Here is a 55621-nt window from a genome sequence, read left to right on the forward strand (position 1 = left end):
TGACGATAAAACCCAAGCAGTACAAATTGGTTATGTATATCGCGGGCAATTTTTTGCCTTACAAGAAGGTTTTAATCCAGACTTCCAAAAAGGCACAGGCCAAGTATTACGTTATCACGTCATGCAAAGGTGTATTCAGGAAGGCTTAACGGATTATGACTTTTTGGGTCAGTATACAAACCACAAAAGGCGCTGGTTAGCTAAACAACGCAATGGGCAACATCTACTTATTTGGCCAAATAAGCTGAAAAACACACTCTTTAACTTTTTCACTATTTGGCCAACGGGAAAATACCTTAAACCAGTTAGATTAAATAAATGACTTAGTTTAAGGCACCGTTTATTTCCAGGCAATACTCGTAACAAACTCACTATTACCATTAATATCAGCGGAAAGTACTAAAGTAGTAATTGGCACTTTCTGGTGGTAGCCTCGACTCAACCAACCTAATGAAGGTGTCTGTTTATCGTCACTAGGAACACCTTGAACCAATGTAGCTTTAACTTGTTCTGGCAAGCTGATCACGACTTCATTATCCCCTAAAGTTATATAACAACTTCCTTGATCAAGACGTATATCCTGACAAGCTTCAGATAAATGAAAATAGATGGCAATATCATGTTGCGCTGTTGCTTTGACATAGTCAGTGATCACTATCTGTTGTTGCGTAATATCTAATTCAATATCACGTTGATGGGTAACAGGTGATGGTAGGCGTTGATAACCATCATGTGCAGCCACTATTTTTCCACCACTTTTCGAGGGTGACCATTCAATACAAGTTGACTGCGCATGTGACTCCCACATAAATGGGCCCGTCATTACAGATTGATCAAGTCCATCAACTTCTAGCGTATTATGTGCTTGTGTTTTACGAAAGTGGTTGCGCCATTCAGGGAAACTAAAGTAATCATAAGTACCTGTATCCACAAATAAATCATGTTGATTAATACGCACAACACAACTTAAAGCATCAGCATGACCATGCGCGGCTATTGCCGTATAACCTAACTCCGCGACATCCATTAAGATACTCGCCTGGTTATTATCACTAACCTTACCTGCTTGTAATAGGTAATAGCCAGCATCTTCAAAAGCAATGGAATTTAAAGCTGAGTCAACAACCACCCCTCGATTGATTTTTGCTTGCCTATTATTAAATAGCCAAAAACTTGATTCACTACTTTTAATCTGAGGAGAGGCAAAAAGTGGATCATCATAAAAATGCCCCATCACATCTGTAAGTGCATTAATATCATGTACATGATCCCCAAGATCTAGCACATAACCATCATCTTGATCACCTAACATAGGGTAATGCTCACCGCCTTCAGCAATGCGAACAACGAACTGTGATAAACTTTTTAAGGTTTTCCAATACCTATCAGAAAAATCATCATCACTCCATTTACCTGTTAATCCTGTAACCAGATAAAATTGCAATACAAAAAACTGATAACTAAAAGCATGCTCTTTAGTACAACCATCATCAAAGGTTTGCGCAACCATTTCTCTTTCTAATATTTGTTTGCTCGTATCTTTCCACGTAGCGGCATCTCTTAACATTGAAAAGTAACTAGCTGCAATGTAAACACCCGCCGCTTCACCCACCAAATGGTTATTCGCTGAAGTTCCTTGTGAAAACTTACTGCTCACATCACGACAATGAAGAAAAACACTTTCTAGTAGGCGTGCTTTAAAGTCTCCGACAAATAAACCACTCTCTTTAATAAGATCAATGGTCCATACCCAGTTAATTAAACGAATCGCTAACTCTAAAGGACTGCGCCAATTCATGCCTTTACCGTAGGGGTTTTGATCTAACCAATGAGTCATCTGTGCAACGGCAGCTTGTGCATATTGAATGTCACCAGTCACTTGATAGGCTCTTGCTAATACCACCATTTGATGGTGACGATTGGGCTCCCAGACTAGCTTACAGTCACCATTGACCTTAAAGTCACGATAATTAACGTCCAATATATGCCCAGTATTTGCGTAGATATTCGCACTATGATCTTTATGCCAATTAATAGGGGTTTCTAGGTGCTTATTGTGTAAATCGAAATAACTTAATTTATTTGCCATCACCATCTCAGCTTTAGCTAATAAAGGCGCCTTCCACTCAGTATTATAAGCAGATAGTTGACCGGTAAACACAGTAAAACCAGGGTTAAAATCTGAGCCAGATTGATAACCTTTAACAAACTCCGCTTTAGACACCCAATTAAACTGCACTCTTATACGCTCAACCCAAGCTGCAGATAATGAGATAATCCGCCAAGTGATTTCACTCAAGCTCATCATCTGAATGCGTTTAATATACCAAGTAACAGTTTGCATTGGGTTTTCTACCTAAAATTAAGATTGATTTGAATTAAGATAAGTGTCAATAAACTCACTTAATTGTTGTTCAGCCATTGCTTGATTTTCACCGTCAAAGTCAAAGCTAACTGCGACTAGAGTAGCCCCAGGTTTCCCTATTAACGCCGCTTTAACTTCCGCTAATTTAGCCATTTTTTTATCGCTAGTGACGGTCTCATTAATGACATACCAAGATGCAACCAAACGGTACCTGTGTGCCGATCTTTTTAATACCACTAAGTTCGCTTGTGACAAACTTGAAGAGCCAGGCACTGCTAATTTTTTCTCTGCTATTTCTGTCCAAAAGTCTTCATCAAACAGGTAATTTTCTACAAAGATCATTTCGCTAGCTTGCTCTTGTTTATAGTAATCAGCTAGATAAACCTGAAAACCTAATGACTTATCAATGTAATAGGAGAATCGCTCTTGAGTGGCGCCTTGTGAATAAGGTTTCCAGCTTGGGCTGTAGGGTTTATCACGACTGACTAATTGATAATTATCTAAGCTTGGTTCAACAAAAGCATAATTTTCATCATATCGAGACGGGATCCAGTAAGAAGCTGCCACAAAAGTAATTAAAACAATTAAAGTAATAGACGCCTGTTTTTTATTCAAAGAAGACTCATCACTAGTTTCAGGCTGAATAAGCTCTTGGCTCTCATCTTCAGGTCTTTCTTCAAAAAAAGTACGGGCAATATAGATAAGTGGAATTAAACAAACAGCAAACACAATCCATCCAAAGGTGAGGTGATCATGTACGATGAAATGATTCATCTCAGTATATGTGCCCACTACGATGATAATCATCACCCTTAACCAGTTGGCAATAATAGCAATCGCTAAACTAATAATTAAAAAATTTAGGGTTCTTTTAGTGGACAACTTATTAAAGTAGCTTACACAAAACGCCAGTAACGCCGCGACCATAAAAAAGCCTAAACCAGAACAAGCTGGGTCAACATCGAACATACCACCCGCTGTCGATAATCTATAATGGTCACGGTCTACGGCAATGCCTAGTAACTCAGGTCCCCAAACTCCAGCTTGAGTTGACAGCTCACGCAAAGGCAATTGCAGCATGTTCCAAACTGGCATTATCAATAACAGCATCAATAAGGGGATGAAAAAAGCTCGCAACATTTTCCAACCATAAAAACAAAAAAACAAGGAAACGAGAGTGCTATAAAAAGCTAATTGCTGTAATTGTTGGATACTGGATAATAATGCCACTAAGAAAACAAATAGACTAAACACTAGACAGGCTAAAGCCAGACTGTAATGCCCTTTGGATAAATTAGTTGCTTGTAAACGATGTCGCTGGAGATAAAAAACATACACCACGACAATAATCCCTAAAAAGCCGTGACTATAGGGTCCATCACTGTTCCATTCGTCGAAGATAGTGAGTAAAACAAGTGTGTTTACAGCAAATAGAATAATCAATGAGATAGTAAACAGGCTTTGTACTGAAATCTTTTTAAACAAAATAAGCCCCTACAAAAGCTTGGTATAATTGAATTGTGTTCACGGCGCTAGCACTTCGTTATATACAGCAATCGTGCGTGCAGCTACCTTTTCAACATGGTAGAGATCTCTCGCTAGTTGTTTAGCTTTAAGGTGCATTTTCCTAGCCAGTTTAGAATCATTTAAAATTAACTCACATTTGTTCGCGATATTGTACTCATCAAAAGGGTTAATTAGATAACCTGTTTCACCATGTTTGACCATATATGGCATGCCGCAACGATTTGAAGTTACTACTGGCACACCTACCGCCATCGCTTCTTCAATGCCCATAGGGGAGTTTTCTTCCAAAGAAACTAAGCCATAAATAGCTGCCTGACATAATTCAGCCTGAACCTCTTGTGTTGAGATTCGCCCTAAAAGTATGACTCTTTGTTGTAAGTTATTTAACGCAATAAATTCCATTAATTGCGTTGCATAATCTTGATCAACAACACCACCAGCAATTCTTAATTCAACCTCAACACCTCTATCAACAAGTATTTTAACTGCTTTAACTAGCTGTATTACGTTTTTACGAGGTGAAATCACCGCTGAAGTAAAGATCACATTCTTGCGAGGCTCTCTTGTTAAATCAAAAAACAGCTCAGAGATAGGATTATCTATATCAAAAATATGTGCTTTGGTGACACCGGTTAATCGTTCTCTCACATAAGGGCTAATGGAAATTATATTGGGTTGCTTACGCCAACTGGATTTTTCTATTATTTTCCAAATTTTAGAGCGCAATACATTAAACTTCCCGTTCGCTAATAACGTATCACCATAAATAAACCCATGGACCGTAAATACTTTAGGCATATTTAAATCTTTAACCATAATGCCATAAGTATCATGCGCATGAATTAAATCAGGGGATATTTCTTTAACCTTACCTTCGATTAACTGCTTACCTTTCTTTAATGCATTGATTAGCTCACTTCCAGCAGGTTTGGGAATTCGATGAATAGTTGTACTTTCAAGCTTTTCAGTAGACTCGGTTATAGTATCAGGGCACAAGGTGATGACATGTAATTCAAATTCAGAATAAGCTGCCAACGCAGGAACTAAATTAACACTGACGGCTTCAACTCCACCGTGCGGCCTGTCTATATCAATAGGAAACTGTGTAACAAACGCTAATTTTATTGGCATTATTCCCACCTTACATTGACAATTCAGTGAAAATAGCTTCGAAACGTTCCATTACTTGATCAACAGAGTGATTCTTTACATAATATTCACGTGCATTGTTAGAGTATTGTTGCCATAACTCAGGATTCGAACAGAGCTTTTTAATACCCGAGACTAAGTCGTCTTTTGTGACGGCATCAAAGCCTAGCTGACGGTCTCTGATCAAGTGGTCTGGGTCAAAGGTAGAAACAATAGGCAGCCCTTGGCTCCATGCCTCTAAAAAGGTATTAGGAAACCCTTCATAAACCGATGAACAACAAAATACGCTTGCACTGCGGTATAAGTTCGGCATGTCTGCACGAGCAACCATCCCCAGATAGGTTACATTGTCGAGACTATTCATTGTGTTTAAAACACTTTTAAAATAAGCGTCTTCTTGTTGAGGGCTACCTCCAACAATAAAGTCATATTCAGGTAAGCTCTTTGCTACCTCTAAGAATAACTCTAAACGCTTACTTTCATGGATCCTAGCGGCCCATAAAATGGAGGGAGATTGTTGGTTTAATATAATTTGTTCATATTCATCATGACGAGGGCCTGGACATGGCATAGGCATGATCTCAGAATTAAGTTTAAAACCCGACTTTAGAGAGTTCATCTGTTTTTTAGTTTGCGATAAAATATAATCTGCATTGTTCAAACCATAACGATACAAGATCCTTTCTCGATAGGTATTCATTACTGGTAAATTATAATCTGCATCAGAATCATTAGCTAAAGAGTATAAAAATTTTTTATTATTCTGCTTGCACCATAGGGCAACTTGACCCGTTATATATTCACCACAGTTTTGATAATAAACATCAGCATCAGCACGTTTCATGGCAGCAATTAACCCCGTCCAACGAGGGTGGAAAAAACGAAGTCCTTTTAAACCTGCATTTTGACGACATATTTTAATAACATGAATGCCGTCTATGACTTCATCTTGATCACTGCCTTCTGCCCAAGTTAACAAAGATACTTTGTGACCTTTTGCCACTAACCACTTTGCCATCAAGCTCGTTTGTCTTTCTACACCGCCTATTGACCCCTGACTTCCACCAGTAACAGCACCATAAGCAAAATGAGACACGAGACAAATATTTAGCATGATAATTTACAACCCTAACAATAAAATAGATAAAACGAGATAATCATTATTTCGTATTAAGCAGGAATAACAGTTCAGGAATTTTTTTATGTGCAGGAAAATTAAAGCGTTTTAATGTCATTAAATCATCCTTTGATTGACATAATCCAACATCCGTTGAAAATGCAGCTTGATAACCAACTTCTTTGACTAGTTGCTTAGAAAGCTTATTATAATTGCCATTAGGATAACAAAAATAATCACATTTGACTGCTAATTCCTTTTCAATACAGACTTTTGATTGCTTTAACTGTGATAATATTTTGCTTTCTATTAAACAATCTAAGCGTAAGTGATCCTGAGTATGACTAGCAACATCAATACGATTATCAGAGGTCAATTTTTTTAAAATTTCCCATGAAACAACCGCAGACCAATCATCTTCATGACAAATATCTTTTAAAGCAGATCCTGAACGCTCTTCTAAGGTGTCACATAAAGAATCGAATAAGTAATTAAGCTCAATATCATCACTAAATTTACCCTTGCAAATATCCCGAAACTTTTTATAACTGTCAACCAAGGCATCGCGGCTTGTTGCATCAAATGTATAAACATCATCTTTATGGGTCAAAGAAAGAACCTGCCCCATATTCTGCTGCAAAGCATAATCTAAACGGTCAAACCAAAAAGGAAGCCCTGAATTAACGTGATTCGTTACAACAAATATAACTGGCTTAATATCGTATTTTTCACAAATAGGCAGCGCATAATCAATATTATTACGGTAACCATCATCAAATGTAATCAATAAAGCATTATCAATAGGTGGAATTTTATCACTTAAGATATCGATAGATTGCTGTACGGTAATAAAATTATAATGCTGGGAAAGCATCTTTAGCGTTCGGTCAAATTCTTTAACGGAAAGTTGCTTACGCAATGGAGACCAAACAGTTTTGGTATCAGGGCCCATGACACCATGTACCATTAACACACAAATTTTATGACGATTTTTGTGGTGAAGAAGCTTTAAAAAACCTGAGTAATATAGAGCTTTGATAAAACTAATTTTTATAATGTTTTTAAGTTTCATAATATCAAATCATATTTACTTCTATAAAAGCTCACCATGAAAATTTACCGTTAGATTTAGATATTCTATAACCTAATATCCACCTTTTCTTTTGGTAAAATATACTTCAAATCATAAAGAACATGTTCTTTTTTACCTAATTGTCTAATTTCATCAGCCCCCATTTTTTTAAATTGCTCATGAGCAACAGCAATAATAATGGCGTCATATCTGCCTTTTTTGGGGCCTTCAGTTAATGTTATATTATATTCTTCGAATGCCGACTCAGGTGAACACCATGGGTCATAGATATCAGGGGTAATATCATATTCTTTTAAACCTTTAATAATATCAACCACTTTAGTATTTCTTAAATCAGGGCAATTTTCTTTAAAAGTTAATCCCATTAATAAAACTTTGGCATCTCTGATATGAATTCTTTTCTTTAGCATCTCTTTTACAAGTCTTGAAACAACAAAGTCCCCCATACCATCATTTATACGTCGCCCCGCAAGTATCATATCTGGATAATACCCTGCAGATTCAGCTTTATGCGTCAAATAATATGGATCAACACCAATACAATGCCCACCTACCAAACCAGGTCTAAAAGGAAGAAAATTCCATTTAGTTCCTGCTGCTTCTAATACATCTAATGTATCAATACCTAGCTTATTAAAAATAATAGAAAACTCATTAATCAATGCAATATTGATATCTCTTTGCGTGTTTTCAATTACCTTAGCAGCTTCCGCTACTTTAATAGAGCTAGCTTTATGAGTACCTGCAGTAATAATCGTTTTATAAAGATCATCGACAATTTCAGCAACTTCAGGTGTTGAACCAGCTGTTACTTTGAGAATATTAGTGACTCTATGTTCCTTATCCCCAGGATTAATTCGCTCGGGGCTATATCCAGCAAAGAAATCTTTATTAAAAGTTAAACCAGATACTCTTTCAACGACAGGTATACAATCTTCTTCAGTCGCTCCCGGGTAGACGGTCGACTCATAAATAATAATGTCTCCACGACTTACTACTTCTCCTAACATTTCACTAGCTCTTATTAACGGAGAGAGATCAGGTTGTTTATCTTTATCTACAGGAGTAGGAACCGTGATAATATAAATATTAGCGTTTTTTAAGTCGGTATGTGATGAGCTATAAATTAAGTGAGGGGATTCACTTAATTCTTGTGAAGTACACTCTAATGTTGAGTCAACCCCTTTAGATAAAGCAATTACCCTTTCAGAATCAATATCAAAGCCTAGCGTATTAAATTTTTTGCCAAACTCAACCGCAAGTGGTAAACCAACATAACCAAGTCCAATAATTGCAATTTTTGTAGTAGACGTATCAAGCACTTTTTAATTTCCTTCCTGTTAATATGAGTTATACACATAACTTTTATTAACCTTGTAAAAAACATATGGAATAATAAATTTAGCGATTTAATAGCAAAGCTTGATATTGATTGAATATCCCTTCAACATAACTTTCTATTGTAAAATTAACTAACTTTTCTTCTGCTGCAGTACAAAATTGTATTTTTAATTCTGAGTCTATAATTAAATCTAGTATTTTCTTAGATAAGTCGCTGACATTCTCACGCTCGAACAGAAAACCATTCACTCCATCTTCTATAATACCTGGAATTCCTCCTGTATTTGTTCCAATACAAGGAATTCCTGCAGCCATTGCTTCTATTAATGCAGCTCCAGCCCCTTCTGACCTAGATGGAAAAATAAATATATCGCTAGCCTTTAAAATATTTGGAATATCACTTCTATTACCAGCGAAAACAACACTACCTTGCAAATCATTAACTTTGATTAAGGTGACTATTTTATTATAAAAGGATTGAGATGTTGTTTTCCCAACAAGTAATAGCTTTGCCTGTGGTATTTTTTTACGTACTTCCACAAAAGCTTGAACACTTATATCCCAACCTTTTACTTCTGCAAAGTGCCCAACAGAAACTAGCACAAGGTCACTATCTTTAAATTTAAACTCTTCACGTATACCAACACCTGTTGCTGATAAGTATTTTTCAACAGGTACAGGCGCATGGATTACCTTAATTTTATTTTCAAAACCGATTTGCTCAGAGACCTCTTTCTTAACAGCATCACTTATTGCAAACACTTTATCTGCACACCAGCAGGTAACTCTTGTACTCGGCATAACCTTACGAATACCTGTCAGTTTTACATTTTTCTCATAAGCAGCTGACATTGATAATTTAGACCAGATTTTCACTCTTACATTAGCAAGGAATGCTCCGACAATTGGACTCGTATGATCATTATGACAATGAAAAATATCGCACTTTATTTTTTTTAAAAATATAAACGTTCGGTAAATGCATCCAAGATCAAAACTTTTTTTTGACCTTGGTAAATAAACAATTGTACAACCAGCTTCAATCATCGGTTCAATCAAATGAACGTCTTCCGGTTTCTTAGATAAAACCAGCCAATTATTCATCCCATTAGCATTACATTTTTCAATTAGCTTTAGCGTTCTCAACCATTTAGAAGTAGGAGTAATAGGAAAACCTCCCCAGTAATGGACAATATTTATAACATTATTCAAAATGCCCTACCTATTAATAAAAGAGTATCATTTAACGATTTTATATCACAAGAAAATATATAAATTATAAAAAATTAAATATTGTGTGATTATGAAAAAATAACTATTAGCTGCAACAATGCTAGGTGAGCTAATTTTAATATGTTTAGAGAAACAAAAAATACCTATAAATATATAAATTAAAAGCAAATAAGGTATTTCAATCATCTAAAAGTATATGTTGCATATAATACATACACTTAATCGTAATTAAGCTTTAATTTAAAATAAAATTTATTAACTAATGACTTAAAATAGAGCAACAATACTTTGCTTTTTATTTGGAAAACTATGATTTATTCAAATTACTTCTATAATCATTTTAAGCACAATTAAACTTATTTAAAAAACAATCTATAAGAGTATTTACGCATGGAGCAAAGATGAACAGTCTATCAAAATATATATCATGTTATCTATTAACATTTCCAGCAATAAGCTTTGCTTTTGAATATCCTCTTGGTATACCTGAAGCTTGGATATCGCCTGATGTATCAGCCCCCACTCCCCCTTCAGATTGGACATCTGAAATAACTGATATGTACTATATTGATGCTTCAGATGCGAGCTGCTCAACTAAAGTCACTTATGGTTCTGAAAGTGAGCCTAGGTGTCGATTCCCTTCTTCAATGGCGGCTGGTTCGTATGTTGAGATACATGGTGGGCCATATGAATACACTAGTACAATTTATCTTAAATCGGAAGGAACTGAGTCTGAGCCTGTTTGGGTAGTTGGTGCAGAAGGCAACTCAATAAAAATGTCTCTGGTATTATATGGAACTTACCTATATGTAGACAATTTAAATATCAGTGGGGATAAAGGGATTTCTGCTCGACCTTATCGTGACCTGCAAACGGACCATATAATGGTACGTAACACTATTATTACGGGCACAGGCTCATTAGCAAATGGCACAACAGGCATTGCTGCAAAAGGTAGCAGTGGTTTACAGTTTGAAGGTTTTATTGCCTATAACAATACCATCTCATATATGGGTGATTCGGAATCTGAAACAGAAAATGATCGACATGCTTTACAAACTGGAAGCTATATTAATAATGTATGGCACTTATATAATACCACTCACCATAATGGTGGAGATGGAGTTCAATACTCTCATGGGGGTGTAGATGCTCATCATTTTTATTATGGGGGTAACACAAGCTATAGCGAAAGAGAGAACTGTGTAGACATAAAACAAGCTGATGATGTAATCATTAGTAGTAATACTTGTTATGATATTGAAACATCTTCATCTTCCCCAGGTGAGTGTATGGTCGTTCATTATGACCCTAGTAGGATTTGGTTCATTAACAATGATATATCTGAATGTATAACGGGTATAAAATCAACTGGTGCTTTTGATGTTCATATTACGGGTAATAATATCCATGGCATGAAAGAAAGTGCTAGCGAAACACATAGTGATATATCTAGTTATCAAACTGGTGTAGGCATTACAGCTTACAATACCGGTAATATTTACATTAGTAACAATACTATTACAGATGCAGTTAGAGGCATCGCCTATGAAGCAGTTTCTGGATATGAAGCTGATATAAAGAGTAATATCATAGCAAATCTACACGATGGCGCTTATACAGGAAATAGCCAATATGCGATAATGCTAAAAGGAGATGATACCACTGTCGATAACTCTGATATTGAAAACAACCTTTTCTATAACCCCATGAGACTTCATATTGATGGGAAAACATACACTGATTTAACTTCATTAGTTTCTGCAGGAAAATGTAATGATAACGGGGGTAGTTGCCTTGATACTGATCCGAGCTTTTTAGATGATAAAAGTTATAGCTTATCTTCAAGTTCAGCAGCTATAGATAGAGGCAGTAAAGCTAGTTCTTATGCAATATACGAAAACCTTTATGGAGAATCAATCACTTCAGACATACTAGGCTATGTAAGAACAGATGCAACTATTTGGGATATTGGAGCTTATGAGAGCTCTACAGGAGGGCAATCAGATTCATCTTTATATAATTTACCTGATGCCCCTGAAATCTTAAGCATCGATATAACAAATTAGTTGATTAGAAAAATACAAAGCAGGTTAAAGAACTATAAATCTTGTTTAACCTGCACTTAAGTTCGATCTCATCATCTCAACCAGTGGAACCTATAGTAAGCACTTCAAGTTTTATTCATCCAAAAGTAAACTCTTTTTACCCTCTCTTTTTTTATTCCGTTCAACATAAACCCTTAATAGCAAAGCAATTCCTACCCACATACCAACAGCTCCTTCTCTAGGGTAGAACGTTTGACTCCCTATAGAAGCAATTAAAAATGCCCCTATTAATGCAAAGGAAGCACCTCCTGTAACTACATACAAAGGGTTTGATTTATCACGGAATAAACTCCAAGAGTATTTCAAGAACAGTAAATATAATAAAAATACTGGGAAAGCCGCTATAAAGCCATTATCTTGAATCCATTGTAAATACGAGTTATGAGGATGAGGAAAGCTATCAGATTCTCCATATAACTGCCTCATTTTCAGCGTAAGCCCTATGTTTACCATAGCATCTCTACCATAACCAAAGTATGGGGCCTCAATAATGGAATCCCATACTAATGGCCAAGCTAAATTACGGCCAGAAGTAACTTCATACAGATTAACTCCATCTTCTTCGAAATTCGTTTCTTGAGTTTGCATATTTTCATCAGGAGTGAAGCCAAAACTCAAACGCTCAACTGAAGATGGTGCAAAAGCAACCACTGCTACGTATATCAAAGGGACTAAAATAATATACTTACGCCATTTAAAGAGACAATAAACAAAACCTAAAAGAGCCCAAGTCCCATAACCTGTTCTACCTCCAGTCATTGCCATCGCAAGGAATATCATAAAACAACTAGGTAAAACAAACAGCCAGTAATGCTTCCTGCTCACTAATTCTTTTAAACAAAAGACTAACCAAAAAGCACCACTCATCATCATCGAGATATTAACTCTATGAAAGCCAACACTATCCGAAATAATCTTTAGTGCTTTATGTTGTAGCGCATCCCCACCTAAAGTCAATGAACCTAACTTCATTGCTTTAACGACTTGAAAGGCTAAGAAAATAAACATCAAAGCCAAAGAACCCAATGCAAAATTATATTGTTTTCGATTACGACAACCATCAAAAATAATCATGCTCGGCATTACCCACTTAAAACAATTAATCAAGTATTCGTTGATACTAGAGACCACTCCGGGTGGAGAGGCATTAATAACATCATACCATTCAAGGACACCACTGCGATCTGATAGGTATCGGATAACACTAAGTACAATAAAAAATGCATATACAAATAATAAAAAATTAATTTTACGAGGCATTTCCCAAAGTAGCTTTTGCTTTCTTCTATTAGAAAGCCAAGACAAAACGACATTTAGAAATAAAAAGTTCCAGTGATTTAATCCAGGTACTCCTCCAATAGCTTTCGGCATATCAGGGTGCTGAAAAATAGACATAAGTAGCACCAACCAACAGGCCCCACGAAACCAGTCCTTCCAAGCATAGACGCTTAAATAGGCAATGAGTAAGGTGAGTAATGTAATTCGAATCATAGTGAGTAACTTTATTTCTTATTTAAACAAAACAGCATATATTTTCTGCCAATGTTGCTCCACTTGAGAGACGGTGAATTTTTCACTACTGAGTAAAGCAGCCTTAGAAAATTCAGCTAAACAGTCCTCCGAATCAAATATCTCTTTATATTTCATAGCAAAGCTTTCGCTAGTCAGAGGATCAACAAGGTAGCCATTCCTTCCCTCTTCAATTAAATCCCCCAAATCACCTACATTTGAATTAATAGCAGGAAGTCCACACATCATCGCTTGTATAAGAGCTTGAGATAACCCCTCTGAATCAGAAGTTAATACAAAACAACGGGATTGTTGCAACCAATATTCAACATTATTTTGCCATCCAGCAAAATCCACATCATCAGCAATACCTAAATCGGCTGCCATTTTTTGCAATTTATCTTTATCCGGCCCATCTCCAACTATAACTGCATTTAATTCAGGGAATTCCTTTTTGGCAAGCTGTATCGATTCCAAAAATCGGTCCACTCTTTTTACTTCAGACAAACGGCCTATTAGAATTAAATCGTATTGCTTTTTTACTTCAGGCTTAGGATAAAATACAGAATTATCAAAACCGCCGGGTACAATTTCAAAATTTGTCGAGACACCTTTATTTTTAAAATAACGAATCGCTGATGTTCCCATGGATACAACAAGATCCATCTCGTTTACTGACTTAACTAATATTTTTTCTATAAAGTCATCTGATTGTCCAATTTTGTTAAAAATTCTATTTTCTGTGTTAACTCCCCCTCCAATGACCTCTCTAGGTCCACCACCACAAATATAGACTGATTTAGCGCCAATCAGTTTTGCTAAAACAACCACAAATAAACCATTTAATAAAAGATGGAAACCCACTAATACGTCAGGTCGCTTAGTGATAGCGATCCATGTAAAGTATAATAATCGCGCACCTACTTTTCCAAATAATGAACTTAACCATTTGGGTGCATATAGACCAGAAACCTTATCTATATTGGGTACTGAAGTAGATGCTACCATGCTTAAATGCTTACACGCCTCAGCATTAGCCATAGGACGTAAATGCGTGATTAACCAATGGTCAGAATAAAAAGTGCCCGTTGCTAATATAGTGAGTTGCTTAGTTTTTTTAGATTTATAAGGTATTAATTTGAATAGCTTTAATAACACATAATGCAAAATAAGTATTAGCCTTAACACCCATCGATAAACGTGTTGAAAAACATTAACTTTCTTATCAACCATTTTTAATTGTCCATTTTAGGAAACACTAGTCGTTCCCACTCAATTGAAATACTGGCTTGCTCCATAGCATTCTTATTATTAATCACTATTCGGTTGTGTTCTACCCCATTAATATAGAGTCGAGTTAGTTCAGGGTCATCAACATACCAAGTCAGCCCATTAAGATCTTCCCAGCTATAATCTGTATTAAGATAGATGTGGGTTTCCTCGCCTATGTATTTAACAGAGAAATCTAACTCTTCAACTGTTCGGTTATAGCCTAATAAACGGCGGGTAGTAGTCGTTAATATTTTTTTACCATTTTGATAGTCTGCTAACAACTCAAAGGCTTTTCTTGTTTCCTTTGTAAAAGGTTCCTCAATAGAGTGTACTTTGCCCAGGTGACTATAGAGGACGCTGCAACCTTCTTTTTCTACTAATGTATCTAACATTTTTTTTGTTAACACATGATGTATACCACGTGCTTGATCGAAGCAAGAAACGCCACCCCATGCAGGATTACAACGCATAAACTCATTAACTTTAGTGCCATCTATCAATGTTGTTTTACGTAGAACTTTATTCGCTTTATGCATCGCATATTTTTGATTTCCAAGCCGAGCAAGCCAACCTTTAACAAACTCTAACGTAATAGTTTTTAACGATGCTTTAATATACTGTTTATTAAATATACTTTGATAACTGCGTTTTGTATTTTGTGCAACGCAACTGGTCACCCTGCCTTTCCAAATGAAGGGCAAACCACCAGATTGTACTGTCAAGTCACAGTGGTAAGCTGTAGCGCCTTGTTCAGCGCCATGACCTTGCATAATATCGTTATCTAAATTGGTTGGCGCTTGTGCGTGGTCGACCCACACTTCAATTTTTCGCTTTCCTGATTGAATGATATTCCAATACTTTTCAATTGATGATCTGTCATCAACAAAATCACCAAATGAATGTAAACAGTCAATATGACCAGACTCAATCAAACGATGAATTTTATCTCTTCCATCGTCATCTGTATTGGTATAAGAAAAATTATGGCTAGGCATATCAAAATAGACAGTATTTCCAACCTCTAAACCAACCCCTTTTCCTAAAGACGTTTGTTCAGTTGTATTTAGGTACTTTGCCGTTTCAAAATAAATGTCTTTGTTAGGCGTTTCATCTAGATCACTACAAATCGCAAGCATTGCTTGGTAAGGATATGGGTACTTTCTTAGGCTAACCGTATTTTTTTTCTTCATGGTGATTGCAACTTAAATCGAGATAAACATTTCTTTCGTAGCTGTATTGGTACTAAGTAATAGAAGTAAATCGTTAAGGTAACAATACCTGCACAACCAAAAAACAACCACGCATTTAACCACTCACCTTGATTATATTCATTGCGCGATAAAGAAAGCAGGGTATAAAAAGGAATAATATAAAGAAATGGCTTAAGTAAACTATTGAAAATATAGGTTTTTAAAGAAAGCTTAAGCTCGTTACATGCATAAATAGGTACAATAATGCCATAAACAATATTCATTGGAATAACAAATAATAGAGCAGCCGTGGTTAGTTCCCATTGCTCAAGGCCCGTAAATAAAAGTCCTATCCCAAATAATACAAAAATCGTAACAAAAGCAAAAAGTGAGATACGGCCATGTTGATTCATGCCCATTAATATTCGAATAGAGGTATCTTGCCCCATTGGAAGTAGCTGCCCAATTGCTAAGATCATCACTAATGGCCATAGTGCATATTCAGCTCCCATCCAATAATGTAAAACAACATCGCCATAGATAAACAACAAGCCTAGAGTAGGTAGAGCAAAAGCAAAACTTAGTTTAGTAGTATTAATAAATAGTGCTTGAATTGCTTGCGCATCTCCAGCCCCCTGCATAGATCCTGTTGTAGGAGTTAGCATCAGAGTAAACTTCGTCATGAATGTTTTAATTTGCTTAGTTAACGCCATAGGACGAGCAAATATAGCAAGTGCAGCAGGACCAATAGAACTCACCAACATCACACTAATCGTTTGTAACAAAATGATAGGAGGGATATTAGATAACATGCTTTTAATGCCGAATTTCAACAACATTTTAGTTGTTTTCCAGTTTGCCATCTTTAAATTAAACTTAAACTCTTTACAAACTTTGTTAACAAATACAAATCTAAGAGATTGGAAAATGACTGTTGATATTAGATAACCAATGGCCATCCCTGCAACACTTAATTCAGTAAGGTAAAGCGCTAAAACCATTAAAATAATTGATAGCACACTATCACCGGCATGTAAGGCATTATGTATATCCCAACGATGATACCCAGTTAATAATCCACTTGCCGAACCAGAAGCCATTTGAAAAGCAACCCCAGCCCCTAAAAAAAGAATGACTAACTGAGCCGTATGCGTATTCTCAGCAAGGGTTTCGCCAAAATAAGGCGGCAGTAATAGGTAAAATAAAACGGTAGCCAACATCGCCACAGCAGCAAAGATTAACTGTACAAATAAAGCTGAATTGGCAACATAATTAAGTAAAGTTAATTCACCTGCACCTCTATGTTTTGCAACATAACGATTAAAACAAGCCCCCATTCCCAAACCAACTAAACTTAAATAACTAACAAAAGACCAACCAAAGTCCCATATACCCAAAGCCGCTTGCCCTACCTTATCATCCACCAAACGTGGCATAATAAAACCAGAAAAGATCAATACAAGCTGACTAGCCCAACTCACCATTAAGTTCCATGCAAAACGATCCTGCCCAGTTAAATCAGCTTTTTGTGGTTCCACTTTATCTGTCATTCGATTTATTCCAAATAACCAAGACGGCTATGGTAATCACCAGTGACTTGATAATAGGTTTGCAATTCCTCTTCACTCAATAAAGTTTTCCAACGATCATCTAACTGAATCACTTCAGAATCATCTAAGCGCATGCCATTCCCTACTACGTGATGTTCAACCGTTTTAAAATCTAAGCGTTTTTTAGCAGGGTCTACGCCAATAAAATTAAATAAGGTATCCAAGGTTTGCTCTGTGTTATTACATATATCCTCGTAATGCACTTGTATCCAGTTCTTTTTAGGCATGGTTGCTAACACCGCTTCAGTCTCTTGATTACACCGTACCCATTCATATGCACCAACCTCAATCCCTCTACCTTGCTCTTGTGTTTTTCCTGCCCCCCCTCCACGTAGTGTTGGATTTTTTGCATCGGCAAATTCTGACGGGTTTTTATAAGCTAAAGAAACACCTCTGCCATCGCGTACAACCCAAATCACTTTAACGTCTAAGTCAGGGTTCTTTAATAAATACTTCAATCGAATACCAATTTTTGAAGAATCAACGACGATATCAACACCTGCTTGTTCGGCGATTGAACGAGCATAATCAGCATTACGTTTTTGTAATAAAGGTAGATTTTTACGCCAAACTGGAGAGCAGCAAAGTAAAGTATCACGGACAAATTCCATCAAAGGAGAGCGTACCAAAGGTTTTAATAAACGCAATACATAGGGTGTTGCATCGGTTTTAATATCTGTTCCTGCCTCAGAAATACAAAAATCATGGCCTTTATCAGCCATTTTTTGAGTGACACCTTGCCAAAATCCACATTCGCTTACTAGCGTTTTACAAGAGCATAAATAACTCTCTTTTTCGCCTAAATTAACCGCTTTTAATTCACCTACACTACATAAATCAGGATGTGCACCTAACAGCATTGCTGTCATTGTAGAGCCTGAATGACTGGCCGCAGCCAGATAAATCAATTGTTGTTTTTTATTCGTCATCTATTATCTTCATGATTTAGCTGGCTTAATAAGCTCTTTAAGTAGCATTAAAATAAACAGAGTGTTGGTCACTAAATAACGTTTCCATAAACGCCCTGGCTCTTGTAACACACGATACAACCACTCCATCCCCATTTTCTGCCATATCAATGGAGCGCGTTTGACTTTACCTGCAAACACATCAAATGAACCACCCACGCCATGTACAACAGGGACTTTCATCACCTCTCCCCACTTGGCCATAAATTGCTCTTTTTTAGGAGAGGTAATCGCGACAAAAAGCACATCTGCTTTAGCTTCGGCAATTTTTTCAGCAACTTGTTGCTGCTGTTCATCAGAAAAGTAACCATTTTGTCGTCCAGCGATCACAACACCTGGATAATGCTGATTAATTTGTCGCTCAATCTCTTCAGAAACCTCTTCAGTTGCACCAAGGCAAAATACACGATAACCAGCAGTATTACCTCTTTCTAAAATACCATGCATCAGATCGATACCTGCGACCCGCTCAGGCAGCTTTTTATTAAGGATTTTACTGGCAAGTACCACGGCACTTCCATCAGCTAAGATTAAATTGGACGAGAGTACATCTTCGCCTAGTGCCGGATTTCGTTTCATATTCACAACCTTAGCGGCATTCAACATACCGACGTGTAAAGATTGTTTAGAAGTGATACATTCATGAACAACATCTAATGCCTGAGACATTCCCATGGGATGTATATTAATACCAAACATAGTTATGGTAGGTTGTTGTACTTGATAGCGTGTGAAAGGGTCTTTTGAAGGGGACTTGTCTGCGTTCACTTAGCCTCTCCTTAGCGTATATGATGGCTTAGCCAATTAACATAACAGTAGTTTTTTGTGTTGTAAATCTTCCTATATTTTTAATGTATTATTTTTCACATAAAACATTAAAAAGCTAGCCTTAATAGGTATTTACTGCACTTTCAAGGACATGAAAATGACAAAAACAGATTATTTAATCAGCCTAGATTATGAACTTTTTTTTGGTAAAAATACCGGCTCAGTAGAAGACTGTATGATCACACCAACTAATCAATTATTGACTGTTTTAAATAAGTATAATAGTCGAGTTTGTCTTTTTGTTGATGCTGGTTTCTTAGTTAAGTTAAAAGAGTACGCAAAAAACTACCCTGAATTGCAACAACAATATAATGATATTAAACAGCAACTATTAAGCCTATCTAAAGCAGGTCATGATATACAGCTGCATATTCATCCTCATTGGGTAGACAGCACCTACGATAAAAACGGTTGGAATATAGAAACTCGACGCTATCGCTTACACGATTTTTCAGACCTTGAAATTGATCAGATTGTACGTACATATAAAGCAGAATTAACATCTTGCACTTTACAGCCAATATTTGCATATCGTGCTGGAGGTTGGTGCTTACAACCCTTTGATAGGTTAGCTAAAGCTTTAGCAAGTAATGGTATCTGGTTAGATAGTACCTTATTTAATCAAGGTTACTCATCTGACCCTACCCGCTATTTTGATTTTACTGATATGCCACAACAGGCTTATTGGACTTTCTCTACAGACCCTTTACAACCAGATCCTAAAGGGCAATTTTTAGAAATCCCGATTAGTGCCTTCAGAACCTCTCCTTGGTTCTTTTGGAAATTAGCTTTCCATAAGAAGCTATCAAGCAAACAGTTTAAAAGCTTTGGTAATGGACAAGCCATGGTCGCCAATAAACAATATTATATCGACAGATTAACAAAAGCGACCTTTGGTCCAGTGATGATAGATGGTGCTAAAGCTGGCCAGTTAGAAAGTGCATTGCGCGCTCATAATAAACAGCAACCGAATGCTATCTTTAATATTATGGGGCACCCTAAAAGTCTTGCCCCCTACTCCTTAACTAAGTTGGATCAATTTTTAAATAATCATCCCCAACTACAATGTAAAACCTTCCAAAATTTTAGACACCTTATGCCTAGCATGGCTAGCAATATTTAAATTACTTTTAAAACTCTGCCCCGTTAACCCAGTGCTCGATCATTCAAACACTGGGTAAACTTGGTTTATTCAGATACAGCAGCCCAATGTTTTTGGACCTCTTCATCGTCAGGTAACAATTCCAAGGCTTTTTTAATCAGAGGCTTGGCTTCTTCTTTTTTCCCGGCTTGATATAAAATCCAACCGTAAGTATCTAAGATAGCAGGGTTATTAGGATCTATTTGATAAGCTCTAGCGGCTAAGGCTTCAGCTTTAGGATCGTTGTCTAATGCATATAACCAGGCTGCATTATTTAGGCTAGTTAATTCATTAGGCGCAACACTTAATACTTTCTCATAGGCGCTAATTGCAGCTTTATTATCGCCTTTTCGCTGCAGAGCCATACCGCTATTTAAATTAGCGTATAAACTGGCTGGTGATGCAACTAACCATTGGCTTAAAAATGCTTCTGCCTTCGCTTTATCTGTTCGTTGATAAACCTTATACAACTCAACAGCCACTTGATCATTATTCTGTTTATTCCACTCATCTGATAATAGTTGTTCAGCCGTTGCATCATCCTTTTGTGCTAATGATAATTGTGCTTTTAACACTCCCACCTGCGGATTATCAGGCAACATAGCTTCAATCTGTTTTAATACTTTATCAGCTTCAGTAAATTGACCAGATAATGTCTCGATGGCAGCTAATCTCATCAAAAACAGAGGTTGAGTTGGAGTCAATTGTAACTGTGCCAAAGTCAGCTCTCTTGCACTGGTATAATCTTTAGAGCGGATAGCAGCAATAATTCTTTGATTACTAATCTGTTGCTGTAATGTATCCCCTTTATCCACCAGATCGACTGGAAGATTAATCGCTTTTTTAATCATTTTATCAGCATCAGCGAATTGCTTTTTCTGGTACTGATAATCAGCTAACACCAATGCTAATACGCTAGGGTTATGTTTAGCAGATAACCGCTCTTCAATCTTAAGAGGATCTTGTCTTTGTTGCTGCACGCTGATCACGGCACCGTAATAGGCTTTTACTTGTTCAGGGTATAAATCAATAATCTGATTATAATAGGTGAACGCTGACAACCAATCTTGCTGTAACTGTTTACTTTGTGCTAACCCGTAGTAACCTTGTACATCATCAGAGGCTTTAATTATTTGATTAAAAGATTGTTCAGCTAGCGCATACTGTTGACGGTATAAATAATAGTTAGCAATAAGTAAACGCGTCCCGACTGCATCGCCTGGTTTCTCTGCTTCATTCTTAATAAAACGATCAGCTTCCTCGATCTGTTTCATCTCTAATAATTTTTTCAAATAAGCAGTTTGTAAAGATAAGTCAGTACTATTTTTGGCTAGCCCGGCAGATAACAGATCTAATACCGCTTGATCTTCCCCTGGTGATTTTTCATTTAAATAACTACTTTCTAATAAGGTTAACTTAGGTGAATTAGGAAAGAGATTTTTAATACGTTGTATAGCAACATCAGCTTTATCGAACTGTTTCTCACCAATCGCAGCAATGGCATACAAGGTTAATGTATCTAAACGTTCTTCATATTCAATCACGCCATCAAGAATATTTAACACATCACTACTTTGGTTGAGTTTAAGCTGTGTCATGGCATAGATTTGCGTTAACTGAGGCGTATTCACTTCTGGATCGATCATACCTGTTAAGTACTTTTCAGCGCCAGTTACGTCCCCTTCTGTATACAAAATAACACCAAGCATGGTTGAGGCTTTTTTATTTTTAGGGTCTAGTTCCAAGATTTTATGTAATGCTTCTTTCGCTTCACCTAATTGCTTACGTTTATAATACTCCTGCGCAGAAACATAGTATTCGTTGATGGTTGTTGCTGTAGGGAACTCATCACTCAATATGCGAGAGTATAATAACGCCTCTGAACTACGTCCTTGTGACGTTAAAATAGAGGTTAATGCTTTAAGAATATTGATACGCTCAGGTGTGAAGATATCTGACGAAGGCAACTCACTTAACGCAAAAGAGAGTGTACTTTCAGCTTGTTCTATCTCGCCTTTTTCCAGTAGTAAAAAGCCTTTTAACATTAATGCTTCAGTGTTTTTAGGCTCGGTTAACATTGCTTTTTTTAATAGCGATAGTGCTGCTTCTTTATCATTAGTGCCTGCTGCAATTCTAGCTTCACCAATAAAGCCTTCACTTTCAAAGCCTGGCTCTGTTTGTAATTCTGTAAACATAGATAAGGCTTGATCAGGCTTATCTTCTAGCAGTAATAACTTAGCTTGTAATAACTTAAAGCTATCTCCTTTTGTCGATAGCAGATCAGACTCTTGCTCAATCAGTTTTCTTGCTGAAATCACTTTTTTAGTACGTTGATAAGACTCTAATAGCAACAGGTAAAAATCAGCGTCTTTATCACCTTGATAGCGGTTTAACACGTCTAAAGCTTGATTCGATTGCCCCAGCTTATTATAAACTTTAGCCAAAATAACAAAGCCATCCTGATGTTTAGGATAAAGAACAATGGCATTGTTCGCAGAGTTAATAGCAGCTTTAAACTGGCTTTGATCTAAATAGGTTTTACCTTGTTGGCTATATTGAGCCAACTCTGCGACATTTTCAGTATTCGAATCTTCATTACATGCAGTAATGAATAAGCTGCTCGCTAATAGCAGAGAACTAAAGGTGACAGTAGATGATTTTTTCATTTTCTTCCCTTATAAAAGGTAATTGAAATAGCTTTATAATTATTGCATATCGTATTTTTTCATCAGGTCATACAAGGTCGGCCTTGTAATTCCCAGCGACTTAGCCGCAGCACTAATATTATGATCAGAAGCAATCAATGCTTGCTTTAATGCATTCACTTCAGCATTGCGTCGAATCTCTTTAAGGTTTAATGGCGCTGGCTCTTCATTAACTAACCCTAAATCTAATGCGCTGATATATTTCAAGTCACACATGATCGCCGCACGCTTGATTTTATTTTCCATTTCTCGGACATTACCTGGCCATGTATGGTTTTCAATCCCATTCACCGCATCTTCAGAAAAACCAACAATTTGTAACTTTTGCTTTTTAACGTATTTATTTAATAAATATTTAGCCAATAATAACTTATCTGAGCCACGCTCTCTTAATGGCGGAATATCTATTTGTATTTCAGCAATACGATAATAAAGATCTTCCCTGAACTCTCCTGACTCGACTAATTTATCGAGGTCTTTATGCGTTGCACAAATAATGCGAGTATCAATATCAATTTGCTTTCTTCCACCTACACGTTCAATCACTCGCTCTTGTAAAAAACGTAATAATTTGGCTTGTAGATGCAATGGCATATCACCGATTTCATCAAGAAACAGTGTGCCTTTATGAGCTAATTCAATTTTACCTACCGTGCTTTTAACTGCACCTGTAAAAGCCCCTTTTTCATAACCAAACAATTCACTTTCAATCAAGTTTTCCGGAATTGCTGCACAGTTAATAGCCACCATCTTATTATCTTTACGTAGGCTCAATTGGTGCAACGAGTTTGCAATGACTTCTTTGCCTGTACCACTTTCCCCAATAAGTAAACAAGATGCATCGGTTGGAGCTATTTTCTCTACCATATTACAAATTTTTAGCATCTTAGTATCACTAGCAATTAACCCATTTAACATCGATTCTTGTTGATTGCTTAATTGCCTGTTTTTTTCTTCTAAATGATAAATATGAAAGGCACGTTGTACGATCAGATCTAAAGTATCTGGTTCGACCGGTTTAGCATAAAAGTCATAGGAGCCTAATTTTACCGCCTGCATTGCATGCTCATTGCCTTCATTTCCCGTCATCACAATGATTTTCATATGCGGGCTTAAGTGCAACGCTTGTTGCAGTAATTCGAAACCTTCTGTCACCCCATCTTCATCTGGTGGCAGGCCTAAATCTTGAATCATCACCTTAGGTTCATGCAAACGTATTGCTGAAATAGCTTCTTTTTGGTTAGCAGCTGTAATGACATTGTAGTCAGCAAAGTGCCACTTCAATTGAGTTTGTAACCCCAGATCATCTTCAACAATCAATAATGCATCTGCTTTGTTATTTTTCAATCTTCAATCCTTAATATTTAAACTCGACACTCGCGGTATAACGCATTTCATCGTAGCTACTTGCTTCTTCTACCGCTTGTTTATAGTAATTTGCTTGTAGAGAAAAATTTAAATGAGGGCGGAAAGCATAGCTACTTCCAATTGTTGCGCTAGCCGTTTGTTTATCAAAGTTTGTATTCACTGTCGATTCACTATAGCTAAGTGACAAAAATGTGTTAATTTTTTTGGTGTTTTGTAAACTGAAATACGTTGAACCACCCCAACGAGGGTCAACGTCATCATCAACGACTTCAGTTTCTTGCTGGTAATAAAGGCTATTACTGTTGCTTAAACGATTAGTAATATAAAACTGGTGTTGTAAATCGATTCTATCTACCCACTGAATTTCAACGTCATCGCTGGCACTTTCATTGCTATTATCTTCTGCATCAATACCAGAGCCTAATGAAGAATCGCTTAACTCCCTTTGTGCACTGATCGATAACGTCTGGCGGCTAAATTGATAGCTATAAGATAGCTTGAATATAGCGCCACCTTCATCACCTTGGTCAGAGTTTAAATGAGTGTAACCTACTTGAACTAAGTATGTACCTTTACGTAATTGCCCATTGATTGAAGTGTTTACATTAGTTTGTGTATAGTCAAAGTCAGAAGAAAGATAGTCTATTTTTTTCACATCTGTAGAAACGTCTAAACGAGCTTTTGCATTTAATGCATTATACCAAGTGACACCAACTCCATTACGATTAGACTCTTGATTATCATCGTCACTGTAACGCGTCGCAGTAAAGTCGTAGTCTAATTCAACACCAGCTCTTTCAGAGTAAGGGATTGTCCATACAGGATTAACCGTAAATACGTCTCGGTCACCTGTATTATCAGGAACATCGAGCCCCGCTTCATCGAGTAAATAAGTACGTCTATAATGAGTTAAATTCAGCATCAGGTTTTTGCTAAACAGCTGTTGATTGATGTTTAAGCTACCGGATACATCACCCTCATTGTCTAAGCTGTCTTCACTGTAAGTGGTGTAGTAAGCAGCATAGTCTAAAGCGGTACGATTAGTCGCTGTTTGGTTATAATAGCCTACACCAAGGTCGGCTTGTTGTTCATATCCTGATTGCTTATCAATGTAGGATTGAGTAATGTTATCACTCTGAGTGTGTGATAAACCAAATGACACATAGCTCTCACTCACGGAACCAGGTAAATCATTGGCTAATGCAATGCTTGGGATTAACCCCAAACAGCCAATCTCAATTAATCTCATATAGCATTTATTTAGTTTCATATTTATCCACCGCCTATATTAAATCTAACAATGACTTATTCCGTTATGAAGATTAATGAGCACCTAGACCCTTATAATTTAATACTTAGCCCAATGTATTACTGCCAGCTATCTCATACTTTTAGGCTTTTACTGATTCGTCTAATCATTACTTCATACTCAATCTTATTGATTATTAAGTACAACCCCAGCTAATTTATCTTTACCTAACGCATCGATACCGGCTTCAACTTGTGGCAAGTTAGATTGACCATACCCCACCACTAATAAAGCCGTATCACAGATAGAGGCTAATATTTGTGTTTCTGCATATAAACCAATTGGTGGCGTATCGATAATAATGTAACGGTCTGGGTAACGATTTTTTACTGAGTTAATAAAACTCTGCATCTTGTGCGATGAAAAAAGCTCAGCAGCATGGATCGTATTATTACCAACAGGGATAACACGCACTCGAGGGATGCCTGACGGGTAGATAATATCGGTGATCGCATCCGTATCTCTTGCTAAAAAGTTGGTTAAGCCTAAAGTTGGCTTTTCCTTCAAGTAAGAAGCGATACGCGGTTTATAAATATTACAATCAATAACTAATGCTGTTTTACCTTGGTCTAAGGCAATACTGGTTGCTAAATTCATGCTGACATGACTTATTCCTGACTGTTGAGAGATCCCAGTCACCATGCAAATGAAGTTATTGTGATTCATTTTATTAAACAAATTAGTACGCAACTCTCGATAAGCATTGAGGGTTTTATAATCATCTATTCCAGGATAAATTATTTTAAGCTCATCTAACTCTTTTGCCGATAACAAAGGTGCTTCAGCCATCTCAGTGATCTGATTGTTTTTTGTTGAGTCAGGCATCAGGGCATCATTACTTTTTAATGCCGTGTTATTAGTTGGAGAGGTTTCAGATACAGACATATTAAAATGCTCCTAATCTAATGATGTTGTCTAGAGACGCGCCATATTTAAAGGCAAGCGCAATCGCAACATAACCAGACATACAGACAATGTAATAAAGCAGTAGGAAAGTGTTATGCAGTCTGCGCGTTTTATTCTCCGAGCGAGAACTCGCGTGTGGAATACTCGCCAACAACATAGTGCCTTCGATATTTTTAATTTCAGATGAGAATCTGATTTTTGAATCGACTAGAATTTTTGCGACAAACACAGCAATAATAGCTAACAAGGCGACCAGTGGTCCGGCAATGAAAAAGTGAATAAAACGAGCACCGATCGGCGTGTTAGGATACGTCGCTGCTTCTTGCAGTTTATAGTTTACGCCTTGACCTTGAATATCCAATACCATCGAGATTCGCGCTTTCTCTTTTTTGGTTAGCATCTCTTCATATTGCTCTTGGAAAACACTGTAATCACGTGTTAATTCAGATAGCTCAGCTTTATTATTAGCAATTCGTTTACGTCGCTCGTAGGATTCATCTAATAAACGATTAAAGGCTTTTAAGCGATTTACTAAGGTACGATTCTCAACTTGAGCGGCAGACAACAAACTTCTCAACTCTTCATATAGAGGATTGAAATCTGCCCCCACTGAGCTCTCAGTACTCTCTTTAGTGCCAATTTCAGCAATCACTTTTTCCAGATCATTAATTTGATAGTTGATATCGATAATCGCCGGATAACTATCTTCATAGTTAACCTGTAACGCTGCTTTTTGCTTTTTTAACTCTCTTAACTGACTGTTATAGACAGCACTTTCATAATTGTTATCAGCGTATTTACTCTCTCTTGATAACTGTCTTCTCAAGCTACCAACACGTGTATTACTCTCTTGAATTTGAATATTCATCTCTTCAATAGACGTACGTAAACTAGCGATTCGGCTATTAACTTCATCTTCAGTGCCATCAAAGTTATTAGATTGGAAGCTTTTTAACTTTTCTTCGGCATTTAGTAATAAAGATTTATAAGAAGCGGCTTGTTGATCAATAAAGTTGAATGCACTTCGACTCTCTTCGCGCTTAGTATCAGCACTATCTTCAATAAAGACTGACACTACTTTATTTAATATTTCGAAGGTTCTATTGGCAGTATCATCTTTGTAAGACACTTGAATATAATTACCCGAGCGCCCTTCTACAGTAAGATTATTACGTACTTGACTGATCTTAATATCTTTCGCTAACGCAGTAGGGAAAGCATTTTCACCATACACACTATCTACCACCTCAGACAAAATACGAGGAGAGTAAATAATATCGCGTACCTGATTACTCCTATTCTGCTTAAGCTCAGTCACTTCAGCTTTAGAGCCGAGTAATGGCTTAATAATATTTTGATTATCAGCAAAAATAGTAATAGAGCTAGAGTAACTTGGTGGTCTTAAGATGCCGACAAACATAATCGCGAAACTGATTAAGGTTACCACAAAGGCAACCTTAAACTTTCGCTGACACATTTCACGCCAAACAACAGCGGCGTACTTAAAAATCTCAGTAATATCCATTGTTAAAACACACTCTCAGGAATAATTAAAATATCAGATGGACGTAACGTATAGTTAGTATCTAATATTCCACGATATAGGATATCTTCAACATTAACATGGTAAGGTTTTATACCTTCAGGCGTTTTTCTATATAAAATGGATTGGTCAGCATTAGCAAACTCAGTCAGTCCACCTGCTTCTAACACTAAATCTAACACATTAAGATCCGTGTAATAAGGGATAGATAATGGTCCGTTTACAGCGCCAGTTATACGTACTCGACTTGAATAGGATGCACTATTAGCTGCAAGAACAACAACAGTAACATTTGGGGCACGTATATATTTACTCAACTTATCAGCTAGCTCAGAGGCTAGTACTTCAGGTGTTAATCCTTGTGCTTGTGCATCACCTACTAAAGGCATTGAAATTTTGCCATCAGGTCGAACTGGTACACTAATTGATAACTCAGTATTCTTCCAAACACTCACCAATAATTGGTCATTGTTACCAATTTTATATTCAGAGAACTTTACTCGGTCAGAATAAGGCGCTTCGCTTAAAACTTCTGTTTTTGCACAGCCTGAAATAATGACCGCACAAAATAGTGCTAACACGTAATTTTTCATATTCATCTCTCTTTTCAATTTAATTATTAAACACCTGAGAGTAAAACATTGATTTAATGCCTACTCCCTCGCACACTGCACTTCCATCTTTGCTTATCTTATTTTTAACACTTTTAACTTAACATAGGTAAATATATTGAAAATTTACTGCCTATTTTAGGTGTACTTTCAACAATTAACTCCCCATTTAAACCATGGATAATTTCTCGTATCTGAAAAGCACCAATACCCATACCTTCATTTTCCTTAGTGCTATTAAAAGGCTGGAATAATTCATTTTTAATAAAGGATTGATCCATGCCTATGCCAGTATCAATAATATCAATCCAAATCTGCTGTTCTTGGCAACGTAAATGTAAATTAACTTCACCATCATCATCTGTTGCATCTTGCGCATTTTTTATCAAATGATTAATAGCCATCAGTAACTTATCACTATCGCCATTAATAAAAGCACTCTCACAGTCAGTTGAAAACGTTGGACTAGGCAAGCCATTCATATTCATTTTTATCGCTTGTTTAAGCAGCTCATGTAAATTAATAGTTTTGGACTCAACTTCCCCTTTAATTTTTTTAAGAAGCTGATCCATTTTATTCACTGAGTTAGCGATAGTGGCAATAACATCATCAATAAACTCTGGATGATGTTTATATTTTTCAGCATTCTTAACCACTAATCCCTGTTGGGCTATGAGGTTCTTAATATCATGAATGGCAAAGGCTGATATTTTATTAAACATATCAAACTGCTGATTTTGAATAAGCTTTTCAGATGCTTGCTCTTTACTAATATAACTTGCAATTTGTCGCCCAGTTAACTTTAAGAGATCAAGATCTTCCCAGGTCAGCTTTTCTTTCTTATTTAAATTATTTTTACACAATACAGCAAAACCAATTAAACCGGTTGCACTATTAAGAGGTAGTATTATCCAAATTCCCTCAATATTTAACACCCAATCAGATAGATAGGATTTGTATTGAGCATCGTATTTAGTCTCATAGGTACTCGCTTGGAAGATCCACTCCTCCTGCTCTAGCTTCTCAATTAAATCACTGTGGTGCGGCTCTATCGGTAAACTGCCGGAGTAATCAATCCCCTGCGTCGCGACTGAGGTATAAAACTGCTGTCCTTTCACCCAAATACCACCGGCATTACAATGAAATATAGTTTTTAGTGCATTTAATGAAATGTCATAGCAGTTTTGGTTTTTATGCTGCGTTGATAATAGTGCATCTAACTGAATCCATTGTTTTTTATAATCATACTTATGGGCAAAGAAGTGTTTACTTGTCCACACAACAAAACTGTCTCTGATTTTTTCAGACAAGGATAATGCGATTAAAGAAAAGATAGCCAGAACATACAAGGTGACTTTGGAAGCACTTAACCAGCTAATTTCAAAGTAATCAAAGGTCGCAGCAAATAAGGCAATAACAATTAAAAAACCGCCGACTACGGTTAAGCTGGTATTAAAAATAATCACACTATTGGACAACTTAAAACGGCTACGTTCTTTTAACTGTCCAGCATAAAATATAATACTTAACGCTAAAATCAACGAGGTAACCGAGCTAATAACCGTACGAGCTTTCCATAAAGATAGGTGTAGGTCACTGTTTAATAATAATAAAGAGAAAACAATAATGTCATAAGCAAACAGAATAAAAGCCACAAGAGCCACTAATTTAGTCATCCGACTGGAGTGATCATCTCGAATCAATTGTTCACACACTACTACCCCTAATAAACTCAACATAATTTTGAGGTAAAGGGCTAAAACTGGGGAGGGGAATAACGCATCGTTATCTATATTATAGATAAATAAAGTCAGTATTATAGCCAGTGCAGTATATAAGCTATAGGCCCAACTATTAGGTAATTTGGATTGCCTGCTTAGCATTAATAGATACAGTAAAACAATAATCCAAGACAGATATCGAAGTGACTCTAACAGTAAGAAGCGCCATGAAAAAGAGGCTGCGGAAATTGTTTCAGGTGCAGAAAGATGCCAAATCACTGAGATAACAGCACAGGCAAATAAACTAACTTTAATACGCATAATTGGTATTTTAAAAAGAATAATAATTGCTAATGCAATTTCTACAGAGCTTTTTAACCAATTACCCTCAAATAAATTAACACTGAATTCCATGTATCACTTCTCTGTTATGCATCCATACACATAATAAATTCAAATAATTACACCAGAAATAAATATGAAATTATTAAACAATTCTCAATTATAGCTTTCATGATAAAAAAATTGCAACGTTTGATAGTGGCCACTACCCTTATAGGATTTGAATTATCTACTAATGGGTAGCAATGTCACAACTTAAAGAATAGCAGCATTACCTAAAGGTGATATAAATATACGAATAATATAGCTTAATTAACAAACAATTAAATTGATCAAAAACTATACTACCTCTCTGAAAGCTTAACTAATACTATCGCCATGTCATTTTATAAATAATCAAAAGAAGGGGATTATTATAAATAATAACCCTTATTCAGGCCTATTAGATATCTTGCTCAAGGTTCGTTACGTTTTACCTTCTCTATAGCTTTCAATTAGTAGCACTTGTTAGTAATAACAACGTTAATTTCACCCAAGTAAAATAATAAAGAGTGCTAAAGCACCACAATTCCTGGATATAAGATGTTTAACAAAAAGATAAAAAATGAACTAACACAAAGCCAATCACAGCTTAAACAAGCAAACTCAGTTGTTGATTCGATCAAAAATAGTGTACCTACAATTGAATTCACTGCAGAGGGAATAATCATTGATGTTAATACACTTTTTTTGGCTATCGCAGGCTATGAAAAATCAGAAGTTGTAGGTATTCACCATTCGAATATGTGTTGCCCCGATTATGTAAAAAGTAAAGATTATCAAACATTTTGGCACACCTTAAAACAGGGGCATTCTAATAAAGGCACTTTTATGCGTAAGCATAAAAATGGCCAGATAATCTGGCTTGAAGCCACTTACTTTCCTATTACTGAAAATGGGCAAGTAACAAAAATAATGAAGATAGCAAAAGATGTAACACAAACTAAAATAGCTTCAATGTCTAAAGAAGCAGTATTCAATGCCTTAGATAAATCACAAGCTATTATTGAATTTACGCCCGAGGGTCATATTCTCACTGCCAATGACAACTTTTTAAATGCCGTCCAATACCCTTTAAGTGCTATCCAGGGGCAACATCATAAAATTTTTTGTGATGATAGCTTTTATCAAGACAACCCAACCTTCTGGGAAGACTTGCAACAGCATCAATTTAAAACAGGGCAATTTCTAAGAAAGGATGCTTTGGGCAATGACCTTTGGCTTGAGGCAAGCTATAACCCGATTGTTGACCAAAGTAATAAAGTGATTAAGGTGATTAAGTTTGCCAGTAACATTACAGAAAACATCCAACGTGAAGCTTTAGTAAAACATGCTTCAATGGTAGCGCATGAAACATCATTGGAAACAGTAAATATGATTAATCAAGCCTCCGAGATGTTAACCACTTCAGTACAAACATCAACCGATATTTCTCATCGAACGATTAAAACGACGGAGCAAATAGATATGCTAAGTGAACAAGCTAGTAATATTCAAGCGATTGTTTCTACGATTAAAAGTATTGCAGAACAAACTAATTTATTAGCCTTAAATGCGGCAATTGAGGCAGCGAGAGCTGGTGAGCAAGGTCGAGGCTTTGCTGTTGTTGCCGATGAGGTTCGACAACTCGCTTCACGCACCGCTGAGTCTACGAAAGAGATCTCTGATGTAGTTGCTAATAATCAAGAGGTCACTGAAAAGGTACAACAAGGGATTAATGCAGTGGCAGAGCTTGCTGAAAAAGGACGAGAACAGATTTCTCATATTGAAAAGGTAATGAATGATATACAGCTTGCAGCACACAATGTCTCTGAAACCGTTGATAGCCTGAATAAAACTTAGTTAAGGTAGTTAGCTAACACGCTATTCTTAAGATCAGAATAGCGTGTTCTATAACATTGAGTTAGTGTGATTGATATAAACAGCCTGACTTAAATAGCGCCATTATTAAGTATTCGATTTGGTCACATCAACATATACTTGGATCTTCTGCCCAATCTTAATATATTTACTATTTTTAATTTTATTCCAACGCACTAAATCGGCTGTTTTAACTTTAAATTTCTGCGCAATGCCACCTAACGAATCACCAGATCGAACATGATAAGTCACCTTTCTAGTGATATTTTTATTTTGATTAATCGCTAGTGTTGGCACGGCCTTCCAAATCGTTAGCTTTTGTCCTAAACGCAGCGTCTTTTTAACATTAAACCCATTCCATTTAGCAATTTGCTTAGAGGTAACTTTATACTCTTTGCTGATATCCCATAGCGTATCTCCTTCAACCACCTTGTGAATCACTTTTTTATTGGTGGCTGCTGTAGTCGCAGCTATTTTTTCATACTCTTTAGCTTGTAAAGCTAAGCTCTGCTGTTGCTCTTTAGTTGCAATTGGGATCAATAATGCTTGGCCAACTTTAATAAATGAACTATCTAAATCATTAATCTGTTTTAGCACACGAGTTGTGGTTTGTTTTTTCTGAGCAATAACACTCAGGCTATCACCCGATCTCACTAAATAACGATCCCAACGAATACGTTGGCTTTTATCTATTTTAGCCAGCTTATTTGAGAACTGCTGCGCAATCGCCGTTGGCAATAACAGGCGGTGTGGCCCTTCAGGAGAGGTTGCCCAATGATTAAAGGCAGGGTTTAATAATTGTATTTCAGAAACACTTAACTCAGCTAATTCAGCAGCATAAGCTAAATCCATTTGTGAGCCAATATCGACATAGGTAAGTGCTTGAGTATTAGGAATATGCGGTAGCTTTATACCGTAAGCTTCATGATTACGTATAATATCAACTAATGCTAAGAGTTTAGGCACATATTTTTGTGTTTCTTTGGGTAAAGACAAGCTCCAGTAATCCACTGGTTTACCTACTTTTTTATTTTTTCGAATCGCTCTCTCTACTCGTCCTTCACCAGAATTATACGCGGCAAAAGCATATAACCAATCTTCACCTAAATATTTATGTAGCACTTGCATATAGTTCAATGCGCCACGTGTTGAGGCATAAACGTCTCTTCGGCCGTCATACCACCAATCTTGTTGTAAACCGAAACGTTGCCCAGAGGTTGGCATAAACTGCCATAAGCCTGATGCACCTGCAGGTGAATAGGCAAATGGGTCAAAAGCACTTTCTACAATCGGTAATAACGCCAATTCAAGTGGTAAATCGTTGTTTTCGATTTGCTCGACGATCAACCACAGAAAAGGCTCCGCGCGCTTTGACACTCGTTGAAGATAAGCAGGATGTTTTAGGTAATAATCACGCTGCGCAGTAACACGAGGGTTATCAGGCACCTCAAATTGAAACCCTTCTGCTAGTTTTAACCAAAGGTTATCGTAGTGCCTCTCTGCAAAGGGAATTTCAATATCAACACTTTTAGTGACGCTAGTGTGTTTTACTACGCCACTAGCGCTTGCTACTTGAGTATTATCTAAAACATTGTCGTTAGATAGCTCAACAGGGGCTGTTGTTTGTAATGAAGTGCTTTGACAAGCACTCAGGAGAAAGGTAAAAAATATAGAGAAAAACAATTTCATTGTTGAGCCATTTTCAAAAAAGTAGGCCGTGTATTCTATGTGCTTTTCTCTATTGAATCAAAAATGATCTTTATGGGTACGTAAAGCCTTGAATAATCCTTCTCTAGTAGTGATTGGCTCTGCCAAAATAGCCTGCACATTGGCTAATAAATCAGGATCATCATAACGGAAAAATGGATTTATTCGTTTTTCCTGTGCAATACTAGTTGGAATTGTTGGTACCCCCTGCTGTCGTAATTTGCTCACTTGCTTTATATAAGCAATAAGATCTTGGTTATTCGGATCCACTGCTAAAGCAAAAATAAGGTTATTTTGCGTGTACTCATGCGCACAATAAACTTGAATATTATCATCCAAGCCTCTTAAGCGAGATACCGCTTGGTACATCTGCTCTTTTGTCCCTTCAAAAACGCGCCCACATCCACCTGAAAATAAAGTATCACCACAAAATAGTAACTGATCGTTATAAAACACAATATGATCGAGTGTGTGCCCTGCCACTTCCCAAACGTTTAAGGTTAAACGTCCATCTAATAACGACACTTGATCATTTTCTTTAACCAATGTTGCCCCAGCAAAAAGCGCTTCTTTACTAAAAATTTTAATTTCAGGGTTATCCGCAATTAACTCATTCACGCCACCAGTATGATCATGGTGATGATGGGTAAGCAGAATCGCTTCAATAGTCAGGTTTTGTGCAGATAATATTTCTAATACAGGGGTTGCGTCACCGGGATCAACAACAACACAGCGTTGACTTTGACTATCTTTAACAAGCCAAATATAGTTGTCATCAAAAGCAGGTATAGTTAATACAGTAAACATAATTAATCTCAACTTTTTCAGTTTAGGGGGTGAAAACAGATGAAAATAGCAAAAACGTCACGTAAGTTAGCACCTATCACAGACTGGTTACAACTTAGTAATGGACGTTACTTACAAGCACAAACCCAACATTTGGTAGACAATACAGTCTCACATTGTTTTGGCTATCATCTATTAAAGTTAGGTCATTTAAGCACACAATTAAAAACCAATAAATGCCCTATTCGCCATCAAATTAATTGTGCTCAAGATGGTGAAGATATTGGTTTACGAAGTGACTTACATCATTTGCCGTTTCAGAATGCCACCATTGACTTATGTATTTTGGTTCATGAGCTCGACTTCTCTAGCGACCCTCATCAGCTGTTACGTGAAATAGACAGGGTATTAACACTGGATGGAATATTAATCATCAGTGGCTTTAACCCTTACAGTTTATTTGGCTGCCGCTCACTGCTCTCTTCAAAAAGTGAACATACGGCTCGTTTATTCGCACCAAACCGAGTCATTGATTGGTTGCATTTATTAGGCTTTGAGATCAAACAAAAACAGCACTTTGATTACATTTCACCACAACCCAAAAATGCCGTATTAGCCTTGATAGAAAAAATAGGTCGACAATACCTCTCTACCTTTTGCAGCATTTATTTTATTGTCGCCAAAAAACAATGTACGCCCATGACACCAATTAAAACAGGTTTTAAATTTAACAAACCGATCATCAATCGTCGCCCGGTTGCCACTAAACAATCACACTCTAAAACGCAATCTTAACCATCAAACCCTTGGTCTACCTGGGTAGGGTTTGCTTCCGCAGCTTCTCGAGCTAAGTCATCACATCGCTCATTTTCTGGGTGCCCCGAATGCCCTTTAACCCAATGCCAGCGTACTGTATGTTTTTCTTGAGCGGCGTCTAATGCTTTCCATAGATCTACATTTTTAACTGGTGCTTTAGCTGCTGTTTTCCAACCACGTTTTTTCCAATTATGGATCCATTGTGTGATCCCTTGGCGAACATATTGACTATCTGTAGTGATATCCACTTCACAAGGCTCAGTTAAACTCTCTAGTCCTTTTACACATGCAAGCATCTCCATTCGGTTATTGGTGGTTCTCTCATAACCAGCAGACAACTCTTTGCGATGCTCATTAAAAATTAAAATAGCGCCATAGCCACCTGGACCAGGATTACCAAGACATGAACCATCTGTATAAAGTTGGATTTTTTTCATTATTACCATCACATAAATTTGTTAGACTAGTACATTAATACTCAGCAAATTAAGCAGAGCAAACTGCGCAACAACTATAAATAGAGATGGCTATGAACACAAGTAAACTCACCCGACAAGTTGTATTAGATACTGAAACCACAGGTATGAATAAAGATGGTCAGATATACGTAGGGCATCGCATTATTGAAATTGGCTGTGTGGAAGTGATTAATCGCCGCTTAACGGGTCGTCATTACCATGTTTATATTCAACCGGATATGCTTATTGATCCAGAAGCAATGGCAGTACATGGTATCACTGATGAATTTCTATATGACAAACCACGCTTCGCAGAAATAGCAGATGAATTCATCGACTTTATTAAAGGAGCTGATTTAGTTATCCATAATGCGCCCTTTGATGTTGGCTTTATGGATCAAGAATTTCGTTTTTTAAATAAAAAGACACAACCGACTGCAGAAATCTCTACTATTACCGATACATTAGAGATGGCTAAAAAAATGTTTCCTGGTAAGCGAAACAATTTGGACGTGTTATGTGACCGTTATGGTATTGATAATAAGCACCGTGTCTTACACGGAGCATTATTAGATGCTGAGATCCTTGCTGATGTTTACCTATTAATGTCAGGCGGACAGAAAGACCTTAATCTAGCAAATAATGAATCAGGCAGTAACGATACCGGACGACGCTTACGTCAAACTTCGTCTCCGCTACCTATTATTCATGCAAATCAAGAAGAGTTAACAGCCCATGAGTCTCGATTAGACTTAGTGGCGAAATCAGGGAGTTGTTTATGGCGGTAATCAATAGTAAATGGATAGCAGTTATAGGCTTAATATTTTCAGCATTCAGTGCCATGGCACACACAATTTATGCGCCTAATGACATATCTTTACTAGATAATCGTTTCAGAATAGATCCCAAGACCGAACAAGTGACTATTATACTTAACCATGCTGCGCATCCACAAAAGGTAGTGTTGGTTAAACCGGATGGCAGTAAATGGTATGCTCAACGCCACCCTGAAGATCAAGTCGCTTGGGTTAATAACCGTAACCAAGATATTATTACCGTGCAAAACCCCATGCCAGGTCCATGGCAAGCCATTGCCACATTAAATGGTGATAACCGTATTCAATTATTAAGCCCAGTCAAACTAAAAGTTAAAAAGCTGCCGCTTAAAGTATACCAAAAAGAGTTTCTCACCACTTATGTGTCATTAATGAATGACGGTAAGGTAATGACTGACAAGGATTTTTTACGTAGTGCTCGACTAACTGCTACCTTAGTTAATGACAACCAAGACCTTATCTCACTTTATCAAGATAACGGTGAATACTACGACTCTTTACCTTTTGATGGGGAATTAACCACGCATATATTCATGGATCTTGATCCGGGGCGGTATCTGTTAAGTGTTAAAACTAAGAACAATATTTTTACACGAGGATACAATGCTGACATTGTTGTATTCCCTCAACCGATTACCTACCATATTCAACAAGTTGACGACAAAAGCGATGATGCACATTTTATCTTTAATATTGACACATCTGAGATCGACCCTAACTCGGTAATTGTAGATGGAATGATCACCAACCCAACTTTAAACACTAAAGAACAATTATTAATACACTTTAGCGACCAAACCATTACTGAAAACAGTATTTCTATCAAAAAAACGCTCCCACATAATGCATATACCTTCTCAGGAACGATTTTTGCCAATACCTTAGATGGTCGTGAAATTAGCTTTGTTTTACCTGAATATCAATTTCAGCTTGAAGAACCAGAACCAACGGTTGCCCCAACACCATCAACAACCGAAGTATCAGCACCAGTTGATACTGCACAACAAGCTGATGAGCCGTTAATTGAAATAGAACAAGAAACAGACAGTGGATTTCAATATTTATGGGTAATCGTTTTAGTACTTATTGTTTTAATTGTTATTACTGTTGCGCTGGTGCTATTTTTCCTTAAGAGAAAACAGAAAAAATTACTATCTGAAGGAGAGTTATCACTGGACACTCTTTCTTTAGATGAGCTAAAACCATTAGAAATGGATGAAAATAAAGTTAAAAAATAAACGCTATGGCGATAAAAGCAGCAGTTAGACCTTTTACCTTGTAAATATTGTGTTTTTTTTGTTTTTCGTTATTGACTCAGTACCTGCAACTCCGTATTATCTGCGCCTCAACTGAGTTGCATATTATGTAACGTTGATTTTTCTGGAGTGGTAGTTCAGTTGGTTAGAATACCGGCCTGTCACGCCGGGGGTCGCGGGTTCGAGTCCCGTCCACTCCGCCAATACTTATTTTATAAATATGTTTTGGTCACTATTTTCTAGAAAAATCTAAATGTTGAACTGATGATTATCACGTGGAGTGGTAGTTCAGTTGGTTAGAATACCGGCCTGTCACGCCGGGGGTCGCGGGTTCGAGTCCCGTCCACTCCGCCAACTCATCTTTAAATAGATGGTAGATAATTATCAAAGCTTGAACTGTAATACTCCAGTGGAGTGGTAGTTCAGTTGGTTAGAATACCGGCCTGTCACGCCGGGGGTCGCGGGTTCGAGTCCCGTCCACTCCGCCAACAGTATTATATAAAAGCTTATTGGTTTATTTCACCAATCATTAATTTGAAAAAGAGATAACTGTAACACACTCGTGGAGTGGTAGTTCAGTTGGTTAGAATACCGGCCTGTCACGCCGGGGGTCGCGGGTTCGAGTCCCGTCCACTCCGCCAACAGTGTGTTAAATCGTAATCACAACGATTAAAAAGTGATAAAAATAACTGGTCTGTCCCGCCACCGATTAATATCGAAAAGAGACATAACTGTTATACACTCGGAGGAGTGGTAGTTCAGTTGGTTAGAATACCGGCCTGTCACGCCGGGGGTCGCGGGTTCGAGTCCCGTCCACTCCGCCAACAGTGTATAAACGTTTACCTTTCAAATATTTTTTCTATTTATAATATAAAATCCAAACATTATACTTATCTATATTTTAATAAATTATCTAACACAGCATTCTTTTATCTATTATTAGCTCTCGTTAAATAGACAATAAAAAAACGCCGAAGCGCTTAATTAATACTAGTGTTGATTCTTATAAAATTACGAATAAGTTAAATCGTTAAGGTCACCCAATCCCTTTGGCTCTAAACTCAGGCTACTTTTAGCTTTAGGTTGCACGTCAGCTTCAACAAAATTACCTTTATCCAATTTAAATTTAAGTGCTAAGTTAGTCGGAGAATCAGAGTTTTTAATCGCCTCTTGCTCACTGATTAAACCTTCCTTCACTAAATCGAATAAAGCACTGTCAAAAGTTTGCATTCCTAACTCTTTAGATTTTTCCATCACCTCTTTTAAGCTTTCAAAGTGCCCGCGTTTTACCATGTCTCGAATGGTTAATGTGCCCATCATGACTTCAATGGCAGCACAACGTTTACCATCAATGGTGGGAATTAAACGTTGAGAAACAAAGGCCCTCAAGTTATTACCTAAATCCATTAATAACTGTGCACGTCGCTCTTCGGTAAAAAAGTTAATAATACGGTCAATCGCTTGGTTTGCATTATTTGCATGCAGTGTAGATAACACTAAATGCCCCGTTTCAGAAAAAGCTAATGCATGCTCCATGGTTTCAGTATCACGTATTTCACCGATTAAAATAACATCAGGAGCCTGTCTTAATGTATTTTTCAGCGCAGCATGAAAACTTCGGGTATCAACCCCTACTTCTCTTTGATTAATAATGCTTTTTTTATGTCGATGAACGAACTCAACGGGATCTTCAATGGTTACAATATGCCCAGATGAGTTTTCATTACGGTGATCAATTAAAGCCGCTAGTGAAGTTGATTTACCTGACCCCGTCGCGCCAACAAACAGTATCAAACCATTTTTAGCCATCACTACCTTTTTTAGTATTTCAGGTAACCTTAAATCAGCAAACTTAGGGATATTAATTTTAATATTACGAACAACAATAGAGACGTCATTGCGCTGTTTAAATATATTGACACGAAAACGCCCTATTCCACCGATAGAAATAGCTAAATTCATCTCTAAAGTATGTTCAAACTCTTCTATTTGCTCAGGATCCATAATGTCATAAGCAATAGCCTTAACATCACCTGGCTTAAAAGATATTTCACTTAGTGGAATCAATTCTCCTTGAAATTTAGCTGAAGGAGGCGCGCCCGTTGCTAAATAAAGGTCAGAACCATCTTGTTCTGATAATTGACTCAACATTGTATTAAATTCCATCACTGTACACCCACCTTAAATATTCCATTATTTTTTATTTTTGTTGTTTTAATAATTTACTACTTATCAGCTCACGCTACCATGCAAATGAGTATTAAATTACCTGTAAATGATAAGCCATTGATAAATAATTAAATAGCTTAAAAATTTAGATATAAACTCATAAAACAAGTTCTATAATCCCTTCTTAATTTTAATTTTAGATGCTTATTTAAAATAGTGATCTACTTATTAAATTTTTTTAACGATTCCCATCAAAAAATAATCTTAGCTCACAAAAATAATTCAATAGATAACTATTGTGATTAACAGCTCATTTTTTATTCAACAAAACATGATCTAGCTCTGCATCACTCCATAGATAAACAAAAAAATTAACATACTATTAACAGCGACTTGACGAAATGGAAGATTTTTTTCTTTAGCAATGCAGTTAAGTGATTAAAAGTGAAAGTTTATTTTAGGTTTTAAAGTGATCCTTTTAAATACAAAAATAAAGCTCATTCTTAGTCCCTTTTCTGATTAATAACATTAAGGAGAATAACAGTGAGTTTTGAAAATGAAGAAAAAGCAAAAGGGTATTGGGATGAAAACCTCAAGCTAGTACTCAAGCTATTAGCTATTTGGGCATTTGTCTCATTTGGCTGTGGTGTATTACTCGTTGATATATTAAATGAATTCAGCTTCATGGGATTTAAATTAGGGTTTTGGTTCGCTCAACAGGGCTCCATCTACGTCTTTTTACTGTTGATTTTTGTATATGTAAAGGGCTCAAACGCTCTCGACAAAAAATATGGTGTTGACGAATAACAAGGAGTTATAAAGATGGATGTTCAAACATTAACCTATATCGTAGTTGGCATTACCTTCGCACTTTATATTGGCATTGCAATTAAATCACGAGCAGGATCAACCAAAGAGTTTTACGTTGCTGGAGGGGGGGTCCCACCGGTTTTAAATGGCATGGCTACCGCGGCAGACTGGATGTCAGCGGCTTCATTTATCTCACTTGCAGGGATAGTCTCTTTTGTTGGTTATGATGGTAGTGTATATATCATGGGCTGGACCGGTGGATATGTATTATTGGCTTTATTAATGGTTCCTTACCTTCGTAAATTTGGTAAATTTACCGTGCCTGACTTTATCGGTGACCGTTACTACTCTCAATCAGCACGCACTGTTGCCGTTGTCTGTGCAATCTTCATTAGTTTTACCTATATTGCCGGTCAAATGCGTGGTGTAGGCGTAGTATTCTCTCGCTTCTTAGAAGTAGATGTTGATACTGGCGTATATATCGGCATGTGCGTGGTATTTTTCTATGCCGTGTTAGGCGGTATGAAAGGCATTACTTATACACAAGTAGCACAATACTGTGTGATGATTTTTGCCTTCATGGTACCTGCCGTTTTCCTTTCCATCATGATGACAGGGCATATCTTCCCGCAACTAGGTTTCGGTGCTGAGTTACTTGACGCAACGGGTAATAGCTCGGGTGTCTATTTACTTGATAAGCTTGATGGGCTGTCTACAGAGTTAGGCTTTGCACAATATACCCAAGGCTCTAAAGATATGATTGATGTGCTGTTTATTACCGGTGCATTAATGTTTGGTACCGCTGGTTTACCGCATGTAATTGTACGTTTCTTTACTGTTCCAAAAGTAAAAGATGCACGTAGTTCTGCTGGGTGGACATTATTGTTTATCGCGATTATGTACACCACTATTCCAGCACTTGCCTCTTTCTCTCGTGTAAACATGATTCAGTCAATTAATGGTCCAGAAAGCCAAGGTGTCCCCCATGCTGAAGCGCCAATTTGGATTGAAAACTGGGAGAAAACAGGGTTAATCAAATGGGATGATAAAAATAACGACGGTAAAATGTTCTACTCAAATACAGAAACAAATGAGATGAATGTAGACCGCGATATTATCGTATTGGCAACTCCAGAAATGGCAAATTTACCTGCATGGGTTATTGCATTAATGGCTGCGGGTGGTTTAGCAGCTGCATTATCTACTTCAGCAGGCCTGCTACTAGTTATTTCAACGTCTGTTTCACATGACTTACTGAAAAAGAACTTAATGCCCAATATTTCCGATAAAAAGGAGCTTATGTATGCGCGGATAGCCTCTGCAGCAGGTATTATCATGGCCGGTTACTTTGGTATTAATCCGCCAGGCTTTGTGGCTGCGGTGGTTGCAATCGCCTTTGGTCTTGCCGCTTCCTCTTTATTCCCAGCGATCACTATGGGTATTTTCTCTAGAAAAATGAATAAAGAAGGTGCTATCGCAGGGATGTTAGCTGGTTTATTGTTTACAACGGTTTATATCGTTTACTTTAAATTTATTAACCCTGCAGGTAATGTCTCTGAAAACTGGTTATTTGGTATATCTCCTGAAGGTATAGGTATGCTAGGTATGGTGGTTAACTTTGCAGTAGCTATCTTAGTCTGCAAAATGACAGCGCCAACACCACAAGCTGTGGTTGATATGGTCGAGTCTATTCGATTCCCTAAAGGAGCAGGTGAAGCACAAGAGCATTAGAGTAATCTCAATTTAAAGCGCTTCGGCGCTTTTTTTTTAACAAAAAATAACCGACATAAATCTGAGATGGATAAGGAAAAGGCAGATATGGATAATAGCGAGCTTCAACCCATTTTTGACTTTATGCGCAAGTTAGCCCCTTTTGATATGCTCCATGAACAAACTATTAAACAATGCTGTAAAGCATTAACTATTGTGTACTACAGCAAATCACAGAAGCTAGTACATGTGGATACTAATGAAGCACAACTGTATATCGTACGTAGTGGCGCTTTTGAAGTCAGTACTCAACAAGGTGAATTGATTGATCGAATAGGAGAGGGACAATTTTTTGGTTTTAGCGGCATGCTTTCTGGAGAAAAGGTCGTTAATCAAGTGCATATTTTAGAAGATGGATTGGTATACCACCTACCGGCGAAAATATTTGATCAATTACGTGCCGATTGTTATCAATTTGACCGTTTTTTTAATCGCGCCTTTGCAAAACGATTACGTGACCAAGGCTCTTTAAATCGCAGCGCTATTAATACCGCACGCATTACCAATATCATGTCTAAACAACTGACCACTATCTCACCCAAGGCCAGTATTCATGAAGCCGCACTATTAATGGCCAATCATCGCTTATCCTCGTTGGTGGTCGAAGAAAATGGTCAATTATGTGGTATTTTAACAGATCGAGATTTACGTAATCGTGTATTAGCTAAAGGTTTAGATGGCAATACATTGGTTACTACAGCCATGACCAAAGACCCAGCAACCATTGAAACTGATTCTCTTATTTTTGAAGCGATGCTAAAAATGAGTGAAAACAATATCCACCACTTACCCGTGATGAGTGAAAATCAACCTATTGCGATGATTACCAGCACCGACCTCATTCGAAGCCAAAGCTCACAACCTTTATTATTAATTGGACAGATACAACGCCAACCAGACCTTGAGTCTTTAATTCAAGTTAGTCAAAAAATACCAGATTTATTATATAACTTGATCAGTAGTGATGCCAAAGCTAGTGAAATAGGCCGGATATTAACCTCAGTAACAGATGCCTTAACGCGTCGTTTAATTTCATTAAAACAACAGGATATTGGCCCCGAGCCGATGCGTTTTTGTTGGTTATCCTTTGGTTCTCAAGGACGCCAGGATCAAATGGCAGGCTCAGACCAAGATAATGCGCTAATACTAGAAAAAGAAACCAATGAACAAGAGGCTAAATATTTTAAGCAGCTGTCTGAATATGTTTGTAGTGCATTGAACGAGTGTGGCTTCCCTTTTTGCCCAGGCAATATCATGGCACAAAATCCAGAATGGCAACTCTCGCTACAGCAATGGTTACAACAGTTTTCTCAATGGATAAAAACGCCAGATCCCACTGCGTTATTACACGCTTCTATCTTCTTTGATATGCGCCCTATTTGCGGTGATATACGTTTGTTTGAGCAATTACAAAAGAGTGTACTAAGTCGAACTTGCAACAATGATATTTTCATTGCTGCAATGAGTCAAAATGCGCTGCAATCAACACCACCATTAGGCTTTTTCCGTAGTTTTGTGCTTGAACGAGATGGTAGTGAAGTAAAAGGTATCGACCTTAAACATAAAGGTAATGCGTTAATTAATGATATTGTTAGAGTATATGCATTATCAGCTGGTATCGAAGAAGTGAACACTAACAAACGGATTCAAAGCTTAATTAAACAGTCTGCCATTGATAAAGAGTTAGCCATGAATTTATTAGATGCTTGGGAGTTTATCGCCCATAAACGCCTCATCAATCAAGGGCATCAATTTGACCACGCACAAACAGTTTCAAATTACATTTTACCCGACAGCCTTTCCTCTCTAGTAAGGCATCAACTTAAGGATGCTTTTAAAGTGATTTATGAGGCGCAAAGTACCATAAAACTAAAATTCTTAAGGCAGTTTTAATGTTTCAGCAATGGCACTTACAGTACAAATTAAAACGGCTTATTAACAACACTAAGTCCAATAAACCCACTCACTTAAAAACACATTATCAATATCTCTTAACCCAACTACATCAGCCAATCGTCAACCTTAACTTATTAGCCTTAGACATCGAGATGACGGGGCTAAATCATAAAAAAGATGAGATGGTAAGTATTGGTGTTATCCCCATTATAAACGGGCAAATTAAACCTAAATATGCGCAATATAAGCTACTAAAAATTCAAGGTAGTGTTGGACAGAGTGCCACTATTCATGGGGTACATGATAGAGATTTAACAGAAGCCTTAGCGACCTCAGAAATTATAGAGTGGTTGTTGCAACAATGTCAGGATAAAGTGCTGGTTGCTCATCATGCATTACTTGATATACAGTTTCTAGAGCAGGCTTTATTAAAGTTAGGGGGGCCAATACAACAACTCTTTGCCATTGACACCTTACAGCTAGAAAAACAGCGTTTAAACCGGAAAAATCAATATATAAAAAATGGCGAGTTAAGATTAAATGCCTGTCGAGAGCGTTACCACCTACCAATTTATTCAGCACATAATGCCTTAACTGATGCGCTTGCTTGCGCAGAGTTACTATTAGCTCAACTTAATAAAATGGGTGGTTTAGACAATATTAAACTGCAGGATATTCTGAGAAAGTATTAAAAAACAATAAAAAAGGTAATAAAAAGCCTGCTTAAAGCAGGCTTTCAAAGTGATAGTGAGTAGGTACTAACCAGCCCATGAATCTCGAAGTGCAACAGTACGGTTAAATACTAAGTGTTCAGCACTTGAATCTTGGTTATCTGCACAGAAGTAACCTTCACGCTCAAATTGGTAAGCAACTTCCGGTTGTGCGTCTACTAAGCTATTTTCCACAAAACCATGCTTCACTACTAATGATTCAGGGTAAAGTACCGTATGAATATCTTCAGCAGCAGCAGGATTTTCTACCGAGAATAAACGGTCGTAAATACGGAATTCTGCTGGGTGATTCGATGCAACACTTACCCAGTGAATAACCCCTTTTGGTTTACGTCCATCTTCAGGGTTTTTACCTAATGTTGTTGGGTCATATGAACAGATGATTTCCGTAATATTACCTTCTTCATCTTTAACCACTTCTTCTGCTTTGATCATATAAGCATTACGTAGACGTACTTCTTTACCTAATACTAAACGTTTGTATTTTTTATTGGCTTCTTCACGGAAGTCAGCGGCATCAATATACAACTCACGAGAGAAAGGAATCGTACGTGTCCCCATACTTTCGTCTTTAGGGTGAGCAGGTGCGATCAATTGCTCTAGTTTACCTTCTTCGTAGTTTGAGATAGTCACTTTAATTGGGTCAATGACGGCCATTGCACGTGCGCCGTTAGCTTCTAAGTTTTCACGTACACAAGCTTCTAATGAAGCAAGTTCTACCGTATTTTCTTGCTTAGTCACACCGATACGTTTAGCAAACTCACGCAGTGAACCAGCAGGGTAACCACGGCGACGCATACCAGAAATAGTAGGCATGCGAGGGTCGTCCCAACCTGTTACGATGTTTTCTTCGATTAACGCATTTAACTTACGTTTAGAAGTTAAAGTATATTGCAAATTTAAGCGTGAAAACTCAATTTGACGTGGTTTACACTCAATACTGATATTAGCTAATACCCAGTCATATAGTGGACGATGATCTTCAAACTCTAATGTACACAAACTGTGTGTGATGCCTTCGATCGCATCAGAAATACAGTGTGTGAAGTCATACATTGGGTAGATGCACCATTTGTCACCTGTTTGGTGATGATGTGCAAAACGGATGCGGTAAATGACCGGATCACGCATTTTCATATTCGGTGAAGCCATGTCGATTTTAGCACGTAACATCATCGCGCCTTCTTCAAATTCACCTGCTCGCATACGATTAAATAGATCTAAGCTTTCTGCAATAGGACGATCACGGAATGGGCTGTTTTTACCCGGTGAGGTCAAAGTACCACGGTACTCACGTGTCTGTTCTGCATTTAATTCACAAACATACGCTTTATCATTTTCAATTAACTCTACTGCATAATCAAAAAGCTGTTCAAAGTAGTTTGAAGAGTAACGAACGTCACCTTGCCATTCAAAACCTAACCAAGACACATCTTTTTCAATAGCAGCAACATAATCTGCATCTTCTTTAACTGGGTTAGTATCATCAAAACGTAAGTTACAGGCAGCATTTGGGTAATCCTCAGCTAAACCAAAGTTTAAGCAGATAGATTTAGCATGACCAATGTGCAGGTAACCATTAGGCTCAGGTGGGAAACGTGTATGAATTGTCTGATGTTTACCACTCTCAAGATCGTTTTCAATAATAGTGCGTATAAAGTTACTTGGGCGTGTTTCCAACTCGGACATTTTGACCTCTAAAAGACATGATTCATAAAAACAACAATCATCGTATATTCTTGGCTTAAGCTCAAGTTAAATCATAGAAAATACCTACTATCAGCACGATATACAGTAGTTAAATAAAGCACATTAAATAAGTAAGTTAAAATTGGCTATTAATGGGCCACTTCCAGAAACAAAAAAGGCACGCAAAGCGTGCCTCTCTAAAGCTAAAAATTAAGTAACATTATTTTAATAATTTCATACGATTAGCGATACTTTCAGCCTGAGGACCAATAATCACTTGGAGATTCTTTTCACCTAATTTAACCACGCCCATTGCACCCAGCATTTTTAAATTAGCCTCTTTAATAATATTACGATCTTTAAGCGTCAAACGTAGGCGAGTAATACAAGCATCAATCACTTCGATATTTTTGATACCGCCCAATGCAGCAATATAATCATTGGCTAATGTATCACTATCCTGCGCTACCTTAGTTTCAGTTTCTGCTTGCGACTCTTCATGTTCTTCACGCCCAGGTGTTTTCAGGTTTAAAGTTTTAATTAACCCCAAGAAAACAAAGTAATAGATAACAAAGAACACAATACCTTGAACTAATAACATATACCATTGTTTCGCTAACGGATTTTGCGAAGAAAGTACCATATCAACTAAGCCTGCAGAGAAACCAAAACCTGCAATCCACTCCATGTTAGCAGCGATAAATACTGAGATCCCAGTAAGTACGGCATGCACGACATACAATAATGGCGCAACAAACATAAAGGAAAATTCTAACGGCTCAGTAACCCCTGTGAAAAAAGAGGCTAATGCAGCGGCTAACATAATAGATGCCACTTTTTGTTTATGCTCTGTGCGAGCAGCAGTGTAAATCGCTAGGGCGGCGCCAGGCAAACCAAACATCATGATTGGGAAAAAGCCCGCTTGGTACATACCGACTGTGCCTAATGCTGTTTTTCCTTCCGCAGCAAACTGTGCAATGGTTTCCTGACCAGCAAGGAAGTTAGGAATATCATTAATACCAGCTACATCAAACCAAAATACAGAGTTTAATGCATGATGTAATCCTACGGGGATTAATAAACGATTGAAAAAGGCATAAATTCCAGCACCAATATCACCCATTTCAGAAATGCTTTCTCCAAAATGCTGTAAACCAGAGAAGATCACAGGCCAAATCGCCATTAAGATAAACGAGACAATGATCATCACAATCGAGACCACAATCGGTACTAAACGTCGTCCAGAGAAAAACGATAAAGCATTATGTAACTCTACATCTGAAAACTTGTTATATAACTCAGCGGAAATAATACCAATCAAAATACCAACAAATTGATTTTCAATTTTACCAAAAGAGGCATGAGCAACTTCACCAGTAATTTGTTCAACAGCGCCAGGCGATAACAAAGTAGTCACCACTAACCAGCCAACCAAGCCCGATAATGCAGCCGCACCATCCTTATCCTTAGACATACCATAGGCGACACCAACAGCAAACAATAACGCCATGTTATCAATAACAGCAGCACCTGCTTTAATCAAAAAAGCAGCTAAAGGTGAATCCCCTCCCCAACCATTAGGATCTATCCAGTAACCGATCCCCATTAAAATGGCGGCAGCAGGTAATACTGCAACGGGCACCATTAACGCTCTTCCGACTTTTTGCATATATCCTAATATATTCACTGTAACGCTCCTTGATAACTCAACTTAATTTGCATCGATAATTATTTATTTCAATTTGTAATAAATAACCTATAAAATACCTGAACATGTCTATAAAACAAGCTATGACTCTAAAGTTTTTCCTATGAGGTGCAAATAAAACAAAGAGTTTATGTGACATGGGTCACTTAAAATTGTACTAGCATTATGTTTAGCAAGCTATTACAATCAACTTAATTATCAACGCGAATTAATTACTTTATTTATGATTTGGAGATAAACATGCGTCTAATTCCACTTGAAAACTCATTACATGTTGGCCAGTGGTCCGCACGATATATAGTCAACAAAATTAATCAATTTCAGCCTACGGCTAGCCGTCCTTTTGTACTGGGTTTACCAACGGGTGGCACACCATTAACAACTTATCAGCAATTAATTGCACTTTATCAAGCAGGTGAAGTGAGCTTCAAACACGTGGTGACTTTTAACATGGATGAGTATGTTGGTTTGCCACGTACTCACCCCGAAAGTTACTATAGCTTTATGTTTAACAACTTCTTTAACCATGTAGATATTCAAGAAGAGAACATTCATTTACTCGATGGGCAAGCAACAGATCTGAATGCCGAGTGTCAATGTTATGAAGAGAAAATAAAGTCGTATGGTAAAATCCATCTGTTTATGGGGGGAATGGGAAATGATGGTCATATCGCCTTTAACGAACCAGGATCCTCACTCGCTTCGCGTACGCGCCCAAAAACTTTAACTTCTAATACACGCTTAGCTAACTCGCGTTTTTTTGATAACGACGTCAATCAAGTTCCTAAACAGGCTTTAACCATAGGCGTTGCGACCCTTTTAGATGCAGAAGAGATTTTAACGCTTGTCACTGGTCACGCTAAAGCGTTAGCATTACACGCCGCCGTTGAGGGGTCAGTAAATCAGCAATGGACAGTGAGCGCCTTACAGCTCCACCCTAAGGTTGTGGTTGTCTGCGATGCAGATGCGACCATCGAACTAAAAGTTAAAACCTTAAATTATTTCACAGAAGTAGAAGCCGATAACCTAGGTAATCTATAGCCTGGCTATTTTATGGAGAAAGTAAACATGTATGCATTGGTTAATGGCATTATCTATAGCCCTGAATCAGTTCTAAAAGATCACGCAGTGATTATTGAAGGGCAATTCATTAATGCAATTGTGCCTATTGCAGATTTATCATCAGCAATAACTCAAATCGATGTACAAGGGCAACATATCAGCCCTGGCTTTATCGATTTACAGCTTAATGGCTGTGGTGGAGTGATGTTTAATGGTGCAGAAAGTGAGCAAACACTCTCAACGATGCAAGCTGCAAACCTAAAGTCAGGTACAACAAGCTTTCTCCCGACGTTTATTACTGACAGCGACCAAGGTATTAAAGATGCGCTATTGGCGACGCGTCATTATATGCAGACCACCAGCAATGAAGTGTTAGGTTTACATTTAGAAGGGCCTTATATCAATCAAGAAAAGAAAGGTATTCACCCCACTCAATGGATACGCCCCGCAGAAACAGAGATGATTAATCTGATTTGCAACAATGCAGATATAGTGAAAAAAATAACGACTGCACCAGAAAAAATGCCGCTTAAATTTATCAAACAATTAAGTGATGCGGGTATTGTTGTTTCATTAGGGCATACAAATGCCAGTTATCAACAAGCGAGCTTAGCTATCGCACAGGGAGCTAGTTTTGCCACACACCTGTTTAATGCCATGTCTCCCATGACAGGTAGAGAGCCTGGTTTAGTGGGTGCGGTTTACGATCATCAAATTTATGCAGGTATTATTGTTGACGGTTTCCACGTAGCTTACGAAAATATCCGTATATCTAAACGCTTGCTAGGTGATAAGTTGATCTTAGTTACCGATGCCACCGCGGCTGCCGGGGCTGATATTGAACAGTTTGATTTTGTTGGTACCAAGGTATTTTACAAAAATGGAAAATGTGTTGGTAAAGATGGTACTTTAGGCGGCTCAGCAGTCACCATGATAGAGTCCATTCAACAATGTGTTGAACAAGTAGGTATTGCCTTGGATGAAGCGATTAGAATGGCAACTACCTACCCAGCCAAAGCGATTGCAGTAGAACACAAATTAGGTAGCATTGAAGCAGGAAAAGTAGCTAACTTAGCAATTTTTGATCAGCAATTTAATGTGACCGCGACCATTGTTAACGGGTATCATAAAGTGACGGCTTAAATTAGTGATACTAAAAGGAAGAGATGGAATGAATGTAGGGGACGAGGCAAACACAATGAGCACTATCGTTAACCTTGATCAGGTAAAGCAACTTAATAGTGCGACTATTTATAAAGTCATTGAACAATATGCCCCTATTTCTCGTGTAAAAATATCTAAGATCAGTCATTTAGCGCCAGCCAGTGTCACCAAAATAACCCGCCAGTTGATGGAAAATGGCTTAATCTCTGAAGTAGACTTACAAGCCTCAACAGGTGGTCGACGAGCGATTTCTCTTGCACCCAATGCACATAACATTAATGTTATCGCGATTAGATTAGGGCAAACCCAACTCTCCATTGCTCATTATAAATTATCTGGCGCAAAGCAACTCAGTAAACAGGTCACCATACCTCTACTCGATAATAGTATTAATTTAATTGAGTTTTTTGTCTCTGAAATAGCCAAATTCATCACGCAACCGGCGTTGATTAATGAAAAGATCTCAGCGATTTCCATGACCATTTCCGGTTTGGTGAACCCTAACACTGGCACAGTGATTTACCATGCAACTTACCCCTTACAGAACATCGCATTAGTAGAAGAGATACAAAAAGCTTTTAATATTCCAACGTTTATTGGTAATCATACTCGTTGCCTTGCATTAGCAGAGCATTACTTTGGTGCTACACAACAATGCCAAGACTCAATACTAGTGAGTGTGCATCATGGTGTTGGTTCTGGTGTGATCATGGAAGGTAAAGTGTTATTAGGAAAAAGCTGTAATATTGGTGAAATTGGTCATATTCAGATCAACCCTAATGGTAAACAGTGCCACTGTGGCAATATAGGTTGTTTAGAAACAGAAGTGAGTGACAACGCTATTTTTGACAAAGTAAAAGCAGCAATCTCAGCAGGTAGCCCCTCTTCACTTAATATTTCAGATTTTACTATTGAGGATATCTATTTAGCAGCAATAGATAAAGATCCTTTATGTCAGTCGATAGTACAACAAGCTGCCACCTACTTAGGCAAAAGCATTGCTATTTTAGTGAATTTATTAAGCCCAGAAAAAATCGTCATCACAGGCAAGATAACCCTAGCCGGTAACCTAGTGTTTGATACAGTCAAAGCATGCACAGAGACACAAACTTTACCTGACTTTCATGACCATTTATCGGTGATCCCTACAACATTAGCAACCGATCCTACTCTAGCTGCGTTTGCATTAACCAAACAAGCCATTTATGAAGGCGATCTGCTACAAAGAATAAAAGTCTAATAAAAAACCTAAACATCACTGTTCAGGTTTTTAGGGGTTACTAGTCAGCTTTAAACGGCTACTGTTCAACAAACACCAGTTGCCCATCTGCTACATCAACTAAGATCGGACGGCTAGTGCTTAATTCGCCAGATAATATCTTCTGAGCTAACGCATTTTCCAGCAACTGTTGTACCGCTCTTTTTAATGGTCGAGCACCGTACACTGGGTCATAACCCGCTTCGACTAACAGATCAATAGACGCATCATTAAACATCAACTGATATCCCTTCGCTTTCAAACGCGTTTGCAAGGTATGGAGCTGAATGGTTGCAATTGATTTAATGTGTTTCTCGCTCAATGGATGGAAGACTACAGTTTCATCAATACGGTTTAAGAACTCAGGCTTAAAATGGGTCCCTAAAATAGTTAATAGCTGATTCTTAACATCGTCATAAGCGGCTCGTGGGAACGCATTTTGGATCACTTCTGAGCCAATATTAGAGGTCATAATAATCACCGTATTACGGAAATCAACGGTACGCCCTTGGCCATCGGTTAAACGCCCATCATCTAATACTTGTAACAAAATATTAAACACATCAGGATGCGCTTTTTCTATTTCATCCAATAAGATCACTGAATAAGGTTTGCGTCTTACTGCTTCCGTTAAGTACCCACCTTCATCATAACCAACATAACCAGGAGGCGCGCCGACTAAGCGAGATACCGCATGTTTTTCCATAAACTCTGACATATCGATACGTACCATGTTATCAACACTATCAAACAGGAAACTTGCTAATGCCTTACAAGACTCAGTTTTACCTACCCCCGTTGGACCTAAAAATAAGAATGATCCTATTGGACGATTTGGATCGCTTAATCCAGCTCGACTTCGGCGAATCGCATTAGAAACCGCTTCAATTGCTTCATTTTGTCCAACGACTTGAGAATGTAAGTGTTTCTCCATTTTTAATAGCTTATCACGTTCGCCTTCAAGCATTTTAGACACAGGAATGCCTGTCCAATGCGCTAGGATATCGGCAATTTCATTTTCGGTCACAGAGTGTTTTAACAAGGTCATCTCTTGCATCTCTGCTTGAGAAGCAAGGTCTAACTGTTTCTCTAAATCTGGAATACGACCATACTGCAGTTCAGACATACGCGTTAAATCTGCAGCCCGACTAGCAACTTCAAGGTCTAAACGCGCTTGCTCTAACGCTTGTTTAATATTTTGTGTGCCAGATAGCGCGGCTTTTTCAGTTTTCCACACTTCATCAAGTTCTTTATACTCTTTACCTTTACTTTGTAAGGTCTGGTCTAAATCACTTAAACGTTGCAAGCTGGCTTCATCGGTCGCATTTTGTAGCGACTTTTGCTCCACGGTTAATTGAATGATTTTACGACCTAATTTATCTAAATGCTCCGGCTTAGAGTCCATTTGCAATCGGATACTAGAAGCTGCTTCATCAATTAAATCAATCGCTTTATCGGGCAGCTGACGATCGGAAATATAACGATGTGACAAGGTGGCAGCCGCTACAATCGCCGGATCGGTTATCTGCACCTTATGATGTAACTCATAACGCTCCTTCAAACCACGTAAAATAGCTATCGTATCTTCAACAGTAGGCTCATCAACTTGTACTTTTTGAAAACGGCGCTCTAATGCGGCATCTTTTTCGATATATTGGCGATATTCATCTAGCGTTGTCGCTCCGACACAGTGCAGTTCACCGCGTGCCAAAGCGGGTTTTAGCATGTTACTCGCATCCATCGCACCATCGCCTTTACCGGCACCGACCATGGTATGCAACTCATCAATAAACAAGATCACTTGCCCCTCTTCTTTGGCGAGTTCAGCCAATACCCCTTTTAGACGCTCTTCAAATTCGCCTCGGTATTTAGCCCCTGCAATTAATGCCCCCATATCCAAAGATAGAACGCGTTTATTTTTCAAGCCTTCCGGTACTTCACCATTAATGATACGTTGTGCAAGCCCTTCTACGATGGCAGTTTTACCAACACCAGGCTCCCCAATAATCACTGGGTTATTTTTAGTACGACGTTGTAATACCTGCACCATACGGCGTACTTCATCATCACGCCCAATCACAGGGTCAAGTTTACCTGCTGCAGCACGCTCGGTAAGGTCGATAGTATATTTATCTAATACTTTTTCAGGGCCATCTATATCATCAACATGCTGACCTTGGCGAATTTTCTTTAATGACTCTTCGACTTTTTGCTTAGTTAGACCAAGCTCATTAAGCATTTTTCCTAACTCACCTTTATCCTCACATACAGCCACCAGAAACAGTTCAGAAGAGATGAATTTATCTTTGGCTTTCTGTGCATATTTATCACATAGATTAAAGGTAATACCCAGCTGACTTGATAGCTGCACATCCCCGCCTATACCAGATACTTTAGGTAATTTATCGAGCATAGTTGATAGTTGTGAGCGTAATAGATTTATATTAATTTCAAGATCAGACAAGATACCGCGGATCGCGACACCATCTTGATTTAACATGGCTAATAGGACATGTGTGGCCTCAATATATTGATGGTCACGACCTAGAGCAATAGACTGAGCATCAGCTAATGCTAATTGAAATTTACTGGTTAATTTATCTAAACGCATCTTAATTCTCCCAACAAAGATTACTCTTTATAAATGGGT

General features: G+C 37.6%; 41 protein-coding genes and 5 tRNA genes (1 of these 46 running past the window's edge). 19 read left to right on the forward strand and 27 right to left on the reverse strand.

Annotated elements, in window-relative coordinates:
* Positions 1-322: the 3' portion of a GNAT family N-acetyltransferase gene (locus DS885_RS01225; RefSeq protein ID WP_181817671.1), read on the forward strand. Its footprint begins 803 nt before the window's first position; the window shows 322 of its 1125 coding nt (coding positions 804-1125); its start codon lies off the left edge, out of view; its stop codon occupies positions 320-322.
* 18 nt (positions 323-340) lie between these two features.
* Here the strand turns inward: DS885_RS01225 and DS885_RS01230 are convergent, their stop codons facing one another.
* From DS885_RS01230 to DS885_RS01260, 7 genes are all read right to left on the reverse strand, one after another.
* Positions 341-2344: an alginate lyase family protein gene (locus DS885_RS01230; RefSeq protein ID WP_113817587.1), complete on the reverse strand. Its 2004-nt coding sequence runs from the start codon at positions 2342-2344 to the stop codon at positions 341-343.
* Positions 2345-2362: 18 nt separating this feature from the next.
* A complete protein-coding gene (locus tag DS885_RS01235) occupies positions 2363-3850 on the reverse strand; it encodes an exosortase C-terminal domain/associated protein EpsI (RefSeq protein WP_113817588.1) in 1488 nt (495 codons plus the stop codon).
* Between the two features lie 39 nt (positions 3851-3889).
* The gene (locus DS885_RS01240; RefSeq protein ID WP_258546813.1) at positions 3890-5023 is read right to left on the reverse strand and encodes a glycosyltransferase family 4 protein; all 1134 of its coding nucleotides are present in this window, start codon (positions 5021-5023) and stop codon (positions 3890-3892) included.
* Positions 5024-5033: 10 nt separating this feature from the next.
* On the reverse strand, positions 5034-6155 hold the full coding sequence (locus tag DS885_RS01245) for a glycosyltransferase family 4 protein (protein ID WP_113817589.1): 1122 nt from the start codon (positions 6153-6155) through the stop codon (positions 5034-5036).
* Between the two features lie 46 nt (positions 6156-6201).
* Positions 6202-7230 carry a polysaccharide deacetylase family protein gene (locus tag DS885_RS01250; protein WP_258546814.1) on the reverse strand — a complete coding sequence of 343 codons (1029 nt, stop codon included), beginning with the start codon at positions 7228-7230 and terminating at the stop codon, positions 6202-6204.
* Positions 7231-7295: 65 nt separating this feature from the next.
* A complete protein-coding gene (tviB, locus tag DS885_RS01255; protein WP_113817590.1) occupies positions 7296-8573 on the reverse strand; it encodes a Vi polysaccharide biosynthesis UDP-N-acetylglucosamine C-6 dehydrogenase TviB in 1278 nt (425 codons plus the stop codon).
* A 79-nt stretch (positions 8574-8652) separates the two neighbouring features.
* Entirely contained in the window at positions 8653-9804 is a 1152-nt protein-coding gene (locus tag DS885_RS01260; RefSeq protein WP_113817591.1) for a glycosyltransferase family 4 protein, read from the reverse strand.
* A gap of 422 nt (positions 9805-10226) precedes the next feature.
* On the opposite strand from DS885_RS01260, the gene DS885_RS01265 reads away from it, so the two are divergent.
* Positions 10227-11894, forward strand: a complete 1668-nt coding sequence (locus DS885_RS01265; RefSeq protein WP_113817592.1) for a hypothetical protein — start codon at positions 10227-10229, stop codon at positions 11892-11894.
* Between the two features lie 111 nt (positions 11895-12005).
* On the opposite strand, the gene DS885_RS01270 is transcribed toward DS885_RS01265, so the two are convergent.
* The 6 genes from DS885_RS01270 to DS885_RS01295 form a co-directional block, all read right to left on the reverse strand.
* Positions 12006-13328 carry an O-antigen ligase family protein gene (locus DS885_RS01270; protein WP_258546815.1) on the reverse strand — a complete coding sequence of 441 codons (1323 nt, stop codon included), beginning with the start codon at positions 13326-13328 and terminating at the stop codon, positions 12006-12008.
* Positions 13329-13442: 114 nt separating this feature from the next.
* Positions 13443-14675: a glycosyltransferase gene (locus DS885_RS01275; protein ID WP_113817594.1), complete on the reverse strand. Its 1233-nt coding sequence runs from the start codon at positions 14673-14675 to the stop codon at positions 13443-13445.
* Positions 14676-14677: 2 nt separating this feature from the next.
* The gene (locus DS885_RS01280) at positions 14678-15904 is read right to left on the reverse strand and encodes a hypothetical protein (RefSeq protein WP_113817595.1); all 1227 of its coding nucleotides are present in this window, start codon (positions 15902-15904) and stop codon (positions 14678-14680) included.
* Positions 15901-17454: a lipopolysaccharide biosynthesis protein gene (locus DS885_RS01285; RefSeq protein ID WP_113817596.1), complete on the reverse strand. Its 1554-nt coding sequence runs from the start codon at positions 17452-17454 to the stop codon at positions 15901-15903. Before DS885_RS01285 ends, DS885_RS01280 begins: the two co-directional genes overlap by 4 nt.
* Positions 17455-17459: 5 nt before the next feature.
* On the reverse strand, positions 17460-18443 hold the full coding sequence (locus DS885_RS01290; protein ID WP_113817597.1) for a hypothetical protein: 984 nt from the start codon (positions 18441-18443) through the stop codon (positions 17460-17462).
* Between the two features lie 9 nt (positions 18444-18452).
* Entirely contained in the window at positions 18453-19250 is a 798-nt protein-coding gene (locus tag DS885_RS01295) for a WecB/TagA/CpsF family glycosyltransferase (protein ID WP_258546816.1), read from the reverse strand.
* Positions 19251-19407: 157 nt separating this feature from the next.
* Between DS885_RS01295 and DS885_RS01300 the strand changes: the two genes are divergently transcribed.
* Positions 19408-20433, forward strand: coding sequence for a hypothetical protein (locus DS885_RS01300; protein WP_113817598.1), 1026 nt, complete (start codon positions 19408-19410; stop codon positions 20431-20433).
* A gap of 65 nt (positions 20434-20498) precedes the next feature.
* On the opposite strand, the gene DS885_RS01305 is transcribed toward DS885_RS01300, so the two are convergent.
* The 7 genes from DS885_RS01305 to prsK form a co-directional block, all read right to left on the reverse strand.
* A complete protein-coding gene (locus tag DS885_RS01305) occupies positions 20499-23117 on the reverse strand; it encodes a tetratricopeptide repeat protein (RefSeq protein ID WP_113817599.1) in 2619 nt (872 codons plus the stop codon).
* A gap of 39 nt (positions 23118-23156) precedes the next feature.
* Complete coding sequence (gene prsR / locus DS885_RS01310) at positions 23157-24503, reverse strand: PEP-CTERM-box response regulator transcription factor (protein ID WP_113817600.1); 1347 nt, start codon at positions 24501-24503, stop codon at positions 23157-23159.
* A 10-nt stretch (positions 24504-24513) separates the two neighbouring features.
* Positions 24514-25794 (reverse strand): hypothetical protein, encoded by a 1281-nt coding sequence (locus DS885_RS01315; protein ID WP_113817601.1) that lies wholly within the window; start codon positions 25792-25794, stop codon positions 24514-24516.
* 165 nt (positions 25795-25959) lie between these two features.
* The gene (locus DS885_RS01320) at positions 25960-26718 is read right to left on the reverse strand and encodes an AAA family ATPase (RefSeq protein WP_113817602.1); all 759 of its coding nucleotides are present in this window, start codon (positions 26716-26718) and stop codon (positions 25960-25962) included.
* A 1-nt stretch (position 26719) separates the two neighbouring features.
* Positions 26720-28264: an XrtA system polysaccharide chain length determinant gene (locus DS885_RS01325; RefSeq protein WP_113817603.1), complete on the reverse strand. Its 1545-nt coding sequence runs from the start codon at positions 28262-28264 to the stop codon at positions 26720-26722.
* 2 nt (positions 28265-28266) lie between these two features.
* Entirely contained in the window at positions 28267-28875 is a 609-nt protein-coding gene (locus tag DS885_RS01330) for an XrtA/PEP-CTERM system exopolysaccharide export protein (protein WP_113817604.1), read from the reverse strand.
* Between the two features lie 113 nt (positions 28876-28988).
* A complete protein-coding gene (gene prsK / locus DS885_RS01335) occupies positions 28989-31028 on the reverse strand; it encodes an XrtA/PEP-CTERM system histidine kinase PrsK (RefSeq protein ID WP_113817605.1) in 2040 nt (679 codons plus the stop codon).
* Positions 31029-31538: 510 nt separating this feature from the next.
* Here prsK and DS885_RS17845 point away from each other — a divergent pair.
* A complete protein-coding gene (locus DS885_RS17845) occupies positions 31539-32837 on the forward strand; it encodes a methyl-accepting chemotaxis protein (protein WP_113817606.1) in 1299 nt (432 codons plus the stop codon).
* Between the two features lie 105 nt (positions 32838-32942).
* Here the strand turns inward: DS885_RS17845 and DS885_RS01345 are convergent, their stop codons facing one another.
* Both DS885_RS01345 and gloB read right to left on the reverse strand, forming a co-directional pair.
* Entirely contained in the window at positions 32943-34544 is a 1602-nt protein-coding gene (locus DS885_RS01345) for a LysM peptidoglycan-binding domain-containing protein (RefSeq protein ID WP_113817607.1), read from the reverse strand.
* Positions 34545-34601: 57 nt separating this feature from the next.
* The gene (gloB, locus tag DS885_RS01350; RefSeq protein ID WP_113817608.1) at positions 34602-35369 is read right to left on the reverse strand and encodes a hydroxyacylglutathione hydrolase; all 768 of its coding nucleotides are present in this window, start codon (positions 35367-35369) and stop codon (positions 34602-34604) included.
* 39 nt (positions 35370-35408) lie between these two features.
* Here gloB and DS885_RS01355 point away from each other — a divergent pair, with 39 nt between their 5' ends.
* Positions 35409-36143 (forward strand): class I SAM-dependent methyltransferase, encoded by a 735-nt coding sequence (locus tag DS885_RS01355; RefSeq protein WP_113817609.1) that lies wholly within the window; start codon positions 35409-35411, stop codon positions 36141-36143.
* Here DS885_RS01355 and rnhA read toward each other — a convergent pair.
* Positions 36140-36601, reverse strand: a complete 462-nt coding sequence (gene rnhA, locus DS885_RS01360; protein WP_113817610.1) for a ribonuclease HI — start codon at positions 36599-36601, stop codon at positions 36140-36142. The two genes, DS885_RS01355 and rnhA, sit on opposite strands and share 4 nt — an antisense overlap.
* A gap of 92 nt (positions 36602-36693) precedes the next feature.
* On the opposite strand from rnhA, the gene dnaQ reads away from it, so the two are divergent.
* From dnaQ to DS885_RS01395, 7 genes are all read left to right on the forward strand, one after another.
* Positions 36694-37410 (forward strand): DNA polymerase III subunit epsilon, encoded by a 717-nt coding sequence (gene dnaQ, locus DS885_RS01365; RefSeq protein ID WP_113817611.1) that lies wholly within the window; start codon positions 36694-36696, stop codon positions 37408-37410.
* The gene (locus tag DS885_RS01370) at positions 37401-38696 is read left to right on the forward strand and encodes a hypothetical protein (RefSeq protein ID WP_113817612.1); all 1296 of its coding nucleotides are present in this window, start codon (positions 37401-37403) and stop codon (positions 38694-38696) included. The genes dnaQ and DS885_RS01370 overlap by 10 nt, the downstream gene beginning before the upstream one ends.
* Before the next feature lie 144 nt (positions 38697-38840).
* A tRNA-Asp gene (locus DS885_RS01375) sits at positions 38841-38917 on the forward strand.
* A gap of 74 nt (positions 38918-38991) precedes the next feature.
* A tRNA-Asp gene (locus DS885_RS01380) sits at positions 38992-39068 on the forward strand.
* A gap of 57 nt (positions 39069-39125) precedes the next feature.
* A tRNA-Asp gene (locus tag DS885_RS01385) sits at positions 39126-39202 on the forward strand.
* Between the two features lie 76 nt (positions 39203-39278).
* Positions 39279-39355: transfer RNA gene (locus DS885_RS01390), tRNA-Asp, on the forward strand.
* Positions 39356-39461: 106 nt separating this feature from the next.
* A tRNA-Asp gene (locus DS885_RS01395) sits at positions 39462-39538 on the forward strand.
* 187 nt (positions 39539-39725) lie between these two features.
* Here the strand turns inward: DS885_RS01395 and DS885_RS01400 are convergent.
* Positions 39726-40880, reverse strand: coding sequence for a PilT/PilU family type 4a pilus ATPase (locus DS885_RS01400; RefSeq protein ID WP_113817613.1), 1155 nt, complete (start codon positions 40878-40880; stop codon positions 39726-39728).
* Between the two features lie 546 nt (positions 40881-41426).
* Here DS885_RS01400 and DS885_RS01405 point away from each other — a divergent pair.
* The 4 genes from DS885_RS01405 to DS885_RS01420 all read left to right on the forward strand — a co-directional run bounded on the left by DS885_RS01405 (position 41427) and on the right by DS885_RS01420 (position 46051).
* On the forward strand, positions 41427-41690 hold the full coding sequence (locus DS885_RS01405) for a DUF4212 domain-containing protein (RefSeq protein WP_113817614.1): 264 nt from the start codon (positions 41427-41429) through the stop codon (positions 41688-41690).
* Positions 41691-41705: 15 nt separating this feature from the next.
* The gene (locus tag DS885_RS01410; protein WP_113817615.1) at positions 41706-43424 is read left to right on the forward strand and encodes a sodium:solute symporter family protein; all 1719 of its coding nucleotides are present in this window, start codon (positions 41706-41708) and stop codon (positions 43422-43424) included.
* 87 nt (positions 43425-43511) lie between these two features.
* Positions 43512-45356 carry a DUF294 nucleotidyltransferase-like domain-containing protein gene (locus tag DS885_RS01415; protein WP_113817616.1) on the forward strand — a complete coding sequence of 615 codons (1845 nt, stop codon included), beginning with the start codon at positions 43512-43514 and terminating at the stop codon, positions 45354-45356.
* The gene (locus tag DS885_RS01420; protein WP_113817617.1) at positions 45356-46051 is read left to right on the forward strand and encodes a 3'-5' exonuclease; all 696 of its coding nucleotides are present in this window, start codon (positions 45356-45358) and stop codon (positions 46049-46051) included. The genes DS885_RS01415 and DS885_RS01420 overlap by 1 nt, the downstream gene beginning before the upstream one ends.
* A 66-nt stretch (positions 46052-46117) precedes the next feature.
* Here the strand turns inward: DS885_RS01420 and glnS are convergent, their stop codons facing one another.
* The gene (gene glnS, locus DS885_RS01425; RefSeq protein WP_113817618.1) at positions 46118-47779 is read right to left on the reverse strand and encodes a glutamine--tRNA ligase; all 1662 of its coding nucleotides are present in this window, start codon (positions 47777-47779) and stop codon (positions 46118-46120) included.
* 220 nt (positions 47780-47999) lie between these two features.
* Positions 48000-49466, reverse strand: a complete 1467-nt coding sequence (gene nagE, locus DS885_RS01430; protein ID WP_113817619.1) for an N-acetylglucosamine-specific PTS transporter subunit IIBC — start codon at positions 49464-49466, stop codon at positions 48000-48002.
* A gap of 261 nt (positions 49467-49727) precedes the next feature.
* Here nagE and nagB point away from each other — a divergent pair, with 261 nt between their 5' ends.
* The 3 genes from nagB to DS885_RS01445 are packed head-to-tail and all read left to right on the forward strand — an operon-like array spanning position 49728 to position 52953.
* Positions 49728-50528 (forward strand): glucosamine-6-phosphate deaminase, encoded by an 801-nt coding sequence (gene nagB / locus DS885_RS01435; protein ID WP_113817620.1) that lies wholly within the window; start codon positions 49728-49730, stop codon positions 50526-50528.
* A gap of 12 nt (positions 50529-50540) precedes the next feature.
* Positions 50541-51692 (forward strand): N-acetylglucosamine-6-phosphate deacetylase, encoded by a 1152-nt coding sequence (nagA, locus tag DS885_RS01440; RefSeq protein ID WP_258546817.1) that lies wholly within the window; start codon positions 50541-50543, stop codon positions 51690-51692.
* A gap of 55 nt (positions 51693-51747) precedes the next feature.
* The gene (locus DS885_RS01445; protein ID WP_258546818.1) at positions 51748-52953 is read left to right on the forward strand and encodes an ROK family transcriptional regulator; all 1206 of its coding nucleotides are present in this window, start codon (positions 51748-51750) and stop codon (positions 52951-52953) included.
* Between the two features lie 58 nt (positions 52954-53011).
* Here DS885_RS01445 and clpB read toward each other — a convergent pair whose 3' ends face one another.
* Entirely contained in the window at positions 53012-55582 is a 2571-nt protein-coding gene (clpB, locus tag DS885_RS01450) for an ATP-dependent chaperone ClpB (protein ID WP_113817623.1), read from the reverse strand.
* Between the last annotated feature and the right edge of the window lie 39 nt (positions 55583-55621).

This window comes from Psychromonas sp. B3M02 (genome assembly GCF_003318165.1).
GTDB lineage: Bacteria > Pseudomonadota > Gammaproteobacteria > Enterobacterales > Psychromonadaceae > Psychromonas.

Bases quoted from the DNA above. Each gene is read 5' to 3' on its own strand.
- nagA (WP_258546817.1), top strand. From the start codon at position 50,541: ATGGAGAAAGTAAACATGTATGCATTGGTTAATGGCATTATCTATAGC.
- DS885_RS01245 (WP_113817589.1), bottom strand. From the start codon at position 6,155: ATGCTAAATATTTGTCTCGTGTCTCATTTTGCTTATGGTGCTGTTACT.
- DS885_RS01330 (WP_113817604.1), bottom strand. From the start codon at position 28,875: ATGAAAAATTACGTGTTAGCACTATTTTGTGCGGTCATTATTTCAGGC.
- DS885_RS01300 (WP_113817598.1), top strand. From the start codon at position 19,408: ATGACAAAAACAGATTATTTAATCAGCCTAGATTATGAACTTTTTTTT.
- DS885_RS01415 (WP_113817616.1), top strand. From the start codon at position 43,512: ATGGATAATAGCGAGCTTCAACCCATTTTTGACTTTATGCGCAAGTTA.
- DS885_RS01420 (WP_113817617.1), top strand. From the start codon at position 45,356: ATGTTTCAGCAATGGCACTTACAGTACAAATTAAAACGGCTTATTAAC.
- DS885_RS01240 (WP_258546813.1), bottom strand. From the start codon at position 5,023: ATGCCAATAAAATTAGCGTTTGTTACACAGTTTCCTATTGATATAGAC.
- DS885_RS01270 (WP_258546815.1), bottom strand. From the start codon at position 13,328: ATGTCTATTTTTCAGCACCCTGATATGCCGAAAGCTATTGGAGGAGTA.
- DS885_RS01345 (WP_113817607.1), bottom strand. From the start codon at position 34,544: ATGAAATTGTTTTTCTCTATATTTTTTACCTTTCTCCTGAGTGCTTGT.
- DS885_RS01320 (WP_113817602.1), bottom strand. From the start codon at position 26,718: ATGTCTGTATCTGAAACCTCTCCAACTAATAACACGGCATTAAAAAGT.
- DS885_RS17845 (WP_113817606.1), top strand. From the start codon at position 31,539: ATGTTTAACAAAAAGATAAAAAATGAACTAACACAAAGCCAATCACAG.
- DS885_RS01400 (WP_113817613.1), bottom strand. From the start codon at position 40,880: ATGGAATTTAATACAATGTTGAGTCAATTATCAGAACAAGATGGTTCT.
- nagB (WP_113817620.1), top strand. From the start codon at position 49,728: ATGCGTCTAATTCCACTTGAAAACTCATTACATGTTGGCCAGTGGTCC.
- gloB (WP_113817608.1), bottom strand. From the start codon at position 35,369: ATGTTTACTGTATTAACTATACCTGCTTTTGATGACAACTATATTTGG.
- DS885_RS01275 (WP_113817594.1), bottom strand. From the start codon at position 14,675: ATGGTTGATAAGAAAGTTAATGTTTTTCAACACGTTTATCGATGGGTG.
- DS885_RS01230 (WP_113817587.1), bottom strand. From the start codon at position 2,344: ATGCAAACTGTTACTTGGTATATTAAACGCATTCAGATGATGAGCTTG.
- DS885_RS01370 (WP_113817612.1), top strand. From the start codon at position 37,401: ATGGCGGTAATCAATAGTAAATGGATAGCAGTTATAGGCTTAATATTT.
- glnS (WP_113817618.1), bottom strand. From the start codon at position 47,779: ATGTCCGAGTTGGAAACACGCCCAAGTAACTTTATACGCACTATTATT.
- DS885_RS01305 (WP_113817599.1), bottom strand. From the start codon at position 23,117: ATGAAAAAATCATCTACTGTCACCTTTAGTTCTCTGCTATTAGCGAGC.
- DS885_RS01250 (WP_258546814.1), bottom strand. From the start codon at position 7,230: ATGAAACTTAAAAACATTATAAAAATTAGTTTTATCAAAGCTCTATAT.
- DS885_RS01290 (WP_113817597.1), bottom strand. From the start codon at position 18,443: ATGACGAATAAAAAACAACAATTGATTTATCTGGCTGCGGCCAGTCAT.
- DS885_RS01315 (WP_113817601.1), bottom strand. From the start codon at position 25,794: ATGAAACTAAATAAATGCTATATGAGATTAATTGAGATTGGCTGTTTG.
- prsK (WP_113817605.1), bottom strand. From the start codon at position 31,028: ATGGAATTCAGTGTTAATTTATTTGAGGGTAATTGGTTAAAAAGCTCT.
- DS885_RS01355 (WP_113817609.1), top strand. From the start codon at position 35,409: ATGAAAATAGCAAAAACGTCACGTAAGTTAGCACCTATCACAGACTGG.
- rnhA (WP_113817610.1), bottom strand. From the start codon at position 36,601: ATGAAAAAAATCCAACTTTATACAGATGGTTCATGTCTTGGTAATCCT.
- DS885_RS01325 (WP_113817603.1), bottom strand. From the start codon at position 28,264: ATGGATATTACTGAGATTTTTAAGTACGCCGCTGTTGTTTGGCGTGAA.
- DS885_RS01445 (WP_258546818.1), top strand. From the start codon at position 51,748: ATGAGCACTATCGTTAACCTTGATCAGGTAAAGCAACTTAATAGTGCG.
- DS885_RS01265 (WP_113817592.1), top strand. From the start codon at position 10,227: ATGAACAGTCTATCAAAATATATATCATGTTATCTATTAACATTTCCA.
- clpB (WP_113817623.1), bottom strand. From the start codon at position 55,582: ATGCGTTTAGATAAATTAACCAGTAAATTTCAATTAGCATTAGCTGAT.
- DS885_RS01285 (WP_113817596.1), bottom strand. From the start codon at position 17,454: ATGACAGATAAAGTGGAACCACAAAAAGCTGATTTAACTGGGCAGGAT.
- dnaQ (WP_113817611.1), top strand. From the start codon at position 36,694: ATGAACACAAGTAAACTCACCCGACAAGTTGTATTAGATACTGAAACC.
- DS885_RS01280 (WP_113817595.1), bottom strand. From the start codon at position 15,904: ATGAAGAAAAAAAATACGGTTAGCCTAAGAAAGTACCCATATCCTTAC.
- DS885_RS01410 (WP_113817615.1), top strand. From the start codon at position 41,706: ATGGATGTTCAAACATTAACCTATATCGTAGTTGGCATTACCTTCGCA.